General features: G+C 62.0%; 52 protein-coding genes and 1 pseudogene (1 of these 53 running past the window's edge). 31 read left to right on the top strand and 22 right to left on the bottom strand.

Annotated elements, in window-relative coordinates:
• Together NKH28_RS05480 and NKH28_RS05475 are read right to left on the bottom strand one after the other, a co-directional pair.
• Positions 1 to 493: pseudogene (locus NKH28_RS05480) on the bottom strand (transposase); the annotation flags it as partial.
• Between the two features lie 47 nt (positions 494 to 540).
• Complete coding sequence (locus NKH28_RS05475; RefSeq protein ID WP_352978091.1) at positions 541 to 939, bottom strand: hypothetical protein; 399 nt, start codon at positions 937 to 939, stop codon at positions 541 to 543.
• Between the two features lie 177 nt (positions 940 to 1,116).
• Between NKH28_RS05475 and NKH28_RS05470 the strand changes: the two genes are divergently transcribed.
• From NKH28_RS05470 to NKH28_RS05450, 5 genes are all read left to right on the top strand, one after another.
• Positions 1,117 to 2,202, top strand: a complete 1,086-nt coding sequence (locus NKH28_RS05470) for a hypothetical protein (RefSeq protein ID WP_352970554.1) — start codon at positions 1,117 to 1,119, stop codon at positions 2,200 to 2,202.
• Positions 2,203 to 2,610: 408 nt separating this feature from the next.
• Positions 2,611 to 2,850: a hypothetical protein gene (locus tag NKH28_RS05465; protein WP_352541361.1), complete on the top strand. Its 240-nt coding sequence runs from the start codon at positions 2,611 to 2,613 to the stop codon at positions 2,848 to 2,850.
• Between the two features lie 262 nt (positions 2,851 to 3,112).
• Positions 3,113 to 3,310, top strand: a complete 198-nt coding sequence (locus NKH28_RS05460) for a hypothetical protein (RefSeq protein ID WP_352541362.1) — start codon at positions 3,113 to 3,115, stop codon at positions 3,308 to 3,310.
• Positions 3,311 to 3,445: 135 nt separating this feature from the next.
• The gene (locus tag NKH28_RS05455; protein ID WP_352978089.1) at positions 3,446 to 4,084 is read left to right on the top strand and encodes a cupin domain-containing protein; all 639 of its coding nucleotides are present in this window, start codon (positions 3,446 to 3,448) and stop codon (positions 4,082 to 4,084) included.
• Between the two features lie 52 nt (positions 4,085 to 4,136).
• Positions 4,137 to 4,337 carry a DUF2905 domain-containing protein gene (locus NKH28_RS05450; RefSeq protein WP_352457462.1) on the top strand — a complete coding sequence of 67 codons (201 nt, stop codon included), beginning with the start codon at positions 4,137 to 4,139 and terminating at the stop codon, positions 4,335 to 4,337.
• Between the two features lie 55 nt (positions 4,338 to 4,392).
• Here NKH28_RS05450 and NKH28_RS05445 read toward each other — a convergent pair whose 3' ends face one another.
• A complete protein-coding gene (locus NKH28_RS05445) occupies positions 4,393 to 5,007 on the bottom strand; it encodes a TetR/AcrR family transcriptional regulator (protein WP_352746778.1) in 615 nt (204 codons plus the stop codon).
• A gap of 90 nt (positions 5,008 to 5,097) precedes the next feature.
• Between NKH28_RS05445 and NKH28_RS05440 the strand changes: the two genes are divergently transcribed.
• The 6 genes from NKH28_RS05440 (at position 5,098) to NKH28_RS05415 (ending at position 10,905) form a co-directional block, all read left to right on the top strand.
• Positions 5,098 to 6,204 (top strand): polyamine ABC transporter substrate-binding protein, encoded by a 1,107-nt coding sequence (locus NKH28_RS05440; RefSeq protein ID WP_352978087.1) that lies wholly within the window; start codon positions 5,098 to 5,100, stop codon positions 6,202 to 6,204.
• Between the two features lie 13 nt (positions 6,205 to 6,217).
• Positions 6,218 to 7,060, top strand: a complete 843-nt coding sequence (locus NKH28_RS05435; protein ID WP_352472776.1) for an ABC transporter permease — start codon at positions 6,218 to 6,220, stop codon at positions 7,058 to 7,060.
• Positions 7,061 to 7,062: 2 nt separating this feature from the next.
• Positions 7,063 to 7,845: an ABC transporter permease gene (locus NKH28_RS05430; RefSeq protein ID WP_352501653.1), complete on the top strand. Its 783-nt coding sequence runs from the start codon at positions 7,063 to 7,065 to the stop codon at positions 7,843 to 7,845.
• Entirely contained in the window at positions 7,842 to 8,912 is a 1,071-nt protein-coding gene (locus NKH28_RS05425) for an ABC transporter ATP-binding protein (RefSeq protein ID WP_352835930.1), read from the top strand. Before NKH28_RS05430 ends, NKH28_RS05425 begins: the two co-directional genes overlap by 4 nt.
• Positions 8,909 to 9,670 (top strand): MBL fold metallo-hydrolase, encoded by a 762-nt coding sequence (locus tag NKH28_RS05420; protein ID WP_352978086.1) that lies wholly within the window; start codon positions 8,909 to 8,911, stop codon positions 9,668 to 9,670. Before NKH28_RS05425 ends, NKH28_RS05420 begins: the two co-directional genes overlap by 4 nt.
• A gap of 461 nt (positions 9,671 to 10,131) precedes the next feature.
• Entirely contained in the window at positions 10,132 to 10,905 is a 774-nt protein-coding gene (locus NKH28_RS05415) for an NAD kinase (protein WP_023679915.1), read from the top strand.
• An 81-nt stretch (positions 10,906 to 10,986) separates the two neighbouring features.
• On the opposite strand, the gene NKH28_RS05410 is transcribed toward NKH28_RS05415, so the two are convergent.
• Positions 10,987 to 11,640 (bottom strand): outer membrane protein, encoded by a 654-nt coding sequence (locus NKH28_RS05410; protein ID WP_352451078.1) that lies wholly within the window; start codon positions 11,638 to 11,640, stop codon positions 10,987 to 10,989.
• A gap of 347 nt (positions 11,641 to 11,987) precedes the next feature.
• Between NKH28_RS05410 and NKH28_RS05405 the strand changes: the two genes are divergently transcribed.
• Positions 11,988 to 13,583, top strand: coding sequence for a DEAD/DEAH box helicase (locus tag NKH28_RS05405; RefSeq protein WP_352978084.1), 1,596 nt, complete (start codon positions 11,988 to 11,990; stop codon positions 13,581 to 13,583).
• Positions 13,584 to 13,723: 140 nt separating this feature from the next.
• Here the strand turns inward: NKH28_RS05405 and NKH28_RS05400 are convergent, their stop codons facing one another.
• A complete protein-coding gene (locus tag NKH28_RS05400; RefSeq protein ID WP_352472770.1) occupies positions 13,724 to 14,617 on the bottom strand; it encodes a LysR family transcriptional regulator in 894 nt (297 codons plus the stop codon).
• Positions 14,618 to 14,744: 127 nt separating this feature from the next.
• On the opposite strand from NKH28_RS05400, the gene NKH28_RS05395 reads away from it, so the two are divergent.
• A complete protein-coding gene (locus NKH28_RS05395) occupies positions 14,745 to 15,629 on the top strand; it encodes an NmrA/HSCARG family protein (RefSeq protein WP_352978083.1) in 885 nt (294 codons plus the stop codon).
• Positions 15,630 to 15,679: 50 nt separating this feature from the next.
• Positions 15,680 to 15,952: a DUF2798 domain-containing protein gene (locus tag NKH28_RS05390; protein WP_023679921.1), complete on the top strand. Its 273-nt coding sequence runs from the start codon at positions 15,680 to 15,682 to the stop codon at positions 15,950 to 15,952.
• Positions 15,953 to 16,042: 90 nt separating this feature from the next.
• Here NKH28_RS05390 and NKH28_RS05385 read toward each other — a convergent pair whose 3' ends face one another.
• The 7 genes from NKH28_RS05385 to NKH28_RS05355 form a co-directional block, all read right to left on the bottom strand.
• Positions 16,043 to 16,690 carry a YiaD family glycine zipper/OmpA-like lipoprotein gene (locus NKH28_RS05385; protein WP_023679922.1) on the bottom strand — a complete coding sequence of 216 codons (648 nt, stop codon included), beginning with the start codon at positions 16,688 to 16,690 and terminating at the stop codon, positions 16,043 to 16,045.
• A gap of 174 nt (positions 16,691 to 16,864) precedes the next feature.
• Positions 16,865 to 17,233, bottom strand: coding sequence for a GFA family protein (locus NKH28_RS05380; RefSeq protein ID WP_023679923.1), 369 nt, complete (start codon positions 17,231 to 17,233; stop codon positions 16,865 to 16,867).
• 192 nt (positions 17,234 to 17,425) lie between these two features.
• The gene (locus tag NKH28_RS05375; protein ID WP_031212810.1) at positions 17,426 to 17,812 is read right to left on the bottom strand and encodes a hypothetical protein; all 387 of its coding nucleotides are present in this window, start codon (positions 17,810 to 17,812) and stop codon (positions 17,426 to 17,428) included.
• Positions 17,813 to 18,285: 473 nt separating this feature from the next.
• A protein-coding gene (gene prfB / locus NKH28_RS05370; protein WP_352451084.1) for a peptide chain release factor 2 occupies positions 18,286 to 19,417 on the bottom strand; the annotation gives its coding sequence in 2 pieces (ribosomal slippage) (positions 18,286 to 19,350 and positions 19,352 to 19,417; 1,131 coding nt in all).
• A gap of 167 nt (positions 19,418 to 19,584) precedes the next feature.
• Positions 19,585 to 22,041 (bottom strand): penicillin-binding protein 1A, encoded by a 2,457-nt coding sequence (locus NKH28_RS05365; RefSeq protein ID WP_352472768.1) that lies wholly within the window; start codon positions 22,039 to 22,041, stop codon positions 19,585 to 19,587.
• A 30-nt stretch (positions 22,042 to 22,071) separates the two neighbouring features.
• Entirely contained in the window at positions 22,072 to 22,254 is a 183-nt protein-coding gene (locus tag NKH28_RS05360) for a hypothetical protein (RefSeq protein WP_352457449.1), read from the bottom strand.
• 1 nt (position 22,255) lies between these two features.
• A complete protein-coding gene (locus NKH28_RS05355) occupies positions 22,256 to 23,518 on the bottom strand; it encodes an N-acetylmuramoyl-L-alanine amidase (RefSeq protein ID WP_352978081.1) in 1,263 nt (420 codons plus the stop codon).
• Between the two features lie 668 nt (positions 23,519 to 24,186).
• On the opposite strand from NKH28_RS05355, the gene NKH28_RS05350 reads away from it, so the two are divergent.
• Positions 24,187 to 27,165 (top strand): Rne/Rng family ribonuclease, encoded by a 2,979-nt coding sequence (locus NKH28_RS05350; protein WP_352978080.1) that lies wholly within the window; start codon positions 24,187 to 24,189, stop codon positions 27,163 to 27,165.
• 105 nt (positions 27,166 to 27,270) lie between these two features.
• Here the strand turns inward: NKH28_RS05350 and NKH28_RS05345 are convergent, their stop codons facing one another.
• Complete coding sequence (locus tag NKH28_RS05345) at positions 27,271 to 28,218, bottom strand: glutaminase (RefSeq protein ID WP_352978078.1); 948 nt, start codon at positions 28,216 to 28,218, stop codon at positions 27,271 to 27,273.
• Positions 28,219 to 28,229: 11 nt separating this feature from the next.
• Positions 28,230 to 29,378 carry a pyridoxal phosphate-dependent aminotransferase gene (locus NKH28_RS05340; protein WP_352978076.1) on the bottom strand — a complete coding sequence of 383 codons (1,149 nt, stop codon included), beginning with the start codon at positions 29,376 to 29,378 and terminating at the stop codon, positions 28,230 to 28,232.
• A 145-nt stretch (positions 29,379 to 29,523) separates the two neighbouring features.
• Here NKH28_RS05340 and NKH28_RS05335 point away from each other — a divergent pair, with 145 nt between their 5' ends.
• From NKH28_RS05335 to aat, 6 genes are all read left to right on the top strand, one after another.
• Positions 29,524 to 30,918, top strand: a complete 1,395-nt coding sequence (locus NKH28_RS05335; RefSeq protein ID WP_352978074.1) for a M48 family metalloprotease — start codon at positions 29,524 to 29,526, stop codon at positions 30,916 to 30,918.
• Between the two features lie 70 nt (positions 30,919 to 30,988).
• The gene (locus NKH28_RS05330; RefSeq protein ID WP_352451092.1) at positions 30,989 to 31,792 is read left to right on the top strand and encodes a DsbA family protein; all 804 of its coding nucleotides are present in this window, start codon (positions 30,989 to 30,991) and stop codon (positions 31,790 to 31,792) included.
• Between the two features lie 163 nt (positions 31,793 to 31,955).
• Complete coding sequence (gene aroQ / locus NKH28_RS05325; RefSeq protein WP_352978072.1) at positions 31,956 to 32,390, top strand: type II 3-dehydroquinate dehydratase; 435 nt, start codon at positions 31,956 to 31,958, stop codon at positions 32,388 to 32,390.
• Positions 32,391 to 32,416: 26 nt separating this feature from the next.
• Positions 32,417 to 32,875 (top strand): acetyl-CoA carboxylase biotin carboxyl carrier protein, encoded by a 459-nt coding sequence (gene accB / locus NKH28_RS05320; protein ID WP_352472761.1) that lies wholly within the window; start codon positions 32,417 to 32,419, stop codon positions 32,873 to 32,875.
• A gap of 19 nt (positions 32,876 to 32,894) precedes the next feature.
• A complete protein-coding gene (gene accC / locus NKH28_RS05315) occupies positions 32,895 to 34,238 on the top strand; it encodes an acetyl-CoA carboxylase biotin carboxylase subunit (RefSeq protein WP_023674822.1) in 1,344 nt (447 codons plus the stop codon).
• A gap of 14 nt (positions 34,239 to 34,252) precedes the next feature.
• Positions 34,253 to 34,870: a leucyl/phenylalanyl-tRNA--protein transferase gene (aat, locus tag NKH28_RS05310; RefSeq protein ID WP_023674821.1), complete on the top strand. Its 618-nt coding sequence runs from the start codon at positions 34,253 to 34,255 to the stop codon at positions 34,868 to 34,870.
• Positions 34,871 to 34,948: 78 nt separating this feature from the next.
• Here the strand turns inward: aat and NKH28_RS05305 are convergent, their stop codons facing one another.
• The 3 genes from NKH28_RS05305 to NKH28_RS05295 form a co-directional block, all read right to left on the bottom strand.
• Positions 34,949 to 35,317 carry a hypothetical protein gene (locus tag NKH28_RS05305; RefSeq protein ID WP_352501682.1) on the bottom strand — a complete coding sequence of 123 codons (369 nt, stop codon included), beginning with the start codon at positions 35,315 to 35,317 and terminating at the stop codon, positions 34,949 to 34,951.
• An 88-nt stretch (positions 35,318 to 35,405) separates the two neighbouring features.
• Positions 35,406 to 35,888, bottom strand: coding sequence for a DUF2155 domain-containing protein (locus NKH28_RS05300; RefSeq protein WP_352541375.1), 483 nt, complete (start codon positions 35,886 to 35,888; stop codon positions 35,406 to 35,408).
• A 156-nt stretch (positions 35,889 to 36,044) separates the two neighbouring features.
• A complete protein-coding gene (locus NKH28_RS05295) occupies positions 36,045 to 36,443 on the bottom strand; it encodes an NADH:ubiquinone oxidoreductase subunit NDUFA12 (RefSeq protein WP_023674818.1) in 399 nt (132 codons plus the stop codon).
• Between the two features lie 255 nt (positions 36,444 to 36,698).
• On the opposite strand from NKH28_RS05295, the gene NKH28_RS05290 reads away from it, so the two are divergent.
• The 5 genes from NKH28_RS05290 (at position 36,699) to NKH28_RS05270 (ending at position 41,714) form a co-directional block, all read left to right on the top strand.
• Positions 36,699 to 37,859 carry a helix-turn-helix transcriptional regulator gene (locus NKH28_RS05290; RefSeq protein ID WP_352593827.1) on the top strand — a complete coding sequence of 387 codons (1,161 nt, stop codon included), beginning with the start codon at positions 36,699 to 36,701 and terminating at the stop codon, positions 37,857 to 37,859.
• 208 nt (positions 37,860 to 38,067) lie between these two features.
• On the top strand, positions 38,068 to 39,468 hold the full coding sequence (locus NKH28_RS05285; protein ID WP_352978070.1) for an ArnT family glycosyltransferase: 1,401 nt from the start codon (positions 38,068 to 38,070) through the stop codon (positions 39,466 to 39,468).
• A gap of 94 nt (positions 39,469 to 39,562) precedes the next feature.
• Positions 39,563 to 39,862 carry a hypothetical protein gene (locus NKH28_RS05280; protein WP_352978069.1) on the top strand — a complete coding sequence of 100 codons (300 nt, stop codon included), beginning with the start codon at positions 39,563 to 39,565 and terminating at the stop codon, positions 39,860 to 39,862.
• A gap of 147 nt (positions 39,863 to 40,009) precedes the next feature.
• On the top strand, positions 40,010 to 41,221 hold the full coding sequence (locus NKH28_RS05275) for a hypothetical protein (RefSeq protein WP_352978067.1): 1,212 nt from the start codon (positions 40,010 to 40,012) through the stop codon (positions 41,219 to 41,221).
• A gap of 151 nt (positions 41,222 to 41,372) precedes the next feature.
• A complete protein-coding gene (locus NKH28_RS05270; protein ID WP_352978065.1) occupies positions 41,373 to 41,714 on the top strand; it encodes a hypothetical protein in 342 nt (113 codons plus the stop codon).
• Positions 41,715 to 41,730: 16 nt separating this feature from the next.
• On the opposite strand, the gene NKH28_RS05265 is transcribed toward NKH28_RS05270, so the two are convergent.
• The 4 genes from NKH28_RS05265 to NKH28_RS05250 form a co-directional block, all read right to left on the bottom strand.
• Positions 41,731 to 42,219, bottom strand: coding sequence for a GNAT family N-acetyltransferase (locus NKH28_RS05265; protein ID WP_352501641.1), 489 nt, complete (start codon positions 42,217 to 42,219; stop codon positions 41,731 to 41,733).
• A 1-nt stretch (position 42,220) separates the two neighbouring features.
• A complete protein-coding gene (gatB, locus tag NKH28_RS05260) occupies positions 42,221 to 43,720 on the bottom strand; it encodes an Asp-tRNA(Asn)/Glu-tRNA(Gln) amidotransferase subunit GatB (protein WP_352472753.1) in 1,500 nt (499 codons plus the stop codon).
• A gap of 190 nt (positions 43,721 to 43,910) precedes the next feature.
• Positions 43,911 to 44,342: a CBS domain-containing protein gene (locus tag NKH28_RS05255; protein ID WP_023674810.1), complete on the bottom strand. Its 432-nt coding sequence runs from the start codon at positions 44,340 to 44,342 to the stop codon at positions 43,911 to 43,913.
• A 100-nt stretch (positions 44,343 to 44,442) separates the two neighbouring features.
• Complete coding sequence (locus tag NKH28_RS05250; protein ID WP_352541382.1) at positions 44,443 to 45,213, bottom strand: rhomboid family intramembrane serine protease; 771 nt, start codon at positions 45,211 to 45,213, stop codon at positions 44,443 to 44,445.
• Positions 45,214 to 45,606: 393 nt separating this feature from the next.
• Here NKH28_RS05250 and NKH28_RS05245 point away from each other — a divergent pair, with 393 nt between their 5' ends.
• The 3 genes from NKH28_RS05245 (at position 45,607) to NKH28_RS05235 (ending at position 47,841) form a co-directional block, all read left to right on the top strand.
• Positions 45,607 to 46,245 (top strand): PAS domain-containing protein, encoded by a 639-nt coding sequence (locus tag NKH28_RS05245; RefSeq protein WP_023674809.1) that lies wholly within the window; start codon positions 45,607 to 45,609, stop codon positions 46,243 to 46,245.
• Between the two features lie 117 nt (positions 46,246 to 46,362).
• Positions 46,363 to 46,980, top strand: a complete 618-nt coding sequence (locus NKH28_RS05240; protein ID WP_352541383.1) for a PilZ domain-containing protein — start codon at positions 46,363 to 46,365, stop codon at positions 46,978 to 46,980.
• Between the two features lie 261 nt (positions 46,981 to 47,241).
• Positions 47,242 to 47,841: a transglutaminase-like cysteine peptidase gene (locus NKH28_RS05235; protein ID WP_352702719.1), complete on the top strand. Its 600-nt coding sequence runs from the start codon at positions 47,242 to 47,244 to the stop codon at positions 47,839 to 47,841.
• Positions 47,842 to 48,141: 300 nt separating this feature from the next.
• Here the strand turns inward: NKH28_RS05235 and NKH28_RS05230 are convergent, their stop codons facing one another.
• On the bottom strand, positions 48,142 to 49,038 hold the full coding sequence (locus NKH28_RS05230; protein WP_352541384.1) for a LysR family transcriptional regulator: 897 nt from the start codon (positions 49,036 to 49,038) through the stop codon (positions 48,142 to 48,144).
• Positions 49,039 to 49,134: 96 nt separating this feature from the next.
• Between NKH28_RS05230 and NKH28_RS05225 the strand changes: the two genes are divergently transcribed.
• Positions 49,135 to 50,322 carry an MFS transporter gene (locus NKH28_RS05225; RefSeq protein WP_352978063.1) on the top strand — a complete coding sequence of 396 codons (1,188 nt, stop codon included), beginning with the start codon at positions 49,135 to 49,137 and terminating at the stop codon, positions 50,320 to 50,322.
• A gap of 30 nt (positions 50,323 to 50,352) precedes the next feature.
• Positions 50,353 to 50,849, top strand: partial view of an SDR family oxidoreductase gene (locus tag NKH28_RS05220; RefSeq protein WP_352541386.1) — the 5' portion only. 250 nt of this gene lie beyond the right edge of the window; 497 of the gene's 747 nt are visible here — the first part of the coding sequence; it begins with the start codon at positions 50,353 to 50,355; its stop codon lies beyond the right edge, outside the window.

Below are 50,849 nucleotides of genomic sequence, written 5' to 3'. Positions count from 1 at the left end.
ACGACCAGGCCCTCCCGCCTCAGCATCACGAGAAGACGCCGGTAGCCGAACCGGCGACGCTCCTGCGCGATCGCCTTCATCCGCTCGCGAAGCTCGCGGTCGTTCGGCCTGCTGGTCTCGTAGCGAACCGTCATGCGGCAACAGCCGATGGCTTTACACGCCCGCCGTTCGCTCATCCCGAAGCCTTCCTTCAGGCGAGCGACAGCTTTCCGCTTGGCCGCGGGCGTCACCATTTCTTTCCCACAAGATCCTTCAATGCGGCATTGTCGAGCATGGCGTCGGCCAGAAGCCGCTTCAGCCGCGTGTTCTCGTCCTCCAGAGCCTTCAGTCGCCGAGCCTCGGAGACATCCATCCCGCCGAAGCGGGCCTTCCAGTTGTAAATCGAGGCGTCGCTGACCCCGTGCTTGCGGCACAGATCGGCAACCGATACCCCGGCCTCATGTTCCTTCAAAATTCCGATGATCTGCTCTTCAGAGAAGCGGCTACGTTTCATGTCCTGGTCCTCTCGATGGGCCAGAACGAACTTCAAACCGGATTAGATCAGAGGGGCAAGGTCACCATTAATACGTTGGTTTCATCCACCCTGCCCGGCGTCTCGTCGTCTTCGACTGAGCGAAGCAGGTTTACAATGTCTGCGACCGTGTTGAATTCACGTGTGTTCAACGGTCGAGTTGGCATTCTGATTTTGGGAGTATTAAAATCTAGAGTGATGAGCGTCTCAAGGTCCCAAGGGAATGCCATGTATGTTGAGCCCAAATCTTGTGTAGCAGCCTCTTTCGGGTAGTTCAAAAATTTTGCGGCCCCGCTATTTCGTCCGTCTTGAATGGCGTGGACAGCCCAAATCATGCACAAAAAGTGCGCGTCGTCAGTTTCGGAGAGAAGCCTTCTCAACGTTGGAAGCGCTAGCGCGGGATCAATTTTATTTGTTTGTTTTGCCAAGACGTAGGTCTTTCGCGAAGACAATTATTTTCAAGCAGTGAACTAGGGCAACGGGCGGGTCGCCTGCAATCGGTTTCGATCTTTGATATAGGCTGGACTTTGGACGACGGTTGATCTCGCTAGCCGGCAATGTAGAAATGCCGCTATACGTGAATAAGAAATCGGAATGGGGGCTTCGTGAACATATTCGAACTTTATGATTTGGCGAGTTGGTACAAAACGTACCTTAAGCCCTTGAGGACTCTTTACACCGAACTGCACAACGCGACCAGCAACAACGCTAGTCAGCCGAGCAAAGTACCGATTGAGGCTCCCTTGTCGGCACTTGTGCAATTCCTAAATGAGATGGCGATTGGTCAGTTGTCCCTTCAGCAGTTAGCGCTCTTGCGCGACTTAAAAGTGCAGGAGTTGGTAGGGCCTGAGGGAGCGCGGTGGATCGGAAGCATAGTGAGGGCCGAAGCCTACGATCCCGCGACGACCAATCAAAACGTCGCCGATGCAATCGAAGCAATCAACGCTGCAGGTCAAAAGCTCAGTGGATATGCGACCGCCGTCGACCAGCTTGGTCTTGACCGTGAAAAACTATCCGACGAGGACGGACGGATAACGGTTCGAATTGGCTTTCGAAATGACGCGTCAATCCGAAATATTAAGGACTGGAAGACGTCGGCGGACGAATGGTATCAGATCGTTCGCGGGGTTGCGATGATGAGCGGAGAGGCACCCGAAGACGCCAAGGTGATCGGTGCCTCGACGGGTTCGGTAATTCTGGTCCTGTCTGTTACGTATGCTCTGAGCAGACTTCTCGCGACTATCGCGAAGCACATCACTAGCACCGCCAAGGAGGTGCTATCGCTTCAAGCAGCACTGGAAAACTTGCGACAGCAGAAAATCCTGACGAAAACTATGGAAGCCGAATTTGATAGGCTCCGGAACGAAGCGAGAGCAGGAGCCGAAAAGCGCATCGAGGCGCAGATTGCGGCCATGGTGCCGGGCGCTGTCGATGGGGACAAAACCAACGCGTTGGGCAAAGCCATTCAGAAACTACTCCGGTTTGGAGAGAGCGGGGGAGAAATTGATTTCGTCGCTCCTCCCCCGCCAGATGAAAACACGGAAGACAACGGGGCCGATGGTGATGGCGAAACGAAAGAGTTGATTGCCGCTATCTTGGGGGCTCGCAACGCAATTCTGGCTTACCAACAAGAGCGCGAGGCGGTGAAACTGCTGTCCGATAAAGCCGGTGGCGGCGGCCCCGGATGGTAGTTCTCACAGCAGATTTACGGACGTGCATTGGACGGCACTTTGCCCCTGCCATTCCCCTGCTCGCACCCATTTGCGTCTTGGCAATCGTTAGTTGTTGAAACTACAAGGAATTCACGTTTGCTGAGCAGTACCAGCGGCTCTTTGAATGTTTGCTGCTCATACCTGGAGGAGAAGCTGTCGCAGCCGGCTGGTGTCGTTGAGGTCCGAACATCCATGTGACGTTATTCGCCAAAATGGAATGAACCTTTGGCGTCCTTGGCGTTATAGACCCCATGCAGTATTCTAGATTCCCGCCTTCAAGGGCATCGACGTCAGGTCATCCCCGATTTCCACAGGGTCGGGCCGTCAAGAGCGGTGGCACATCAATTCAAACGCATATAACTGCATCGGAAACCATGGGAGTTTCCGTTGGAGCAGAAACGCACGACCGCCCCCTTCATCAACGGGATGTTTGGCGGCCTTATCGTCTTCGCCTTCGCGTTCGGTTTTCGTTTGCTGACAAGTCCCGACCCCGATCCAACATCAAGAGCAACGACAAGCCTTTCCGTACTGGCCTTCGCCATTTGTTTCGGCGCAGCCTTCCTGCGCGAGCACCGGCGCCAGATTGCCGCCGCCAGAGAATATCTTAGCCGCCCAAGAACGTTTTAGGGGCCACGCGTTCCGTCCCCGTCGGGAACCACAAACGTCGCGTGAAATTGCCGGCTTAATCTGACGCCAGATTGCGCTTTGGCATCTCATACCAAGAGACGCCGAGCCCATTAGTGCCTAGCCCTTACAGCCATCATTTCGGCCCCTCTCCGGCTCCGGCCATTTAACAGCATTCGATTAAATTGCCCCTGTGTATATTAGCACTCGCTCAATTAAGCGCGCCGACAATGCCCCGTGGCGGGCCAAACCAACGGGTGTTGTCATGCGAAGTGATTTCGCCGCGGCGCGCGAGCTTTTGGAGTGCGCACAAAACCGCCTCTGCGGCGCAGATGAAACGAGCCGACGCGTCAACGAGGTCCTCGACGCGCTGATTGAAGAAATAGCCATCGCGGAATTCCGCAAGGCGCCACTGACGGTCGTGCCGTTTCCGCGAGCGCGGCCGCCTAAGCATGTTCGGTAGAGCGCTGATCGCCCGCGTTGACGAAGAGCCGGAAACTGGTGTTTCCGCAATCGCCCGTTGGAGCGTCGTTGAACGACCAAGCCGTTGACGATAGAGTTGCCGGGCAGTGGTGCTCTGAAACTCCGGAACCGATCCATGTCACGCTGTGGAGATGTCTACGAGAACAAGGTGACCGGCGAATATGCGGTCATCCTGCGTGGCACCGAAGACCGCGGCCAGGGACCTGGCATCGCTCATCTGACCGCCCGGCCGGGAGCCGCAGTGGTGGGCGAGCACTTCCACCCGAACCTGACGGAACGGTTTACCGTCCTCCGTGGCCGTCTCGACGCTTGCATCGCCGGGAAGACTTTGTCCCTGGAGCCTGGCCAATCCGCCACGGTCGAAGCAGGCGTCGCACATGATTGGTGGAACAGCAGCAAAACCGAAGAAGCGCATGTCCTGGTCGAAGTCGACCGGGCGCCAGGTGCGGACAATGTCGACCCGAACCGTTTCGAGCTGCTGATCGGCATGCTCTTCGGCCTGGCCAATGCCGGCAAGGTAGACAGAAAAGGTAGACCTTCGCCGCTTCAGGCAGCAGTCATCGCCAGGGAATTTGCCGACGTGATCGTCTTCACGCACCCGCCACCTGCGATTCAGCGAGTGGCGCTGGCGATCCTGGCGCCACTCGGCCATCTGCTCGGCTATCGCGCGATCGACCCGGACTACTGCAAGCCGCACGGGCATGTCACGCCGGCTCCTGAAATCCTTGCTCGAGCAGGCCTAGTAGCCGGATGATCCGGGTCCATATTGGGCGCCCGGCATTTTTGTCGGCCGGCAGGATGCTGCCATGTCGCGAACTCTGATCGTCGTTGGTCTCAGCATAGTTGCCTTAGGCCTGCTGTGGCCTTGGTTGGCCCGGACCGGCCTTGGCAGGCTGCCCGGCGATATCGTGATCGAGCGTGAGAACTTCAGGCTTTATGTCCCTATTACCACGGGGATACTGGTCAGCATCGTGCTCTCGGCCATTCTATGGCTGATCAACCGGTAGGCGATGCTCCGGCTGCGGCGATTTGTGTTGCAGGCCCAACTCGCTCTTGACCTTCTTACACTCCGATCGCCGCAACCAAAATCCGGTTCTGCCGTCGTATCGCCGCCCGCAGTTCGGCAATCCTCGCCCCTTCGCGCTTCACGAATTCGATGAACATCATGTTCATGTTGTTGAAGATGAGTTCGCCGAGCGCCGGCCCGTCGATGTCGCGGCGCACCAGGCCGAGCGCCTGCAGGCGGACGATCAGCGCGCGGATCTGCTCGGTCAGGGCGCGGTCCAGCCCGGTATAGGCCTGGCCGAACGGGCTGTCGGGCAGTTGCGTCGAGATCGCCATCGCCTGCCGCCACATCTCCTTGCTGAGATAATGCAGCGAGTGCTCGATATAGATGCCGAGCAGCGTATCGAGAGCGTCGCCGACATTGGCCGGTGGGTTGGCGACGACGCCGCGCCCGGCATTCAGCACCTCGTTGACCTCCATCGAGACGATGGCGCCGAGGATGTCGCCCTTGTTCTGGTAGTAATTGTAGATGGTACCGACCGAGACTTCGGCCTGCGCCGCGATGGTCTCGATCTTGGCGCCTTCATAACCGGCATCGCGGAAAAGCGCCGCCGCCGCCTCGATGATGCGGCGGTGCCGATCCGCCTTCTGCCTTGCCCGCAATCCGCTCATAACGGCTGTTTGCCACAAAAACAGAATTGACTCAATTTTAGAATTGGTTCAATTTTTCCTACAAGCCAAAAAGGCAAGGGAGAACACTCGATGTCCGTCAATCCAAAGACCCCCAATCCAACCGTCAGGAATCCGCTTTCCGTTCTGAAGAGCCATCTCCAAGGCGCGTGTGCCGCGGCAGCACTGCTGCTGGCGGCGGGCAGCCTCGCTCAGGCGCAGGATCTCAACGCGCTGATCTGGTGCGATCACGCCGATCCGGCGCTGCTGCAGCCGTTCGAGGAAGCGAACGGCGTCAAGGTCAATGTCAAGGAGTTTGAAGGCACCGGCGCCGGCCTGGCCATCGTCGAACAATCGCAGCCCGGCGACTGGGACGTGATGGTGATCGACAGCATCGACATACCGCGCGGCGTCGAAAAAGGCCTGTTCGAGCCACTGCCGGAAGACAAGCTGCCGCTGGCCGACCTGTTTCCGCAGGTGAAGATGGACAGTTCCACCGTCGTCGACGGCAAGCGCTACGGCATCACCGAAAAGTTCGGCTACAACACGATCGGCTACAACAAGACCAAGGTCGATCCGGCCGACATGCAGTCGCTTGCCGCGCTGACCGGCGATAAGTACAAGGGCAAGATCGCCATCTACGATTATTACCTGCCGGTCATCGGCATGGCCGCACTGGCGATCGGCAAAAAGACCGCCGAGCTGACCGAAGCCGACCTTCCCGCCATCAAGGAAGAGCTGCTCAAAATGAAGGCCAACGCAAAGCTGGTCGGCGAAGTGACCGCCAGCCAGACGGCGCTGGCGACCGGCGAGGTCGACATTCTGGTCGGCGGCGGCGAATGGGTGACGGCGGGGCTGGCCAAGGAAAACCCTGCCCTCGACTTCTCTATCCCGAAAGAAGGAGCCGTGCTGTGGTCGCAGTCGCTGGCAATGTTCAAGGATTCCAAGAACAAGGAGCTTGCGCTTAAATTCATCCAGTACATTATGAGCCCCGAAGGCCAGGCGCGGCTCGCCACCTCGTCCTGCTATTGGGGCATGCCGGCTAACAGCAAGGCGGCGTTGAGCGACGAGCAGAAGAAGATCCTGCGCTTCGACGAGCAGCCGGAATTCCTCGCCCGCGCCCAGTCCTATCCTGCGCCGAATGCCGATCTCGACAAGAAGATGCAGGACGTCTGGACCGAAATGCTGCAGGCGCAATGACCGGCTGCCGGTCGTGAACGCCGTCAACAGTGGGCGTGCCCTGCCCTGGGCGCTGGTCACGCCGGCGCTCGGCTGGACGTTGCTGTTCTTCGTGCTGCCCTTCGTCGCCATGGCGGTATCCAGCCTGACGGCACATGAAGGCGGCGGCTTCACGCTGTCCAACTACAGCCAGTTCTTTGCCAATCCGTCCTACTGGCAGGCGATGGTGAACTCGCTGCAGGTCACAGCGATCGTCACCGTGATCTCCGTGCTGCTCGCCTATCCTTTTGCCTGGATCCTGGCCGAGCAGGTGCCGGAGCGCTGGCAGCGGCTGGCGCTGATGCTGGCGGTGCTGCCGTTCTGGACCTCCTATGTCGTGCGCTCCTATTCGTGGCTGCTGGTGCTGGCGCAGAACGGCGTCGTCAACCATGCGTTGACCGGCTCCGGCCTGTTCAGCGAACCGCTGCAGCTCGCCAATACGCGGCTGGCCACCGTCATCGGCTTCGTGCATTTCTTCGTCATGCTGTTGACGCTGACGATCTTCGCCAATCTGAAGCAGCTCAGCCCCAGCTATCGCAAGGCCGCCGCCGACCTCGGCGCCGGGCCGGTTCGGACTTTCCTGCATGTCGTTCTGCCGCTGACGCTCCCCGGTATCATGGTCGGCGCCTTCCTCACCTTCGTGCTGTGCATCGGCGACTACATCACGCCGCAGATCCTCGGCGGCAACAACGAGCTTTTGATGCCGCAGCTCGTCATGATGCAGATCGGCCGGCGCGGCGACTTTCCGCTCGCTTCGGCGTTGTCGATCATCCTGATGGCGGTGGTCACCATCGCCTACCTCGCCTGCTCCCGCTGGCTGAAGATCGAGCGGGCCTGACCATGCGCGCGCTCATCCGCCTCGTCTCCGGCCTTTACGCCATCGCAATCTACGGCTTTATCTTTCTGCCAGTCATCGTTCTGGTGCTGTTTTCGCTGCAGGCGACGTCGTTTCCGATCCCGCCCTTCACCGGGCCTTCGCTGCGCTGGTACGAGGCCGTGCTCGCCGACACGCGGCTGACTTCGGCTCTGGTCAATTCGCTGCTGGTGGCGGTCGTCTCCTCGGCTGCCGCCGTCACGTTGGGCTTTCTCTCCGCCTGGGGTTTTGCGCGCTTCGCTTTGCCGGGCTCGGGCCTGATGCGCGGGCTGATCACCTTGCCCTTGACCGTCAGCTATCTCATCATCGGCATGGGGCTGCTGGTGCTGTTCAACTGGGCCGGCGTGCCGAAGTCGCTCACTGCCGCCGGCATCGGCCACGTCGTGATCAACCTGCCGCTCTGCTTTGCCATCGTCTACAGCCAGATGGGCGACCACCAGATCAACATCGAGCGCGCCGCGCGCGACCTCGGCGCGCCCGAATGGAAGGTGCTGCTGCTGATCACCGTGCCTGTCATGGCACCGGCGATCTTCGCCGGTTTCTTTCTGTCGATGACCTTCTCCTGGGACGAATTCGTCATCTCGTTCCTATTGACGCGCTTCGATACGACGCTGCCGGTCGAGATCTGGAACCTGCTGCGCTCCGGCCTCAATCCCAAGACCAACGCCGTCGGCTCGCTGGTCTTCGCCGTCTCCATCGTGCTGGTGGTATTGTTCGAGCTGATGCTGTTGCGGAGGAAGCCGGCATGAGTGCGCCACTGGTCGATATAAGCTCCGTCTCGCATCGCTTCGGCCAGCATACCGTGCTGAAGAACGTCTCGCTGACGATCGAGCCGGGCAGCTACACGATCCTGCTCGGGCCGTCCGGGTCCGGCAAGACGACGCTTCTGTCCATCCTCGGCGGCTTCGTCACGCCGAGCGAAGGCAAGGTGCTGATCCGCGGCGAGGACTGCACTGCCGTGCCACCGGCGAAGCGGCCGACGACGACCGTGTTCCAGGACTACGCGCTGTTTCCGCATATGAGCGTCGGCAGCAATGTCGGCTTCGGCCTGCGCATGCGGGGTGTCGATGCCGCAACCCGGGCAGCAAGGGCGCGCGAGGCGCTGGCGCTGGTTGGCCTCGCCACTGCCTTCGACAAGAAGCCGCACCAGCTTTCCGGCGGTCAGCGGCAGCGCGTGGCACTGGCGCGCGCCCTGGTGGTCGAGCCGGCGGTGCTGTTGCTCGACGAGCCGCTCGGCGCGCTCGACCTGAAATTGCGCCGGCAGATGCAGGACGAGTTGAAGGCGATCCAGAAACGCGTCGGCACCGCCTTCATCCACGTCACTCACGATCAGGAAGAGGCGATGGCGCTGGCCGATCATTGCGTGGTGATGAATGACGGGCGCATCGAGGACGAAGGACCGCCCGAGCGCGTCTATGCCCGGCCAGCGACGCGCTTTTCCGCGACTTTCATGGGCGAAAGCACGCTGATATCGGGAACGGTGACCGAGGCGAAGAGCGGCAAAATCGCCGTCACCACGAAGCTTGGGTCGCTCTCGCTGCCCGGCACATTGCCGCCCGGCTTGGCCGTTGCGCTGGCCATCCGCCCGGAGCATCTTGTTCTCGGCGCTGCAGGCGGTGCTGTGGCGCTTGGCATGGTCAAGGTCAGCGACGTCGTCTTCCAGGGCAGCTTCAAGCGTGTGCTGGGGACCTCCACGACCGACCCGGCGCTGCACTTCATCGCCAAGGTCGCGGCCGCATCGGCCGTCCAGCCGGGCGACGTTGTCGCGGTATCGTGCGATGCTGGCGACATCATCCTGCTTGCGGACCAAACATGAGCACGCTTCCAATCATCGACGCTCCTGACTGGTACGAAACTATCCGCATGGGCGATGGCGTGACGCTGATCCACGAGCCGTGGATCAAGCCGTTCTTCCGCTGCAACATCTGGCATGTGCGCGGCCGCGACCGCGATCTTCTGTTCGATACCGGCCTCGGGCATTTCAGCCTGCGCCGCCACGTGCCGCTGGTCACGGAGCGCAAGCTCACCTGCGTGGCCAGTCACACCCATTTCGATCATATCGGCTGCCATCACGAATTTCCCGACCGCTGCGTGCACCCGGCCGAGGCCGAAATCCTCGCCGATCCACGCAACGAATGGACGGTTGCCGACCGCTATGCCACCGACGAGATGTTCGACGGCATGCCGCAAGGCTGGGACACGAAGCGCTACCGGATCCTGCCCGCACCAGCCGGCCGGTTGCTCGAGCAAGGCGACATCGTCGATCTCGGCGACCGTGCCTTCGAGGTCATCCACACGCCCGGCCATTCACCCGGCGGCATTGCGCTCTACGAAAACAGGACGGGCATCCTGTTTTCCGGCGACATCATCTATGACGGCCCGCTGATCGACGACGTCTATCACTCCGATATCGAGGATTATGTCGAAACGCTGCTGCGCATGCGCGATCTCGATGTCTCGGTCGTGCACGGCGGCCATTTCCCGAGCTTCGGCAAAGTCCGCTATCGCCAGCTTGTCGACGAGTATCTCGCGCAAAAGCGCCAGGCCGGCTGCCATCTGTTGCAAGCCCGATAAGCACTGGCGCTGTGGCGTCAAAGCGCCCTTTGCGGACAGGGTGTCCCCGCCGCGTCGCCGCAGCGCGAGGCCGTGGGCTCGGGTCTAAAGCTCTTTTCCTCCGCCTGGCGCACCAGTTCCGCGAAAGCCAGGGCAAAACTTGCCAGCATCAGGAAGACAACAATCAAGCGTGCCAGCGGCAATAGATCGGCCTCGACTGGTTAGCCCCCACGCCGCCCGTCCGCTGCCGGCTAACATGATCGATATGGCTTTACGAGAGTTTAAGGCGAGTCTTAACCATCACATCATTTTGTCCTCCGACATGATGCGCGAGTGCGGCTTGTTTGGTCGCCATCTCCAGGCACCTCCCTCCCTTTGCAGAAATGCCCACCCATGCTAACCCGGCGCTGGCGCGGCCCAGCAACCGGTCGCCGCCAATCGGTCGCCAGACGGTCGTCGCCAATCGGTTGTCGTTGAGAGCCATGAGCAAAACCGCCAGCCGTTTCGCCTTCGTCTCATCCGGTACAGCCGACGCCAATGCAGCGCTGGAAAGCCTCTCTGCGCGTTACGGCCAGGCCTCCGTCGAAGAAGCCGGGATCGTCGTGGCGCTCGGCGGCGACGGCTTTCTGCTGCAGACCCTGCGTGAGACGATGAGCACGGGAAAGAAGGTCTACGGCATGAACCGTGGCACCATCGGTTTTCTGATGAACGAATACCGCGCCAGCGGCTTGACCGGGCGCATCGCGGCGGCCGTTGCCGAAACGATCCGTCCGCTGGAGATGCAGGCGGTGACGGCCGAAGGCGAGACGATTTCGGCGCTCGCGATCAACGAGGTCGCGCTTTGGCGCCAGTCGTACCAGACGGCCAAGATCCGCATCACCGTGGATGGGCAAGAGCGGCTGGAGGAATTGCACTGCGACGGCGTGATGATTGCGACGCCGGCCGGCTCGACCGCGTATAATCTGTCGGCGCACGGGCCGATCCTGCCGCTCGACGCTCCGCTGCTGGCGCTGACCCCGGTCAGCCCGTTTCGTCCGCGCCGCTGGCGCGGCGCGCTGCTCTCCAACAAGGCGATCGTGCGTTTCGACATTCTGGAGCCGGAAAAGCGGCCGGTGAATGCCGCCGCCGACCACACCGAGGTCAAGGCGGTGACGACGGTCACGGTGAGGGAATCGCCGACGGCAACGGCGACGCTGCTGTTCGATCCCAACCATTCGTGGAACGAGCGCATTCTCGCCGAACAGTTCAGGTATTGAACAGACCGTGCAAATAAAAACCCGGCACGAGGCCGGGTTCCTATTTGACAACACAAGTGTTGCGGCGGCCGATCGTTGCGATCAGAACTTGTAATTCAAGCCGATGACTCCGGTGTGTATGCGGACCTTTGCTTCGACATTCAGGCCGGTGTCGACTGTATAATCGCTCTTGCCCAGATCGAAATATTTGTATTCGCCCTTGAGCGACCAGTGATCGGTAAAGGCATATTCCAGGCCCGCGCCCAGGGTCCAGCCTGCTCTGGTTTTCGAGGTGCCGTTGGTCCCGATCGGACCGCTTGTGCTAATCTCAACCCTGCCGAAGCCGAGACCGCCGGTACCGTAGATCAGCAGCCTATCCATCGCATAGCCAATTCGGCCACGCAGCGATCCGAGCATCTTTACATCGGAATCGCAAGAGAAGGTGGGGTTCGGACAGTCCGTGCCGCCATCGATATGGGCGGCCGAGATGTCCGCCTCGACGCCATAGACTATATTTCCGCTCTGGAAATTGTAACCGGCCTGGACGCCGCCCAGGGCGCCGCTGCCATCATGATCAGCCGTCCCGCCACCAGTATATTCCCAGTCTACTTTGCTGCTGCCACCGCCGACATGTGCGCCTAGATAGAGGCCCGTCCAGTTATACGTTGATGCGACCGGCAACTCCACGACATCGGCCGCGATCGCCGGAGTCAAGGCCGCTGCCAGAAACGCAGCGGAGAGAAAAGCTTTCTTCATAATGTGGCCCCCCTAGCCAAGAAAATGGATGAATCGTTTGTGGCTAGTTTTCTGAGTTATTTCAAATCTCAAATGATACTTTGGCGTGTGGTCAGAATGAATGCACCCTGGCGTTGCTGATCTGCAACACCTGCGCTGATGCGAGAATGTCGCCTTGCTGAACAGCGGGCCATCGACGAGCGGTAACCATCGCGATTAAGCTTACGGCTTCACAATCGCACCAATGCCGCCCGTTTGTGTTGACAAATCGTGGGCTTGCGCCTACCTGCAATACCAATCTTGCAGGCGCGCGGCGCTTGCCGCGACTGCATATGTTGCGCCCCCGAACCAGCCAAAGACAGCCAAACTTGTCCTCAGACACCCAGATCGCTCAAGAAGCGTTGACCTTCGCAGACCTCGGCCTGTCGCCGAAGGTCCTTTCCGCAGTTACCGATGCCGGCTACACCGAGCCGACGCCGATCCAGGCTGGTGCTATCCCGCACGCCTTGCTCGGCAAGGACGTGCTGGGCATTGCCCAGACCGGCACCGGCAAGACGGCGTCCTTCGTCCTGCCGATGCTCACCCGGCTGGAAAAGGGCCGCGCCCGCGCGCGCATGCCGCGCACGCTGATCCTCGAGCCGACGCGCGAGCTCGCCGCGCAGGTCGAGGAAAACTTCGTCAAATACGGCAAGAACCACAAGCTCAACATCGCACTGCTGATCGGCGGCGTGTCCTTCGACGAGCAGGACAAGAAGCTCGAGCGCGGCGCCGATGTGCTGATCGCGACCCCCGGCCGCCTGCTCGACCATCGCGAGCGCGGCAAGCTCCTGCTCAACGGCGTCGAGATCCTCGTCATCGACGAGGCCGACCGCATGCTCGACATGGGCTTCATCCCCGACATCGAGCGTATCTGCGAGATGATTCCGTTCACCAGGCAGACGCTGTTCTTCTCGGCGACGATGCCACCGGAAATCACCAAGCTCACCGAGAAATTCCTGCACGCACCGGTGCGCGTCGAAGTGTCGAAGGCAGCATCGGCCGCCACCAACATCACCCAGCGGCTGGTGAAATCCGGCCCGAAACCCTGGGACAAGCGCGAGACGCTGCGCAATCTGATGAAAGCCGAGGATGCCGAGCTGAAGAACGCCATCATCTTCTGCAACCGCAAGATCGAGGTATCGGAGCTGTTCCGCTCGCTGCTGAAATATGACTTCGACGCCGGCGCCCTGCACGGCGACATGGACCAGCGCGCGCGCATGCAGATGCTGGCCAATTTCCGTGACGGCAAGCTGCGCTACCTCGTTGCTTCGGATGTCGCGGCGCGCGGCCTCGACATTCCCGATGTCAGCCATGTCTTCAATTACGACGTGCCGATCCACGCGGAGGATTACGTCCACCGCATCGGCCGTACCGGCCGCGCCGGGCGCTCGGGCAAATCCTTCACCATCGCGACCAAGTCGGACACCAAATACATCGACGCCATCGAGCGGCTGATCGGCACGAAGATCGAGTGGCATGACGGCGATTTGTCGACGGTCGTTGCCAGCGAAGGCGGCGAGGATGAGGCCCCGCGCCGTGGCCGCGGTGCGCCACGCCGTGCCGGTCGCAAGGATGACGCCAAGGACAGGGGCGAGCGCAAACCGCGTGAACGCCACGCCAAGCGCAGCGAAGAAGCAGCGCCGGAAGCAGTTAGCGCGGAACAGCCGGTCGTGGCCGAAGCCACCGTCGCCGACATCGACGAGCGGCGTACCCGCAAAGAGGCGATCCGCTCGGAAAACAGCGAGCGCCAGGCTTCACCTGAACGCAAGGCTTCGCCCGATCGCAACGAACGGCGCGCGCCGGAACGGGGCGACACCAGGCCGCAGCGCGAGCGCCCTGCCCGCCAGCGCCAGGAAGACAATGACGCGACCGTCGGCTTCGGCGACGACATGCCGGCCTTCATGCGGATCGTCGCCAAGGTCTGACACGGCTCGCGCGCGGCCCCGCCGACGCGCGAAGCACCCTCTTTTGAGAAGTACTGCTCTCGATAATCTTGTGGCGTTGCTGCGAGGCGGTCGATTTTGGTGCTGCCGGCGATCCGTATGCCGCTAGGCTCGCTATGTAGCTAAAGATCCCTGAGCTCCAGGCGGGATGCCAGCAGGTCCAGAAAAGCGCGAACTTTGGCTGAGGACGACCTGCCTTCCGGCCACACGGCGTGTATCGGCACCGGCACCGGCTCGAATTCGGTTAGAACCAGTTCCAGGCGGCCATCGTCCACCAGGTGCTTTACCTGCCAAAGCGGCGAGTAGCCCAGACCCAATCCGTGAACCGCGGCCGCATAGATCGATATCATCAAATTCGACCGGAAGGTACCCGCGACCTTCACCGGCCGGGGCTTGCCTTCAATCTGAAACATCCACTCGCCTGGGCGGCCGTCGACGGTTCGTACGATGCATTGATGCTCACGCAATTCGAGCGGATGGGCCGGTCGGCCGTGTTGCTGGAAGTAGGCAGGTGCGCCGAACACCACGCGCCGCAGCGCGCCCAGGCGCTTCGCACGTAAATTGGAATCCGGCAAATTGCCGATTCGGACAGCCAAATCGAGGCGCTCGGCATCGAGATCGACAAATTCATCGGAAAGCTGGAGGTCAACCTCGACCCGGGGATATGTCCGCATATAATCGGCGATGACCGGCACGAGGAAGTCCGGGCCGAACAGAACCGGGGCACTGACACGCAGGATGCCCCATGGCTCCGACCGTCGATTGGCCGCCTGAAGCCTGGCTTCGTTAATTTCCTCGACGGCGGGTTTGATGCGCTGGAAAAAGGCCGCTCCGGCTTCGCTCGGCGTCGAGCGGCGTGTCGTCCTGTGCAGAAGCTCGACCCCGATTGATTCCTCCAATGTCGCCAGGGACCGGCTGACCGACTGCAGTGAGCGGTTCAGCCGGCGTGCGGCAGCCGTCAGACTGCCATGCTCGACAATGGCAATGAAGGCTTCGAAATCATCTATCCGGCTCATCGCTCATCGCTCCTTTCTACCGAAAATCGGGAGAAACTATCGCAACATCGATCAATTGTAACGAAGTTCGCTAGATTTTATCTTCCCTGCACAGGCCGAAAGGCAGACTCGAAGGAAGGAGATCGTCATGCGAACACCCAGTCCAACGGTCCTGGTCGTAGGCGCCGCAGGCCGCGTTGCCGGTTTGGTGGTGCCTGAACTCGTCCGCCGCAATGCCAGGATTCGGGCGCTTGTTCGTGACGCCGCGAGTGCCGAAAAAGCCCGGAAAGCCGGCGCATCCGAGATCGCGATCGGAGATCTGCGCAACCATCGGAGCCTTGAGCAGGCCGTGGAAGGTGTCGACGGTGTCTTTCACATCGGACCGGCCTTTGCTCCCGACGAAGCCGCCATGGGGGTTGCCATGGTTGAGGCAGCGGCGCGAGCAGGCGTTCGAAAATTCGTCTTTTCGTCGGTGATCCAGCCGACCAATACGAGGCTGGAAAACCATGCAAGCAAGGTACCCGTTGAAGCTGCCCTCTATTCGACGAACATGGAGTACACCATTCTGCACCCGGCCAATTTCATGCAAAATATCTCGGCGGCCTGGCCGTCCGTCGTCGAGCACGGCGTTTTCGCCGAGCCGTTTCCAAGGACGGCGAAGCTCGCCCGCGTCGACTATCGCGATGTGGCTGAAGTGGCGGCAATCGCATTGACCGAATCGCGTTTGTCCTATGCGACCCTCGAGCTGTGCGCCGACGGTATGCACAGCCGCGAAGAGGTCGTCGCCATGATGAGCGAAGCGCTTGGCCGGCCGGTTTCGGCGGGCGAGCCGACATTTCAGGACTGGGCGGCGAAGGCCCGCCTTCCCTATACCGACCGGCAGTTGCAGATGCTGGCCAAAGTACACAGCCACTACGCCAAATACGGCCTCGGCGGGAACAGCCTGACGTTGCGTGCCGCGCTTGGCCGCGAGCCGCGTTCGCTGCGAAGCTTCATTCAGGAATTGGCGCTGCAGACGGCATATGCCGCCTGATCGTCCTCACAGTAACGCTGACGCACATTTTTTCTGATTGGGAGATTTCGATGCAAGCATCACCGGACCGAGCCTTCAAATTGAGAAAGCTGCCGCCCTCCTACGGCGCGGTGGTGATGCCGTTGGTTCTTTCGATTCTGATGTCCTCGATTGTCTCGGCGGTTTCGACGGCAATCGGCGCAGGCTGGACGAACGGGTTTATAGCGGCCTGGAGCTATGCATGGGGCGCTTCATGGCTTGTCGCGTTTCCCAGTCTGCTGATTGTGCTTCCGATCGTGCGCCGGATCGTTGCCGCGATTGTCGATCAGCCGGCCCGGTCCTGACATCACGAACGAAGGGCGCCGACGGTCGGTGGCCCGGCATAACCATTGGAGCGGCCCCTTGCGGGGCCGCTCTCGGTTCATGTGCTTGCCTCAGGTGAGCGGCGACAGCTGGATCTCGACGCGGCGGTTCTGAGCCCGGCCGGCAGCCGTCGCATTGGAGGCGATCGGACGCGTCTTGCCGAAGCCGGTGACGGCGAAGCGGCGAGAATCGACGCCCTGCCCGGACAGATAGTTGGCGACCGCCAGGGCGCGGCGCTGCGACAGGTCGAAATTGTGCTCGTCGCCGCCGGTCGAGTCGGTGTGGCCGAACACGTCGACGGTGGTCTGGCGGAACTTTTTCAGCACAAGGGCCACCGAATTCAGCACCGGATAGAAACCGGCCTTCACCGCGTCCTGGTCGACGTTGAAGGTGATGTCGGACGGCATATTGAGGATGATCTGATCGCCGGTGCGGGTGACGCTGACGCCTGTGCCCTGAAGCTGTCGGCGCAGTTCGGCCTCGTTCTGGTCCATGGTGGCACCGATGGCACCGCCGGCAAGCGCGCCGATGCCCGCGCCGATCAGCGCGTTGCGGCGGTCGTTACCGCCGGCAAGCATGCCGAGCCCGGCACCCGCCAAAGCACCGAGACCGGCGCCGGCAGCGGTGTTGGAAACCTTCTGTTCCCCGGTGTAGGGATCGGTGGTGCATGCGCTCACGAGCACAGCCGTCGCCACGACGGCGAGCACAATCTTTTTCATATGGTGGTCCCTCTCCATTCCACGGCCGCGCAACGGCGCACCGCATCAGCCCTTCCAGCGACTTGTAACATGAAATGCGGCGAAAAGCGGACCAGCAAAAGCCGCTGCCGCGGCTTTCCCCGGCTCAATTCCACACGCCTGCAGCGGCTCGCGCGACCACCGCAATTCGACCGGCTACCAGAGATTCTTGCCGTCGATGACCACCACTTCGACCTTGTCGAGATCGAAATCGTCGAACAGCCGCGAGTTCACGCTGATCTTCGGATTGTCGAAATTCGGCTCGCCTGTCGACCAGTCCGGCGTCTCGGTGAAGGTGCCACAGCCGCAGGTGGCGCAAAAGCCGTGTTTTATGGTTTTCGATCCCCACTGGTAGAACGAAACATTCTCCGGCGGGCTGGTGAGCCTGAATTGCGATGGGGTGTAATAGGCCCACAACGAACCGCGTTTCGAACAGAAGGAACAGGTGCATCGCGTCACTGTCTGCGGCGCTTGCGAGACCTCGAACGTCGTCGCCTTGCAGTGGCAGCTTGCCTTGATCGTCATGGATTGGTCCCTCACAGTGCCGCCCGTAAGCAAAGGCAGCATAAAGAAACGCTCCTGACAACTGCCTGTCAGCGACCTGTGAGCCTGCGATGCACAGGTTAAAAGTGCTGGAGTGCCGACCGAAGGCTCACCGATCCAAAGCCGCCGCACACCCCCGGGTCAGCCCGTCGGCAAGCTTTCGGGCGTCATGCGCTAATAGGACGATGGCGGCACGAACAGGCAGATGGTCTTTCCGTCATTGGCACCGGCAACGGAGCACCAATGATATTCGCCGTCGGGCGAATTCTTGATCCGCTTGTCGCTATAGGCCACGACTTCCCCGGTTCCTTTGATGACATAGCCCTCGGGACGTTCGCTGATCGATGTCTGAGAGACCTCGCGGCAATCATAGCCCGAGCAGCAGGAGAAGGGATAGCTCCAGCCTTGCGGCATGGCCGCGGTCGGCTTGGCATCATGCGCCAGAGCAGGCGCCGCAAATGGAATGGCGGCAGCTATCAAAACCACTGCCGCGACAAGTGAATTCAGGAGTCGGCGCGCCGTGCGGGCGACTGGGGCCGGTCTGGTTGTGAGAGCAGGCATGAGCGCAGTTCCTATCAACGGTTGTCAAGCATTTCGCTTGCCCGTTCCCGGAACGTGTCTTCCCAGTGGCCGGATCGTCAGGTCGCAGATACGCCGCGTCCGGCCATAAATGCTTTTTTCCTCCCCAGCGCATGAATGCTGGGCTGATTCCTTGGTCGGCGCAAGCAATTGCTGTCGCAACCGAACGCCGACCTCTGCAGCCGGAACCAACCTGCCGTCCTGATTGACGAAACCTGGTCAACCCCGGCAGCGGGATCGCCAATAACGGGATTTGGCTCGCGCTGGTTCCAGGCTTGGCACCGGCGGCCCGCGGCATCCGCGTCAAAAGCGGAAATCGATTTTTGAAAAATCCGATGAAAAACAAAGTTGTAGAACGACAGGTAAGTGCAAATTGAGAGCTCGTCACTCTCGCGCGATGGCCGTAACTCTCGCGTGATGAACCCACATTCCTGCCGGATTGGTGCCCGGCGGCCTCAGTCGATATCGGCAACCGTTTCGCCGGCGCCACCTTCGATCCGCTGCGACAGCGAGGCTTCCATGAAATCGTCGAGGTCGCCGTCGAGCACGCTCGACGGGCTGGTGCTCTCGACACCGGTGCGCAGATCTTTCACCAGCTGATAGGGCTGCAGCACGTAGGACCGTATCTGGTGGCCCCAGCCAATATCGCTCTTCGACGCTTCGGTGGCGTTCGCCACCGCTTCGCGCTTCTTCAGCTCTTCCTCGTAAAGCCGCGAGCGCAGCATTTCCCAGGCCTTGGCCTTGTTCTTGTGCTGGGAGCGCTCGGCCTGGCAGGCAACCGCGATGCCGGTGGCGAGATGGGTTATGCGCACCGCCGAATCGGTGGTGTTGACGTGCTGGCCGCCCGATCCCGACGACCGATAGGTGTCGATACGGACGTCGGATTCGGAAACGTCGATGTCGATCGTATCGTCGATGACGGGATAGACCCAGACGCTGGCGAAGGAGGTGTGGCGGCGCGCATTGCTGTCATAGGGCGAAATCCGCACGAGACGATGCACGCCCGATTCCGTCTTCAGCCAGCCATAGGCGTTGTGGCCCTTGATCAGCAGCGTGGCCGACTTGATGCCGGCTTCTTCGCCGTCATGCACTTCAAGCACCTCGACCTTGAAGCGCCGGCGCTCGGCCCAGCGCGTATACATGCGCAGAAGCATCGAGGCCCAGTCCTGGCTTTCGGTGCCGCCGGCGCCGGCATGGACTTCCAGATAGCTATCGTTGGCGTCAGCCTCGCCCGACAGCAGCGTTTCGATCTGGCGCGCCTTGGCCTCGCCGCGCATCGAGCGGATCGCCGCTTCGGCCTCCGCGATGACGCCCTCGTCGCCCTCTTCCTCGCCAAGCTCGATCAGGCCGATATTGTCTTCCAGGGCCTGGGTGAGGCCTTTGACCGCGGCAATGCCTTCCTCGAGGCCCTGACGCTCGCGCATCAGCTTTTGTGCTTCCAGCGGCTCGTTCCAGAGGCTCGAATCCTCGGCACGGACGTTCAGGTACTCAAGCCGCTTTATGGCTTGGTCCCAGTCAAAGATGCCTCCTCAGCAGGGTGATTGCCTGCCTGATCTCGTCGACAATGTTTTGCGTTTCCGCGCGCATGGCTGGCTGTTCTGTCCTGTTGCTGGATGGCGGTTTGGTGGCGCGATACATAGGGACGGCACGGTCTCCTGTAAAGCGCCGGCCGCTGTAATGTACCGGCCCCTGTAAAGCGGAATGGACCGGCTCGACCATCGTCGTCAAGCCGGCCCGACCCGATGTAGCGATTGTCAGTAGAGCCCGCCGCCGCCCGACTGGATGGCCTGGTTGGCCTGCGGCGACAGCGCCCCGCCGGTGGCGTTGGAGCCGTCCGCACCCATGCCGATCACCCAATAGCTGTCGGCGGGACCGGTACCCGGCTTGAAGGCTTCGATGATGGTTCCGGCGTCGCCCGCGTTGGCTCGCATGCCGGTCTTGCGATTGATCGCAATCAGCTTCATGCCGTCCGGAACCTTGAAGTCGACATTGGGCGTGCCGTCCAGCGCCACGCGCATGAAATCCTTGAAGATCGGCGCGGCAAGGCCGCCGCCGGTCGCGCCCTTGCCAAGGCCTTTCGGCTGATCGTAGCCCATATAGAGGCCAACAACGAGGTTCGGCGTATAGCCGATGAACCAGGCATCCTTTTCGTCGTTGGTCGTTCCGGTCTTGCCGGCGATGTGACGGCCGAGCTCGTTGATGGTGGCGCCGGTGCCGCGTTGCACGACGCCCTCCATCATCGATGTGATCTGGTAGGCGGTCATCGGATCGAGCACCTGCTCGGAGTTGTCGACCAGCTCCGGCTCTGGCTGGTTCTGCCACTCGGCGGCGTTGCAGTTCGAGCAGCCGCGTTCGTCCTGCCTGAAGACGGTCTTGCCGTAGCGGTCCTGGATGCGGTCGATCAGCGACGGCTTGATCGACTTGCCGCCATTGGCCATGATCGAATAGGCCGACACCATGCGCATCACCGTCGTCTCGCCGGATCCCAGTGCCATCGGCAGATACGGCGCCAGGTGGTCGTAGACACCGAAACGCTCGGCATATTCCACGACCAGCTTCATGCCCATGTCGTTGGCAAGCCGCACCGTCATCAGGTTGCGCGATTTCTCGATGCCGGACCGCAAGGTCGCCGGGCCGGCCACCGTTCCGTCGTAGTTCTTGGGCGTCCAGGTCGTGTTACCGCTCTGGATGGTGATCGGCCCGTCCATGATCACGGAGGCGGGCGTATAGCCATTGTCGAGGGCGGCCGAATAGACGATCGGCTTGAACGACGACCCTGGCTGGCGCATGGCCTGCGTCGCCCGGTTGAACTCCGACTGCGCGTAGGAGAAACCGCCGACCATGGCCAGGACGCGTCCGGTATGCGGGTCCATGGCGATCAGGCCGCCTTCCACTTCGGGAACCTGGCGCAAGCTGTAGCTGTTGTCCGAGCCGTCGTTCTTCTGCACGAAAATCACGTCGCCCGGCTTCAGCACGTCGGCCGGCGACTTCGCCTTGACGGTCCTGCCGTCGACCACGTGGCGCATGGCGAAGCTCATGTCTTCCTTGCTGACGGTGCCTTCGACGCGGTCCTTGACGATTTCGCCGGAGATCTGGCGCGTCGGCTGCAGGCCGATGGACAGGCCGGTGGCCGAGCTGTCGAGCACGACGGCGAGCGACCATTCCGGCACGTCCTCCAACCGCTTGACGTTGCCCAGCGGCACGCCCCAGTCGCCGGAAACGTCGATGCTCGTGACCGGCCCGCGGTAGCCGCGCAGCGTGTCGAACTTCATAAGTCCGTTCTGCATGGCCTTGCGGGCAATCAGCTGCATCTTCGGATCCAGTGTCGTGCGGACGGAAAGGCCGCCTTCGTAGAGCGCATTCTCGCCGTAGCGCGCGATGATCTGGCGACGCACTTCCTCGGTGAAATACTCCCCGGCGAAGAGATAGTTGCCGGTGCGGCGCGGCGTGACGCCGAGCGGCTCGGCCTTGGCCTTCTCGCCTTCTTCATGCGTGACGTAGCCGTTCTCGACCATCTGGTCGATGACCCAGTTGCGGCGCTCCAAGGCGCGATCGGCATGCTTGAAGGGATGGTAGTTGTTCGGCCCCTTCGGCAGGGAGGCGAGATAGGCGGCTTCGGCCACGGTGAGCTCGTTCACCGATTTGTCGAAATAGGTGAGCGCAGCACCGGCGACGCCATAGGCGCCGAAGCCGAAGAAAATCTCGTTGAGATAGAGCTCGAGAATGCGATCCTTCGAGTAGGCCTGCTCGATGCGGAAGGCGAGGATCATCTCCTTGATCTTGCGCTCGTAGGTCTGGTCTGAAGACAACAGGAAGTTCTTCGCCACCTGCTGGGTAATCGTCGAGGCGCCGACCTGGCGCTTTCCCGAACCAACATTCTGCAGGTTGACGACAATGGCCCGGCCAAGGCCGGTCACGTCGATGCCGGGGTGATTGTAAAAATTCTTGTCCTCGGCCGACAGGAAGGCCGCCTTGACACGATCCGGGATCGCCTGAATCGGCAGATAAAGCCGCCGCTCACGCGCATATTCGGCCATCAGCGCGCCATCCGACGCGTGGATGCGGGTCGTCACCGGCGGCTCGTATTTGGCCAGCACCTCGTAATCGGGCAGGTCCTTCGACAAATGGCCGATATAGATCGCCACGCCCGCCGCGACCAAAAGGGCCAGCGTCGTGCCGATGCCGAAGAAATAGCCAATGAGACGAATCATACCCGCTCCAGTCCTTGGTTCGGGAATTTCCTAAACGAAGCCGCCCTTCACGCAAGCTTTCGGGACGATCCCAAACCGTAATCGCAAAATCCATGTCGCGACCATGTGGGCAAAATACGGCAGCGCGGGATTTCGGTTTCGAATGCCGGAAATAAAAGCACAGGGTGTTGTCGCCGTGCAACGCTGCTTCAGGTTGTGGGCGCCGGCGGACATTTCAGCCTCCGGCCCCCGTTCCGCTCTTGGCCGAAGCAAACAGGGCAACGGCGTTGGTTATGCTCTGGGTCGCCTTGTTGCGCCAATCGGCGCTGAGCAACTGCGCTTCGTCCTTGGCGTTCGACAGATAGCCGAGTTCGACCAGCACGGATGGAACGTCCGGCGCCTTCAGCACCTTGAAGCCGGCAGAACGCTGCGGGTTGTTGATCAGACCGACGCTGGTGGAAAGCTGGCCGACGAGAGTATGGGCGAAGCTCATCGAAAAATTATGCGTCTCGCGGCGGATCAGGTCGATCAGGATATCGGTCACTTCCTTGCTGTCGTCCTTGATCTCCATGCCGGCGAACTGGTCGGAAAGATTTTCACGGTCGGCAAGCGCCTGCGCCTCGGGATCGGAAGCCTTGTCGGACACGGTGTAGACGGTTGCGCCGCGAATGCCCTTGAGGCTGATCGTGTCCGCATGGATCGAGATGAGCAGGTCGGCCTCATGCTGGCGGGCAATGCGCACGCGGTCGTCGAGCCGCAGGAACTCGTCCGTTTCGCGCGTCAGGAACACGTCGTATTTGCCGCTGGCGGCGAGCTTGTCGCGCAGTTCCATGGCAAAGGCGAGCGTCACGTTCTTTTCGACCGTCCCGTTCAGGCCCTCGGCACCGCCGTCGATGCCGCCATGGCCGGGATCGATGACGACGGTGAAATGATGGCCCGGATTGGAGACCGGCCCGGTACCGACCCTGCCGGCCTTGTCGGCGGAGACCGTCGAACCGGTGGTCAGCGCCTGATTGGCGAGCGCTGCATCGAATTCCCGCTGCGAGGCCGCCGACATGTCGATGGCGATGCGGTAGCCGTTGCCGTCACCGTTCTTGAGCACGTCGAGATTGTCGACGGCGAACGGTCCCTTGCCGGTGAGAATCAGCCGCGATTTCCCCTCGCCGAGTTCGCCGTAACGCACGGCACGGACAAGCCCGCGCGGCTTTACATCCTTGGCATTGAAGGCGAATCTCGTGGCCGGCAGATCGATGACCAGGCGATCGGGGCCGCGCAGCAGGAACCATTTGATGTCGGGCTCGCGGTCGAAATTGATGACGATGCGCATCTTGGTGGCATCGCCGGCCATCTTGTAGCTTGTGGCACCAAGCTGTGCGTCGGCAGCACGCGAAAGCGGCGAAAAGACCAGGCAAGCCAGGATCAGCGGCAGCAGGCAGGCGGTGCGGAAGAACCAGCCTCCATGATGACGGCCCTTGTCTGCGAAGCCTGCCAGTCCCATCTTTCTACCAATCGCTCCCGTTTTGGCGTCATGCCCGATCGCTTGTCGAAGTGCCCTGTCGCTTGTCAAAGTGCCGGCAGACCGCGAACTCGATTAACGATTGGTATCCAGAGAAGGTTAACCAAGCCTTTTCATGGAAGGCTTGGGACCTGGGCTTCCGCTGCGGAACGGCTTTTTGCCGGCATCGGGAATCGGGGTTGCCTTCCAACCCGCCAAATCATAAAAGCGATGGTGGATCACTGCAATCCTGGAACCGTCCTCCTCCGCAGCTTCCTGCTACAGGTCAGACGCAAGACGGCTCCTTTCGCTTCAGGCGAAGAAGGCATCGGTGATCGCGACGATTTTCGCAGGCGTGCTCCCGTGGCGGGGGAATCGCCTGCGTGAGCAAAACGGCCGGGATTGTCCCGTGCCGGCTCTGTATGAGCAAACAAGCTGGTCCGGTTTTTCCCGGGCTTTGGTTCAAAAGGTTCTGCTGGTGACGATGGCTTCAAGCGCAATCATGGAAAGGTCCGCAACAAACCGCGCCACTACGGCTGCGGGCGGCACCGCCATGGCGCTCAGGCAGCGGCCGGCGGACGTTCAATTGTCCGGCACCCATGTTCCAGGTCCACGGCAGCGGGCATTGCCTCGCAAGCTGCGGCCGACGGCTGCCGGGAGGAAACGAAATAATGCCCAACAAAATGCTGATAGACGCCTCCCACCCGGAGGAAACACGCGTTGTCGTCGTTCGCGGTAACCGTATTGAAGAATTCGACTTTGAATCCCAGGACAAGAAGCAGCTCAAAGGAAACATCTATCTCGCCCGCGTAACGCGCGTCGAACCTTCCCTTCAGGCAGCCTTTGTCGAATATGGCGGCAACCGTCACGGTTTCCTCGCCTTCAGTGAAATACACCCCGACTACTACCAGATTCCGGTCGCCGACCGTCAGGCGCTGCTGCGTGCGGAAGCACAGGAAGCCCAGGACGAAGAGGACGAGGAAGCCGCCGAAGGCGAGGACCGCCAGAGCCGCGACCGTGGCAAGCGCGGACGCCGGCGCGGCGGCAAGAGCCGCGACCGCGGCGAGCACAGGCGCGAGGCAGGCGCGGCCGACGGCGAGAATGGCGAAGATGCCGTCGCAGAAAAGCTGGATGCCGTTGACGACAACACCATGTCCGACATTGCCGGACAGAGCGAGGGTGCCGCCGGGCAGAGCGATGAAGCCGCCGATCGCGGTGAGACCGAGCCGTCCGAAGGCGGTTCGAGTTCCATCGCTGCCAGCGTCGATGCCGACGTAATCTCGGAAGCCGTCCCGCAAGTCGAGGTAAGCGGGCCCGAGACAAGCGGGGCCGAGACAAGCGGCGAAGCAACCTCCGAAGACAATGATCGCGGCATGCTGGAAGAGGTGCAATCCTCGCATCCGGACGATCACGAGGTCGAATCGGTCGGCGCCGAGGACGCGCTGGAAGAAGTGCGCAACCGCCGCAAGCCGGTCCGTCGCCAGTACAAGATCCAGGAAGTGATCAAGCGCCGGCAGATCCTGCTGGTGCAGGTCGTCAAGGAAGAGCGCGGCAACAAGGGTGCAGCGCTGACCACCTACCTGTCGTTGGCCGGCCGCTATTCGGTGCTGATGCCGAACACGGCCCGCGGCGGCGGTATTTCGCGCAAGATCACCAATGCGCAGGACCGCAAGCGGCTGAAGGAAGTGGTCGCCGATCTCGAAGTGCCGCAAGGCATGGGTGTCATCCTGCGTACGGCAGGCGAAAGCCGCACCAAGGCAGAGATCAAGCGCGACTACGAATATTTGATGCGGCTTTGGGAAAACGTCCGCAATCTGACGCTGCAATCCACGGCCCCTGCCCTGGTTTACGAGGAAGGCAGCCTGATCAAGCGCTCGGTGCGCGACCTTTACAACAAGGATATCGACGAGATCCTGGTTTCCGGCGAAGAAGGCTACCGCGAGGCCAAGGACTTCATGCGCATGCTGATGCCGAGCCACGCCAAGGTGGTTCAGCCGTTCCGCGACACGACGCCGATCTTTGTGCGCAACGGCATCGAAGCGCAGCTCGACCGCATGCTGCAGCCGCAGGTGACGCTGAAGAGCGGCGGCTACATCATCATCAACCAGACGGAAGCGCTGGTCGCCATCGACGTCAATTCGGGCCGTTCCACCAAGGAGCACTCGATCGAGGACACCGCACTTCACACCAATCTGGAAGCCGCCGAGGAAGTCGCCCGGCAATTGAGGCTGCGCGATCTCGCCGGCCTCATCGTCATCGACTTCATCGATATGGAAGAGAACCGCAACAACCGCTCCGTCGAGAAGCGGCTGAAGGATCACCTCAAGAACGATCGTGCCCGCATCCAGGTCGGCCGCATCTCGCATTTCGGCCTGATGGAGATGTCGCGCCAGCGCATCCGTGCCAGCGTGCTGGAATCGACCATGAAGCCTTGCCCGCATTGCGGCGGCACCGGCCATGTGCGCTCCGATTCGTCGGTCGCGCTGATGGTGGTGCGGGCAATCGAGGAATTCCTGCTCAAGGATTCGCGCAGCCACATCACGGTGCGGACGCCGGCGGCGACCGCGCTCTATGTGCTCAATCACAAGCGCGGCACGCTGGTGGAATTCGAGCATCGCTTCGGCGTGACCATCACCATCGAAGCCGATGACGCGGTCGGTGCACAACACTATGCCATCTTCCGCGGCGCGCTGGCCGAAAAGCCGGAAGGCTTTGTCGAGGCGCGCACGTTCCCGGCCTATGTCGAGCCGGAAGAACCCGAGGACGAGATCGTCATCGAAGAGGAAGACGAGGAACCGGTGCAGGCCGAGCAGCCACGCCCTGCCCAGCAGCCGCAGCAGCCAAGGTCCGGCGAGGACGGCGAAGGCCGCGATCGCAAGCGCCGCAAGCGCCGCAGACGGCGCGGCGGCAAGGATCGTGAACACGGGGATCGCGAGCACGCGGACCGCGAACATGGCGCTGCTGTGGAAGGTGCTTCCGTTTCGGCGCCGACGGACGACGCCTTCGTAGCCGCGGGCGACCAAGGCGCCGAAGCGGAACATGAAGCGCCGGCAGGTGTTGTGGCCGAAACGGCGGAAGCGGCGGACGACGGTCACGGCAAGAAGCGCCGGCGCGGCAAGCGCGGCGGCAAGCGCAATCGCCGTGAGGACGGCGAGGACGGCTTGGAAGCTGCCCCCGGCGAACCAGCCGCCATGACGGAAGGTGCCGTGTCGGAAGCAGAGCCCGTAACCGGCGAGCCGGAAGGTGCGCCGCCGGCCGAAGAGCTTGCGGTGCTCGCTCCGGCGAACGACGACATGCCGAGCGCCGAAAAGCCGAAGAAGCCGCGCCGTACCGCCAAGCCGAAGAAAGTTGCGGCGGAAGCAGTTGCCGAGATTGCGGGCGCCGAGACATCGGCTGCCGAGGCCGCCTCCGTGGCTTCCGGCGAGACCGCTGCGCCGGCTTCGCAGGAGACTGAAGTGGCGGCTGCCGAGGAAACGCCGAAGGTCCGGCCGTCGCGGCGCAAGCCGGTACCGGTGGATGCTCCGGTCGTGCCGGTCGTCTCCTCGATCGTCCCGGACGAGGCAAAGACCGACGAGGCAAAGACCGAGGAAGCAAAGGCCGAGGACAAGCCGAAGCGTGCCGGCTGGTGGCAACGGAAGGGCTTTTTCTAAGCCTTTCCGCGCATTAGCCAGACTTTCTGATTAAAAAAAATCCCGCGTCGCCGATCGGCTGCGCGGGATTTTTTGCCCCAATTCAGGCGACAACACTATGGGTGACTATGGCGCGAAGATCGACCAGTTCATCGTCTTCGCCAGTTTTTCCAGCGCGATCGAACCCAGCCTGGAATTGCCGTTGGCGTTGAGGCCTGGCGACCATACGGCAAGCGAGGCGACCCCCGGCACGATCCCCAATATGCCGCCGCCAACGCCGCTCTTGCCGGGAATGCCGACGCGGAAAGCGAAGTCGCCGGAGCCGTCATAGTGGCCGCAGGTCAGCATCATCGCGCCGATGCGGCGGGCGCGCTCTGCCGAGACGACGGAATGCCCGGTCGCCGGGTTCTTGCCGCCATTGGCGAGGAAGCGGCCGGCCAGGGCCAGTTGCCGGCAGCTCATGGCGATAGCGCAATGGTGGAAATAGACGCCCAGCGCCAGTTCCGGCGCATGGTGGAGATTGCCGAACGATTTCATGTAATTGGCAAGCGCGAAATTGCGAAAGCCGGTGGCGCGTTCGGACGCCGCGACCTCGCGGTCGATGATGATGGTGTCGTCATCGGCCAGGAACTGGATGAAGCGCAGGATCTCGCCGATCGCCTCGCGCGGCTGATGGCCGGCAAGCAGGATGTCGGAGACGACGATGGCGCCGGCATTGATGAATGGATTGCGCGGAATGCCGTTCTCGTGCTCGAGCTGGACGATCGAGTTGAACGGATTGCCCGAAGGTTCGCGCCCAACCCGCTGCCACAGCGCGTCGCCGACATTGCCGAGCGCCAGCGTCAGCGTGAACACCTTTGAGATGCTCTGGATCGAAAACGCCTCGTCGGCGTCGCCCGCGGTCAGCATGCGGCCGTCATTGGTCACCGCGGCAATGCCGAATTTTTTCGGATCGATCTTGCCGAGCTGGGGGATATAGCTGGCGACGTCGCCGCGATCGGTACGCTCCGCCATTTCGGCAGCGACCTCGCGCAACGCCTGTTCAAGCTGGGGCGCCTGTTCAAGCTCCGGCATCGTCGCCCCCGCTACTTCAGCCAGCGTTCGATACGCGCCATCGCCTCGACCATGTCGTCGTGGCTGCCGGCATAGGAAAAGCGCATCGTGCGATGGCCTTGCAGCGGGTCGAAATCGCGGCCCGGCGTCGCCGCCACATGCGCCTCGGCAAGCATCCTGCGCGCAAACGCCATGCTGTCATTGGTGTGCCTGGTGACGTCGCAGAAGGCGTAGAACGCGCCGTCCATGGGCGCGGCCAAAGCAAAGCCGAGCTCCGGCAGGCGTTGTATCAGGAGCTCGCGGTTCCAGGCATAGCGCGCCTTCACCGCTTCCAGCTCTGGCGTCGCCTTGAATGCCTCGATCGCGGCAATCTGGGACAGTTCGGGCGGCGAGATGTAGAGGCTCTGGGCGATGCGCTCGACTGGCCGCACCAGTTCCTGCGGCAGCACCATCCAGCCGATGCGCCAGCCGGTCATGCAATAATATTTCGAGAAGGAATTGATCACCGTCACATCCGCGCCGAAAGCAAGCGCCGTCGTGTCGGGCGCCGCATAGGCCAGCCGGTGATAGATTTCGTCCGAGATGACGGCGATGCCGAGCTCTTGCGCCGTTTTGACCAGCGCCTCGAGATCGCCGGCGGGAATGACCGCGCCGGTAGGGTTGGCCGGGCTGGCGAACAGCACGCCCTTCAGCGGTTTTTCGCGATGCGCGGCTTGCAGGTGCTCGGCATGCAGATAGGCGGCGCCGTCCAACTCGATCTCGACGATGTCGATGCCGAGCGCGGCCATGATGTTGCGATAGGCAGGATAGCCGGGCGCAGCGATGGCGACGCGGTCGCCTGGATCGAACATTGCCAGGAAGGCGAGGTTGAAGGCAGCTGACGATCCGGTGGTGACGGCTATCCGCTCGGGCGAAACGTCAAGCCCGTAATGCTCGCCATAATGCGCCGCGATCGCCTTGCGCAGGCCGGCGAGGCCCAGCGCGTCGGTATAGCCGATGCGGCCTGCTTTCAGGGCACTGGCCGCCGCTTCGCGAACCCCGGCCGGCGCCGGATCGGAAGGCTGGCCGACGGCCATGGAAACGACCGGCAGGCCCTTGGCTTTCAGCCGATTCGCCTCGGCCAGGATGTCCATGGCATGGAACGGTTCGACCGCGCCGCGCCGCGAAAGCGAAACAACCATTTTTCAATCCACCACACTTGTCCGCACGTGCCGGCCATGCTGGCCGCGCCGCACAAATGCCCGATTGGTGTGGGGATCACAAGTTCGGTAAGTTTAGGCTGCCGACTTTTCATCCTTCGCCCACTCGTCTACCAGTGGACCTGCCATGTTGAGCCGACCCAAATCGACGATCGCCAGGACAGCGCGCGCCCTCGCGATGCTTTCGCTTGCCGCGGTGGTCGCCATGGCCGGCTCGGTCAATGCCTTTGCCCAGAATGTGCCGGTTGTGCGCGACGCCGAGATCGAGGCGCTGGTGCGCGATTACGCGCGGCCGATCTTCAAGGCGGCGGGCTTGTCGGGCGACGCCATCAACATCGTGCTGGTCAACGACCAGAGCTTCAACGCCTTTGTTGCCGGCCGCCGGCTGTTCATCAACACCGGCGCGCTGATGACGGCCGAAACGCCCAACGAGATCATTGGCGTCATTGCCCACGAGGCCGGCCATATCGCCGGCGGACACCAGCAGAAATTGCGAGAACAGCTCGAGCGCGCCAAGACGATGGCGATCCTGGCGACGCTGCTTGGCGCCGGCGCCATGGTGGCCGGCGCCACCAGCAACAGCCGCGGTCTCGCCGGCGCCGGCATGGGCGTGGTGGCCGGCGGCGGCGAGATGGCGCAACGCAGCATCCTCGCTTATCAGCGCACCGAAGAGATGACCGCAGACCGTTCGGCGATCACCTATCTCAATGCAACCGGCCAATCCGGCATGGGCATGCTGAAGACGTTTGGCCGCTTCCAGAAGGCATTGTCGCTCTCGGGCGCGCAAGTCGATCCCTACAGGATCAGCCATCCGATGCCGCAGGAGCGTATCGCCAATCTCGAAGTGCTGGTGAAGCAGAGCCCTTACGTCGACAAGGTCGACCCGCCGGCACTGCAGCAGCGCCACGACATGATGCGCATCAAGATCGCCGCCTACATGCAGGGCCAGGCGGCGGCGTCGCGATTGATGCGCAAGAACCCCGGCAGCCTCGCCTCACGCTATGGCGACGCGCAGATGACCTATCTGTTCGGCAATCTGGCGTCGGCGCTCACCAAGACCAACGCGTTGATCAAGGAACAGCCGAAAAATCCCTATTTCCAGGAATTACGCGGCGACATCCTGATGAAGGCGAACCGGCCGAAGGATGCGGCGGACGCCTATGCCAAGTCGGTCAGCCTCGATCCGGCGCGATCCGGGCTGCTGCCTGTCTCGTACGGCCAGGCGCTGATGGCGATCGGCACGCAGGATTCGCTGAAGAAGGCGGTGGCGCAGATCAACACCGGCCTCGGACGGGACCGCGAAAACGCCGCCGGATACCGCTATCTGGCACAGGCTTACGGGGAACTCGGCAACATCCCGGCCGCCGAGCTTGCAACCGCCGAAGGGCATTTCTATTCCGGCGACTACAAGAATGCGAAAATCTTCGCCATGCGGGCGCAGCAGAGCATGAAGCGGGGCGAGCCGGGCTGGCTTCGCGCGCAGGACATTATAAACTACGCACCATCAGGTAAGAAGAAGTGAACCTTTCGGACGCAGGCTGCGACACAGCCAAACCGGGCGGACCCGAACACAGGCAAGAGGATCGAGGATCATGACAAAGGCAATTCTGCTGGGCACTACCGGAGTGGCAGCGGCTCTCGCCATGCTGGCGTTCGGCTTCGTCGCCGGCAATCCGCAGACGGCGAAGGCCGGCACGGCACAGCTTGCCCAGACGACGTCCTCAGGTACCAAGCTCGACCGTGCCGAAGTCGAAGGCATCGTCCGCGACTATCTGCTGAAGAACCCGGAAGTGCTTCTGGAAGCCCAGCAGGCACTCGAGGCCAAGCAGAAGGAAGAACAGCGCGTCGCCAGTCTCGGCGTCATCAAAGACGCCAAGGACCAGATCTTCAATTCCTCATTCGACGGTGTTGTCGGCAATCCGAACGGCAAGGTCACCATCGTCGAATTCTATGATTATAATTGCGGCTACTGCAAACGCGCCATCGACGACATGCGCGCGCTGACCAAGGCCGATCCGGACCTGCGCTTCGTACTCAAGGAGTTCCCGATCCTCGGCCCGGATTCGCAGAAGGCGAGCGTCGTCTCGATGGCCTTCCATTTGATGAAGCCGGAGAAATACGGCGAATTCCATAATGCGCTACTCGGCGGCCAGGGGCGCGCCACCGAGGCGGCGGCAATCAAGGTGGCGCTGTCGCTCGGCGCCGACGAGGCGGCGCTGCGCGAAAAGATGAAGGACCCGAGCATCACCGAGGCCTTCTCCAAGACCTATGATCTCGCCACCAAGCTCGCCATCACCGGAACGCCGTCCTATGTCGTCGGCAACGAGGTGGTATTCGGCGCGCTTGGCCAGGAAGTGCTGGCCGAAAAGATCGAGGCGGCGAAGGCCGCGCTCTGATCAGCATTCGGGTTTCGATTAGGCTGCGGGTTTCCGGCACGGGCCGTTTTCCGGCTGTTGTGGACGGCGAAAGAACGCACTTGCGCTCTTTTCGCCAGCGTCTATGCCCATTATAGAGGGTCCGGCGCGCCGGCTTAGCCGCGCCGGGAAAGGTCGGCATTTTTTGAAAACGGTTTTCGTCCTGAACGGCCCCAATCTCAACGCGCTCGGCAAGCGCGAGCCGGGCATCTATGGCGGCAAGACGCTTGCCGCGATCGCCGAGGACTGCAAGCAGGCAGGTGCCGCACTTGGGCTGGAGATCGATTTCCGCCAGTCGAACCATGAGGGCGAACTCGTCGACTGGATCCACGAGGCCGCCGACAAGGCCGCCGCGATCGTCATCAATCCGGGCGCCTACGGCCATACCTCGATCGCCATTCACGATGCCATCCGCGCCGTCGCGCCGCTGCCGGTGGCTGAGGTGCATCTCTCCAACATCCACGCGCGGGAACCATTCCGCCACGTCTCCATGGTCGCGCCGGTCGCCGTCGGCATGATCTGCGGGTTCGGGCCGCTCGGCTACACGCTGGCGCTGCAGGCGCTGGCTGCACGCCTATGACCGGCCAACAAACAGAAGGCTCGAAAATGTCGATAAAGAAGAACGGTGTTGACCAGCAGCTGATCCGCGATCTGGCGGGCATACTGAACGACACCAACCTGACCGAGATCGAGGTCGAGCTGGGCGATCTGAAGGTGCGCGTCTCGCGGCAGGCGCCGGCCGTCCATGCGGTCGCCGCAGCTCAGCCGGCCTATGCCCCGGCAGCCGCGCAGCCCGCGGCAGCGGCCGCCCCGGCGACGCCCGAAGTGTCGAAGAACGCCGTCGCCTCGCCAATGGTCGGCACCGCCTATCTGGCACCGTCGCCGGACGCCAGGCCGTTCATCGAAATCGGCCAGAAGGTCAAGGAAGGCCAGACGCTGCTGATCATCGAAGCAATGAAGACGATGAACCAGATCCCCTCGCCGCGCGCCGGCACGGTGACGGCGATCCTGTTCGAAGATGCGCAGCCGGTCGAATATGGCATGCCGCTCGTCGTGATCGAGTAGAGCCGGGAACAGGCGAAAGATGTTCCAGAAAATCCTCATCGCCAATCGCGGCGAAATCGCCCTCAGGGTGCTGCGCGCCTGCAAGGAGCTCGGCATCCAGACGGTGGTGGTGCATTCGACCGCCGACGCCGACGCCATGCATGTGCGTCTCGCCGACGAGAGCGTCTGCATCGGCCCGCCGCCGTCGCGCGACAGCTATCTCAACATCCACCAGATCGTCGCCGCCTGCGAGATCACCGGCGCCGACGCGGTGCATCCCGGCTACGGTTTTCTGTCGGAGAACGCCAAGTTCGCCGACATCCTCGCCGCGCACAACATCACCTTCATCGGCCCGACCGGCGACCATATCCGCATCATGGGTGACAAGATCGAGGCCAAGCGTACCGCAAAACGCCTCGGCATTCCCGTGGTGCCCGGCTCCGACGGCGCGGTCACCGAGGACAAGGAAGCCAAGCGCATTGCCGCCGCGATCGGCTACCCCGTGATCATCAAGGCATCGGCCGGCGGCGGCGGGCGCGGCATGAAAGTGGCGCGTAGCGAGGCCGATCTCGAGGTGGCGCTGCAGACGGCACGCTCGGAGGCGGGTGCGGCCTTCGGCGACGACGCAGTCTATATCGAGAAATATCTGCAGAAGCCGCGCCATATCGAAGTGCAGGTGTTCGGCGACGGCGCCGGGCGCGGCGTGCATTTCGGCGAGCGCGACTGCTCGCTGCAGCGCCGCCACCAGAAGGTCTGGGAAGAAGCGCCCTCGCCGGCGCTCAATGCCGAGGAGCGCGCGCATATTGGCGGCGTCTGCGCCAGGGCGATCGCCGATCTCGGCTATTCCGGCGCCGGCACCATCGAATTCCTCTATGAGGACGGCGAGTTCTATTTCATCGAGATGAATACGCGCCTGCAGGTCGAACATCCGGTGACCGAGGCGATCACCGGCATCGACCTCGTGCACGAGCAGATCCGCGTCGCCTCGGGCGGCGGGCTTTCGGTGCGCCAGGAGGATATCCGCTTCCACGGCCATGCCATAGAATGCCGCATCAATGCCGAGGATCCGCGCACCTTCACCCCCTCGCCGGGCACCATCACCCATTTCCACACGCCGGGCGGGCTCGGCATCCGCGTCGATTCCGGCGTCTATTCGGGCTACAAGATCCCGCCCTACTACGACAGCCTGATCGGCAAGCTGATCGTGCATGGCCGCAACCGCGTCGAATGCATGATGCGGCTGCGGCGCGCGCTCGACGAATTCGTCGTCGACGGCATCAAGACGACGCTGCCACTGTTTCGCGACCTCGTTGGCAACGCCGACATCGCCAATGGCGACTACGACATCCATTGGCTGGAAAAATACCTGGCCGAAGGCGAGTGATACAGGGCGAAGCGATGACCCGTCCCTACGCACCCGGTTATCGCATCCCGACCGACCTTTTGCTCAAAGCCTATGCCTCCGGCGTCTTCCCGATGGCCGAAAGCGCCAATGACCCCGAAGTATTCTGGGTGCGGCCGGAGACGCGCGGCATCATTCCGCTCGACGGGTTCCACATACCGAAAAGCCTGAGAAAGACGATCCGCAAGAACCTGTTCGAGTTCCGCATCGATTTCGACTTTGAGGCGACGATCGAGGCCTGCGCTGAAAGGCGCGAGGAACGTCGCTCGACCTGGATCAACGCGCCGATCCGCGAAGCCTATATCGAGCTGCATCGGATGGGCCATTGCCATTCGGTCGAGGCCTGGCACAACGACCGATTGGTCGGGGGGCTCTACGGCGTATCGCTCGGCCGCGTGTTCTTCGGCGAGAGCATGTTCGCCAGGGAGACCGACGCGTCAAAGGCCTGCCTGGTTCACCTCGTCGAACGCCTGAAGGCGCGTGGCTTTGCACTGCTCGATACGCAGTTCACCACCGAGCATCTCAAACGCTTCGGTGCAATCGACGTGCCGCGCGGCAAGTACGAGAAGATGCTGGCCGAGGCGCTGAAGGGCGAGGCCGTGTTTTTTCCATAACCTGGAATGGTTCATCGTTTCACATAAACGCAATTCCGGAAAGCCGTTCACACTTCCTGGAATTACTCTTGCGGCCGGTCAGCCTTTTGCTGCCGTCACCAGCGGCGTCTGTGCGTGGAACATCATCTTCCAGCCATTGACGCGGTGGACATAGCCGGTGCTGACCAGCGCCGCATAGGCTTCGCCATCTTGCCGCGTCGCACGCGCCTCGTAGGTCAGCATGACGATGTCGCTGCCCGGCTCGATGATGCCCTTGAGGTCGATGTCGAGATCGCGCCAGCGGTTCGGGTCCGTGGCAGTTGCGGCCAGATCGGTATTGCTCATCACCCGCGCCATCTGCGGGAAAGCCACCAGGCAGTCGGTATCGGCATTGGCCTTGAAATAGTCGGTACCGCCGCTCCAGAATCCCCTTTCGATGTCGAGAAGTTCGTTCTTGTTGGCCATCATCATGGCAACCTCCTCCGTAGAGAGGCACCAACGCTCGGGCAACGCGGCGGTTCCGCAGGGCGCGGTATCCGCCGCGCACTGACAGATTCTAGTTGGTTTTGGCGGCGGCGGGTGCCGGCACGTCGGACTTCTGCTTGCAGCCCTTCAGCCAGATATCATAGACGGCATGCTCGACGGCGTTGATCCCGGGGCTTTCGGCAAACATCCAGCCGGTGAAGATACGGCGTATTTTCCGATCGAGCGTGATCTCGTCGACCTCGACGAACGAATCCGTCTTCGGCTCTTCGTTTTCGGGCCGTGAATAGCAGATGCGCGGCGTCACCTGCAAAGCGCCGAACTGCACCGTCTCGTCGATATAGACATCGAAGGTGATGATACGGCCGGTGATCTTGTCGATGCCGGCGAATTCAGCGACTGGATTGGTGATGCGCTCGGATACTGCCGGTGCTGCAGGCGCCACCGACGCGTCCGGCGCAGGCGGCGCCAATTCCTGCGCAGTAGCGAGCGCCACCATAGAAGCGAGAACGACCGCGGTTAATCCGCCCGTCAAAATTCGGCTGAACATGCTCATGCAAGGTCCGGTGGTTTGCGCCCGGGTGATTCTCTTAACGCCAAGGCTAGTTGCTGCTGTCGGATCAGCAAACAGCTAAACAGCAATTGTGGCGACAAAGGACCGCCCTCGTGGGGACCGCCCCCGTAGGGACCGCGCGCGTGTCGCGGCGATCGATCACGAACCAGGCGTCCAGGCGTCGTAGTCGCCCGTCACCTGCGGACGATGCTGGTTGGTCAGCACCGAGCCCTTCGGCCGATAGGCCGCGGGGCTGCCGGTGAGGTTCGGCACATGCGGCTTTTGCCAGTCGCGTGGCTTGTAGTCTTCGCTTGGCGGCGCAACGTCGACACGATGATGGATCCAGCCATGCCAGCCGGGCGGAATCGCCGAGGCTTCCGAATAGTCGCGGTAGATGACCCAGCGACGGGTGCGGCCTTCCGAATCGACGCCGCCCTCATAGTAGACATTGCCGACCTCGTCCTGCCCGACCTTCTTGCCGTGCCGCCAGGTGTGGAAGCGCGTTCCCAATGTCTGGCTGTTCCACCAGGTGAAAAACTGCAGAAGGAAAGTCTTCATCCAAATCCTCGTGGCAAGTCCTTGAAGCAAGTCCTCGCGGCGGCTGCGGCGCCTGTTCCTGCTTATGGCGTCACGGCATTGCGAAGGCAAGGGTCTTGCCGCAACAGGCCAGCAAATGGCTGACGGGAAAGCGATACGTTCACGCTATTTTCGCGGCCGTCCGAAGCAGATGAAATAGGTTGTTGGCAACCTTACGCAGCGTTATTCTAGCAGTTGAAGCTTCGTTGCCTCAAGGACGGCAAATGAGAGGGGCTCATGTCATCGCTGGCGGGCACGGCCGGTCGCGCATTGCCGCAGGTCGTTGAGGCGATCTACGATTCGATTGCCGACGTCGACCGCTGGCAGGCGACACTCGAGGCCATCTGCAATCTGGCGGAAGGCCAGCTTGCCATGCTCGCCGTCATCGACACGATCAGCAGCTCCGCGCGATTTTCGGTGTCCTGCGGCGATCCCGCAGTTCTTGAGCCGTTGAAGCATGACTACGGCTCGCAAGTGCCGTTCTATGCGGCGGTTCCCAAGATGGAGATCGACGTGCCGTTCACCGTCGATTCGATCTACGCTTTGCAAGGCCCGGATACGCGACAGAGATGGCTCGAAAGCCGCATCGTGCGCGAATGGGTGCAACCCAACCGCCTGGACGATTTCTTCTGGGTGGCGTTGATGAAGCGGCCGACCCGGATCGGCACGTTGATGGTGGTGACCGACAAGGACAGGCGCCAGATTTCCCGCGAGGATCTCGAGCTTGTCAGCCTGCTGGCACCGCATGTGCGGCGCGCGGTGACCATCGGCGACCTGTTCGAAGCCGAGCGGCGCAAGGCGGAAATCTTCCGTTCCATCATCGAAAGCCTCGACCATCCGGTGCTGATCGTGGCCGAAGACATGACCATCATCTTCGCCAACCCGTCAGCCGAAGCGCTGCTCGCCGAAAACATCTCGGTCGCTTGCGTGCGCGGACAGCTTTCCTTCACCTATGCCAACGCCAACGCCGCGATCGGCCGTGCCGTCCAGCTCGGCACGCGCGACGAATTCGCGCTCGGACCTTGCGGCATCAACATTCCCCTGGCCAGGACGGTCGTTCCGGCAGTGGCCCATGTCATGCCGCTGGCGCGGCGTGAAATCTCGGCGCGCATCTCGCAACGCGCCGCCGCAGCGATCTTCATCGCCGCGGCCGGTTCGACACCGACCCCGGCGCTGGACGCCATTGCGGCGCTGTTCGGACTGACCGCGGCAGAAAGGCGAGTCGCCGGTCACGTTGCCGCCGGCCTGACGCGAAAGGAAATTGCCGCGGCCGGCGGCGTCTCGGACGGCACCGTCAAGTCGCAGCTGGCGACGATCTTCGACAAGACCGGTACCGGCGATCAGCGCGAGCTCGAACTGTTGATGCGCGAATTGTCACCGCCGTTGCGCTCCAGTTGATTTTGCTCAGGTTCCCCGGACCGGCAACGGTCCAAAAGACTCGGCCGGTAAGTTTTTCAAACCTTTGACACCATCGTCCGCAAAATCTGGGAAACGAAACCGGCATCGTTGCAATTCGGCCAAAATCATGGTGCGGTCGTTCGCGGTCCAGAAACGCGGCACTATGCTCGGCTGGAATGAAAATGGTTTCTGGCGCGGATCTCGATCTTTGACACCGACATCTACCGAGCGACTGCTCCCCTACCTCTTTCTGCTTGGGCTGATCGTAATCGCGGTCGCTTTCCGGCCACTGCTGCCCGTCGACGAAACGCGATATCTCAGCGTCACCTGGGAAATGTATCTGAGCGGACAGATCTTCGTCCCGACGATGAATTTCGCGCCCTATCTGCAGAAGCCGCCACTGCTGTTTTGGCTTATCGACCTTGTCTGGAACATTTTCGGCGCCAGCAGGCCGGCGGCGATGCTGGTCATCTTCGCCGCCTCCTCGCTCGTCATCTGGCTGACGACGGCGTTGGCAAAGACCCTGTTTCCGGGCCGCGACGACATCGCGCGGCGCATCCCCTGGCTGGTTACCGGAAGCAGCGTGTTCGTCATCTATTCGACGCTGATCCTGTTCGACCTGTTGCTGACGGTCTTTGTGCTCGCCGCGCTGTTGTCGTTGATTGCCTTTGCCCGCAGCGGCAACCGCTGGCAGGCCGTTCTGGCCGGGCTGTTCATCGGCATGGGCGTGCTGACGAAAGGCCCGGTGGTGCTGATCCATATCGGCGCGCCCATCCTGTTCTACCCGTTCTGGCGCGACCGGCGGGCGGGACTGACGACACCGAACTTCCTCGCTGGAGTGGGCCTGGCCCTGCTCGCCGCGCTGATTCCGGTGGCGATCTGGCTGGTGCCGGCGACCATCCTGACAAAAGGCAATTTCGTTTATGATCTCGTCTGGAACCAGTCGGCGGGGCGCGTCACCGGCAATTTGCGCAATTCGCATGGCCGGCCGTTCTATTTCTATCTGCTGCTGCTGCCCGTCATGTTCATACCGTGGATCTTCATACCCGAGGTGTGGCGGTTGAAGCTGCGCACGCGGATACGCAACCTGATCGACGCGAAGTCGCCGGATCTGCGCGCCTTGCGCCTGCTGTCATTCTCGTTCGTTGCCGTGTTTCTCGTGTTCAGCGCGATATCCGGCAAGCAGCCTCATTATGTCGTGCCGATGTTGCCGTTCGTGGTCATCCTGTTCGGCTATTTCATGGCGGAGATCCCGCTCGCCAGGCTGAAGAGCTCGGCCATCGTCATGCTTGTCATTTTCGGCATCGGCCACGCGGTGGCATCGGCAACCGCGTTCAAACGCTATGATCTGACGCCGCTCGCCAACTTCATCGACGAGCGAAAGGATGCGGACTGGGCCGTGGCTTTCGACTATCAGGGCGAAGTCGGCTTCCTGGCCCGGTTGCAAAAGCCATTCGAAAGCACCGACAAACCGGAAGAATGGCTTGGCTCGCATCCCAGCGGCTATGTCATCGACAAGGTTTCTAAGGATCCCGGCACTGCAGGGCAAATCGCGTTCCGGCTTCGCGTCGAACGCGGCTATCTCGTCGTGCTGAAGGGACAGCATTGACGATCGTCACCGGTATGCGAGTTCGTCCCCCGCGCGGGAGATGAAGGCGTTGCTGCTTCGTGGTTCCATCGCTCGATAGAACCGGGAGGTATTCATGCGCAAGCTCATCTCGACGACGCTTTTTGCCTTATCGCTCGCTGTGGTCGGCCTTGCCGCCGATCCGGCATGGAGCTTCAAATGTCAGTCCGGAACGATTGGGCAAGGCAGTTGCTCCTGCTCCGGGACCGCCGACTGCACCGATATGCGGCATTCCAAAATGTGCAAGGGCGACCTGAACTGCGGTTCGGGCAAATGCTCCTGCACGGCCGCATTGGTAGTCGACCCCGGCCCGAAAACCCCCAAGCCCAAGGTCGTCGCGCCGATGGCGACAACCAAAGGCGTCGTGAAGCAGTAGATATCCAATCCGAAAGGACGGCGGCTCGACGTCGCTGGGCCGGCCCGATGTTTCGCGATTCGTCCCCCATGCGGGCGATGAACCGCTGTCGAAGAAATGGTGTTGTCTAGCCGGAGGGTGGTTTCCAACCGAAAGAGCGAGGATACCATGTTGAAAACCTGCACGATGCTGTTCTTCTGCCTGATGGCGGCCGCCGCGGCCGCCCAGCCGCCGCCGTCGGGGCCGCCGGTTCCCAGTGCGGCACTTGCCCCATGCAACGCCACACAATCGAACAGGCCCTGCAAAGCCGAACTCGGCGTGTTCCTGATCACCAACACCGTCCGCAACCTGGCGCAAGCCAAAGTCGACGCCACCAACGCACAGCTGGCCGCCCAGGGACGATCGTCACGCGCATCGATCGAATCGCTGAAGCAATGGCGGCCGTCGCGCTTTGCGACGCAGATGCTGAACCAGCCGAACAGCTGGTTTGTCAAAGTTCCTTACATCCTGACCATCAAAGTCTCGATCCCGGTGACCTCCGACCGCCACATCGGCATTCCCATAGACGTCAACGTCTTCTGCAGCGGCTGGCAGACCGATTCCAGCCAGGTCATCATCCGCTCGCAACCCGGCCCGGCGAGCTTCGAGGGCGGCAACATCCTCGAAGACGTTTTCAACGTCGGCAATTACATCGACGCTCAGGTACGCAGCTCGTTTTCGGCACCTCTGCCGGTGACGACGCCGGTTCCAAATTCGAAATGCTCGGCAATAGACGGCTCCGATGCCGGCACACAGGCCACCGGCGATGATCTCATCTTCTGGACGGTGCCGCGGCGCAACCTGGTGGTGACGGACGCCATAGCCAAGCCGACGGTTGAAGTGACCTTCGACAGCCTCACACGCCTGCCAGCCCGCGACTTCCACAACAATGTCGTCTATGCGGAATCCGAGGCCATAAACCTCAACGTCTATGCCAATGAGGATGGTCGTCAGAAGGCGCTGACGATGCGCGAAGGCGACGTGGCTGCGCTGAACCTTCCCGCAGTACGGCTGGACGCGCGAAAATACGATTCGCTGGTCGTCATCGGCAATGTCGACCAGCCGCCGAACGACCCCAGAGACAGCGCCTTCGCAGTAGCGGCCAAGACTGCGGGATTCGGTGCCGGTTCCAAGATCATGCAGATCCCGAAGTGGTATTCGAGGCCGCCGGACCAGTTCAATCCCAAGCCTACATGGATCAGAGTTCCCGGCTATGAGCTGCACTATACGGTACGCTATCTCAACAGTGGCGGGCTGGCCGTCGATGGTGGAACCAGGACGGTCCGGCCTCCAAAAGTCGCCGTTCCGATAGAGACGCTCATCAAGCCGAAAACGCCCTGACGCGGCCGCTCGCGGATGACGGCGGCGGTTCAGACCGCTACCGCCTTCCCCCGCGCGGCAGATGCGGCAGCACCGGCATCATGGCCTGATCTTGCCGGAACAAACGCGCCGCTGCGCCACGAGCGAGCGGCGCCATCGATGGAGACAAACGATGCAGCACCTTCCCCTCACCATGCCCGCCGTCCGGATCATTGCGGCAATCTCGCTGCTTGCCTTCCCGACCTTCCTGCCGCCGGTCACGAGCCCGGCGAACGCGCTGCCGGTCAGCCAATCCTGCCGGATCACCACCTATTACAAGACTGCGGCAAAGGCGACGGAGGTTGGCGTGCGCTCGACGTGCCAGGGCGTCAAAAAATGGGGCGTCACCTCGAAATATTACGAGGTGGAAAAAATCGAAGCCGCCACGCCCCCGCACACGTCGGGCGGCGGCGGCAGCCTGCCATGCGAGTTTCTCGCTGCCGGCTGCTCCAACCTGCCTGAGAAACGCAACTGAGCGCCAGGCAAACGAGCTAGCCGATCGCCTTCTCCAAAACCAGCGCCGGCAATCCCGAGGCGCCGCCGCAATCGGCCGTGTTGCCGGCGGGCAAGAACCCCCTCGAGCGGTAGAAGGCGACAGCCGGAGCATTTGCTTCCTCGACCTCGACACGCAGCGTCCGGGCCTCCGGAAAGCTGGCCTCGATCTCGTCCAGCAGCGCCTGGCCGATGCCTTGCCTCTGCCAGGCCGGATGCACGTAAAGCTGGTTCAGCATGACGATCCTGGCATCCGTGGTAGCGGCGGCGAAAGCCATGCCGCCGATGTTTTTGCCGTCGTCGGCGACCAGGAACTCCGAGTTCGGCCGCGTCAGCCGTGCCTTGAGCGCGGCGATAGAATGCCATTCATCGGTGATTTCGGTGACCCGCGGCCCGCCGTAGATGGCATCATAGGTGGCATGCCATGTCTCGACCAGCAATGCGCGCACCGCCGCAAGATCGCGCTCGCCGGCGGTGCGGACGAACATCCTACTCGATCCCGAGCCTGGCCTTGACCAGCTCGTTGACCGCTTGCGGATTGGCCTTGCCGCCGGTCGCCTTCATCACCTGGCCAACGAACCAGCCGGCCATGGTCGGCTTGGCGCGCGCCTGTTCGACTTTGTCCGGGTTGGCAGCGATCACCTCGTCCACCGCCTTTTCGATGGCGCCGGTATCGGTGACCTGCTTCATGCCGCGGCTTTCGACCAGCTGACGCGGATCGCCGCCCTCGTTCCAGACGATCTCGAACAGATCCTTGGCGATCTTGCCGGAGATGGTGCCTTCCTTGATCAGGTCGATGACCGCGCCGAGCTGCTCGGGCGAAACCGGAGCATTTTCAATACTCTTGCCGGCTCTGTTCAACGCACCCAGCAAATCGTTGATGACCCAGTTGGCGGCAAGCTTGCCATCGCGACCGGCGGCCACCTTCTCGAAATAGTCGGCGACCGCCTTTTCCGATACCAGGATCGAGGCGTCGTAGGTCGACAGGCCGAGCGAGGTGATCAGCCGCGCCTTTTTCGCGTCGGGAAGTTCCGGCAGGTCCTTTGCCAACGCATCGACATAGGCCTGGTCGAATTCCAGCGGCAGAAGGTCGGGATCGGGGAAATAGCGGTAGTCGTGCGCTTCTTCCTTGGAACGCATCGAGCGCGTTTCGCCCTTGTTGGGGTCGAACAGCCGCGTTTCCTGGTCGATCTTGCCGCCGTCCTCCAGGATGGCGATCTGGCGGCGCGCCTCGTAGTCGATGGCCTGGCCGATGAAACGGATGGAGTTGACGTTCTTGATCTCGCAGCGCGTGCCGAATTCGCCGCCGGGCCGGCGCACCGAGACGTTGACGTCGGCGCGCAGCGAGCCTTCGTCCATATTGCCGTCGCACGTGCCGAGGTAGCGCACGATGGTGCGCAGCTTGGTGACATAGGCCTTGGCTTCATCGGCGGAGCGCATATCCGGCTTGGAGACGATCTCCATCAGCGCCACGCCGGAGCGGTTGAGATCGACATAGGACATCGTCGCATGCTGGTCGTGCATCGACTTGCCGGCGTCCTGCTCCAGGTGCAGGCGCTCGATGCCGACCTCGATGTCCTCGAATTCGCCCTGCCGGTCCGGGCCGACCGAGACGATCACCTTCCCCTCGCCGACGATCGGCTGCTTGAACTGCGAGATCTGGTAGCCCTGCGGCAGGTCGGGATAGAAATAGTTTTTCCTGTCGAAGACCGATTTGTGGTTGATCTCGGCCTTCAGGCCCAGCCCGGTGCGGATCGCCTGCTTGACGCATTCCTCGTTGATGACCGGCAGCATGCCGGGCATCGCCGCGTCGACCAGGCTGACATTGGCGTTGGGCGCGGCGCCGAAAATGGTCGAGGCGCCGGAAAACAGCTTTGCCTGCGAGGTCACCTGCGCGTGGACCTCGAGGCCGATGATGATCTCCCAGTCGCCGGTGGCGCCGGGAACCAGGCGCTTGGCGTCGGGCGTGCGGGTGTCGATAATGCTCATAAGGGCCTGCATACTGAAATTGCGGATATGCGAGAACGCATATTTTGCTGTGCAACTTCGCTAGTGCAAACCGCCAAAAGAGACAAGCGCAAAGCCGCAGGCCGCCGACGCGGCACAGGCCCGCACCTGCCGCGATGAACTGCGATAGCAGCTTGAAAAATCGAACTGCCGGCAACCCGGCCGCCGTCACCTATGCCGTGGCGATATAGGCCCTGATCTCCTCGGCCTCGCGCTCGACATCCTCGATGCGCCGCTTGACCACGTCGCCGATCGACACGATGCCGTCGAGCAGCCCGTTCTTTTCCACCGGCAGATGGCGGAAGCGGCCCTTGGTCATGATCTCCATGACCTCGTTGACGGTGTGGTTCTCATTGCAGATCTTCACCTTGGGCGTCATCGCCGAGCGGACGGCAAGGTCGAGCGCCGCCGCCCCCTCTTTGGCGAGAACCCGCACCACATCGCGCTCGGAAAGAATGCCGACGATCTTGTGATCGCCGTTGGTGATGACCAGCGCGCCGATCCTGTGTTCGGAAAGCATGCGGATGGCTTCGCTGAGCTTTTCGTTCGGCCCGAGCGTCACCACGTCGTGGCCTTTTGCCTCGAGAATTGCCTTAACAGTCATGGCGTCCTCCTCTGCATTTCCTGCCGGCTCCTGCCCTGGCCGGCTTGCCCTGGGATGAACATGGTGCGCCGCGAACGGTTGCATTTCAAGTGCGGCGATCTCAGGTCTCCGGCTCGTCCGCCTGCCGGGGCACCTGCTCTCGCCGATCAAAAAACCGCAGGCCGAAAAAGCCGGCAAGAAAGCCGCCAATATGGGCTTCCCAGGCGATCTGGCCGTCAATGCCAGGCGCCAGGCCGAAGAGGCCGGTCGCGAGGTTGATCACCATCCACATGGCGAGAAAGGTGACGACGCCGCGCGAGCGCAGCACCGCCGCCATCGGCAAAGGCTGGCCGGCGAAGGCGGCCTTGCCCGACGATCGGTCAATGCGGAAGCCGTAGCGTGCCGCCGCGCCCATCATGCCGGAAATCGCGCCGGAGGCGCCGACCAGCGGCGCCTCGCCAAGCGGGTGCATGGCCCAGAACAGCGCCACCGCCGCCAGTCCAGTCGCGGCGAAGAACAGGCTGAAGCGCAGCGCGCCGAAGCGGTTGGCCAACGGTGAGCCGAAGGCCGCGAGCCACACCATGTTGATGGCAAGATGGGCAAAGCCGCCATGCAGGAAGGCATAGGTAAAGGGGCTCGAAAACGCGAAGAAATCCAGATCGAAGCGGCCCGAATAGCGGATGGGGACAAAGGCAGCCCGGACAAGCAGTTCGAAATCCTGGTCGTCGGTCAGCCAATAGACCCGGATCAGATGGACCGCGACGCAGATGCCGATCACCGCCAGCACCACGGGCGGCAGGTTGAACACCGGTTCGCGGCGCTGCTCCGGTTCGCGGGCGGCAGGCCCACCCTGACCCTGCTCGATCTCCGGTGGGCTTTCTGGGTCGCTCATATGGCTTGCACTCAGTCGCTGGATTGGACTTGGCGAGCATGTAGATCACGGCCAACCGAATCACAAACGGCGAATCAGCAGCCCCGAATCAAAAAAAGAAGCCGTCCAAGGTTTCCCTTGAACGGCTGGTCGAGCCCCCTTGCTCCCCCTGAACTCTTGACTGAAGTGCTGCCGATCGTCGCAAAACGACCGCTTCTGGAGTGGTTTTGGTGTGCCACAGGCCTGGCCGGCGCGCAACGTAAACCAGTTGTTAACCTTAACCGCCCCGACCCGTGAACAAGTATTAACGATGCTGGCACGCATCCTGCTCCGCAACGCATGTAGGTCTTCGGAGGGCGCCCTTCTGTTCACCGATGGGACATCAGAAGACAGAATGCGCGGAGCAGCATTAGCATGAACCAGACCGGATCGATCACGCTGTTCCATTATTGGAACCGGTTGCGTGACGGACGCCCTGCCCCGAAGCGCTCGGAAGTCGAACCCGCCGACATCAAGTCGCTGCTGGCAGACACGTTCATCCTGGAAAAGGACACGCGCGGCGAAGCGGTGTTCCGGCTCGCCGGCACCAGGCTCTGCGCGGTCTATGGCCGCGAACTCAAGGGGTTTTCATTCCCTTCGCTGTGGCGCGAGAAGGACCAGCGGCTGATCTCGAAGCTGACCGATGGCGTCTTCGACCTGAAATCGGTGGTGCTCATCACCTATGAAGGTTTCAGCCGCAGCGGCCGTTCCAACAGGTTCGAGCTGCTCGCGCTGCCGCTCGACGGCGGTGTCGAGAGCCCGCGCTGCCTCGGCGTGATAAGCGCCGTCGAAAAGCCCTTCTGGCTGGGCGCCGACCCGGTTCTCGACGCCTTGATCGATTCGATCCGCGTCGTCGATCCCGACAAGGAGCCGATGTTCCCGGGGAACCGTCCGGCGATCGAGGTTCCCTCGCTCGCCCCATCGGAATTCGACCCGCCCGAGACGATTTCGGCGCTCGGCCAGGCCCGCCGCATCCGTCACCTGGTCGTCTTCGACGGCGGACGCGAGGAATGATGCCCAAAGCTTAAAGCAACAGCGCCGGGCTTTCCCCTTTGTTAACCTGCTTTGTTGTAGTTTTCCGCTGAAATTCCCCGCATCCATGCGCGGAATGGCGAACGGGGTATGGCAGTGATGAGGTCAGCGGCGGTCGACCATGCGCCGTCCCAAGCTGAAAGGCGTAACTTTCAGCGCGTCCGCGTGAAAATTTACGGACGCTTCATGCTGGAAGACCGCACCGAACATCCCTGCCAGGTGGTCGACATGTCGCCCGGCAACGTCGCGCTGCGCACCGAGCGCGCCGGCCTGGCGGGCGAAAAGGTCATTGCCTATATCGATCACATCGGCCGCATCGAAGGCGTCATCACCCGCACGCTGCAGGATGGCTTTGCGATGACCGTCATCGCGTCGGACCGCAAGAGGGACAAGCTCGCCGCGCAACTGACCTGGCTTGCCAACAAGCACGAGCTCGACCTGCCGGAGGACCGCCGCCATGAACGCGTTGCGCCGCGCAACCCGACGAGCGTGCTGCAGCTTGCCGACGGACGCCAGTACCAGTGCCGCATCATCGACCTGTCGCTGTCGGGCGCGGCGATCGAGATCGACGTCAAGCCGGCCATCGGCGTCCAGGTGACGCTGGGCACCATGCGCGGCCAGATAGTGCGGCATTTCGAAGATGGCGTCGCCATCGAGTTCGCCGTCATCCAGCGGCCGGAAACGCTCGATACCGAATTCAGCTCATCGCGCGGCTGACGCGGAAGCGTTAGCACTATCGGGAAGAGAGGCTGGCGATCCTTCGCGCCCCCTCTGTCCCGCCATTCCAGCTGTTCGAATGGTGCGACGAAGCATGGGAACATGCCCGGCTGGAATCCTTAAACAATTCTATATTCAATTGCCTCAAATTTTATGTTTATTCTATTGGCGTTTTACTTAATGTCTACTTCGCGCTTTTGCGTCAAATAAATCCAGCCGTGTCATTGTCTCCTCAAACGGGGAGACTGAATAATGAACAGGATGAGGGGCAAGCTGTTGCTGGCGGCAATAGCGATGCAGCTTTTCGGTTGGGGGACTGTAAACGCGGCGGAGCCGGCCTTCATGCACACCGGCGGCCGCACCACGCAGCCGGTCGGACACTACGAAATGTGCCAGCAGCTTCCGCAGGAATGCAATCAGAGGACGCCTGGCCGGGCACCCGTCGAGCTGACCCGCAAGCTGTGGGCAACGATCGTCAAGGTCAACAATTCGGTCAACAGCAGGGTCGCGCCGCGCACCGACATGGAAATGTGGGGCAAGGAGGAAGTCTGGTCCTTTCCCAATAGCGGCTTTGGCGACTGCGAGGACTATGCGCTGGAAAAGCGCCGCGAGCTGATGAGCATCGGCGTGCCGGCCGGCGATCTGCTGATGACGGTGGTGCGCCAGCGCAATGGTGACGGCCATGCGGTGCTGACCGTGCGCACCAGCCTTGGCGAGTTCATCCTCGACAATCTCCAGCCCAAGGTGCTGTCCTGGACCAATACCGGCTACACCTACCTGAAGCGCCAGTCCGAGCGGAATTCCGGCGCCTGGGTGACGATCAACGACGGCCGCTCCGACGCGGTCGCCAGCGTCCGCTGAGGACGCCAAGGCATGTCGCCCAAAAGTGCGTAGCGGTTTTGGGATAACGACATGCAAAAACTGAGGTTAAGTGCGTCGCATGACTTCGCGCTTTAGGAGAAACCCGGTCGAGTCCCCACCCTCCCCGTCCCCAACGACCGGGTTTAAGGAGCCGGCCCCGTCCCCGGGCCGGCTCCACCATTTCTGGCGGAACACATCTCGATACAGTTATCTCGGCTTTGCCTCCAACTGCGCTTCGTCATCCAAGCTGTCTCACGATCGTTTGTGGGATACGAGCTGCCGTTTGCCGTCGAAACGCTGTTACTTGCCCCTGATACGGAACGCGTCGACAAAGGCGGAAAACGCCGGAGAGGGATGGCGCCGGCTTGGATAGTACAGGTGGTAACCCTGGAACGTTGGGCACCATTTGGTCAGGACTTCCTGGAGAAGGCCACTCTCAATGTGTGGAAGGACGAGTTCGCGCGGCAGATAAGCCAAGCCCACTCCGTCAAGCGCGGCCTGAATCGCCGGCCCCATGTTGTTAAGCGTCAGTTGTCCCTCGACCCGAGCATTGAACTCGCGCGCTCCTTCCCGCAATTCCCAGGCATAGACCGATCCTGACGTCGGCAGCCGGTAGTTGATGCAGTTATGGTCGGTCAGCTCCTGCGGCGTCTCCGGCGGTGTCCGGTGGGCGAAGTAATGGGGTGAGCCGACCACAGTGTAGGTCACGTCGGCTCCGATGCGCACGGCTACCATATCCCGGGCAATGGACTCGCCCAGACGCACGCCGGCATCGAACTGGCGCTCGACGATGTTGGTGAAGGCGTTGTCGACCACCAACTCGACATTGATATCGGGGAAGTCGCTCAGGAACTTTGGCAGCCGGGCGCGGAAGACAATGTCGACCGAATCGTCGGTGCACACCAGGCGAATGTTGCCGGACGGCCTGTCGCGAAGGACGCCGAGAGCGCTGACCTCAGCCGCGATGCCTTCGAAATGCGGTTCGATGCCTTCCTTGAGGCGTTGACCGGCCGCCGTCGGGGCCACGTCGCGCGTGGTGCGAGATAGAAGACGGACGCCAAGCCGCGACTCCAGCGACTTGATGGTGTGGCTAAGGGCCGAAGGAGTGACCCCGAGCTTGGCGGCTGCTCGGGTGAAGCTCCGCGTCCGGGTGATCTCCAGGAACGCGCGCATTTCGGCGAACTCGTCGCGTGGCATTGATGAGCCTCATTCACAACCACATCAAAATTATACCCGCTAGTCGCATTTAGCCAGCCCGACTACTTAGTTCTGGAACGGACAGGAGACTGCCTTATGACCATCGATTTCGTGCTGGACGAGGCCACTGCTGCTGACAGCGGGACGACCCCATGGTCTGCGGTGGTCTGCCTGTCGCTACTGACCTTCCTTCTGGTCGGACTGGAGTTCCTCCCGGTGAGCCTGCTCACCCCGATCGCTCAGGATCTGGCCGTCTCCGAGGGTCAGGCAGGCCAGGCAATCGCGGTATCCGGATTCTTCGCCGTGGTTACCAGCCTCTTCGGCAACTCGCTGTTGCGAAACGTCGATCGACGGACGGTGGTTGTGGTCTATACGGCAGTGCTGGCCGCATCGAGCCTGGCGGTGGCGCTTGCTCCCAACTTCCTGGTCTTCCTGGCCGGGCGGGCGCTGGTCGGCACCGCGATCGGCGGTTTCTGGTCACTGTCGACGGCCATTCTGGCCCGCCTGGCCGCGGGACCCGACCTGCCCAAGGCCATTGCCTTGCTCCAGGGTGGCACTGCCTTCGCATTGGTGATCGCCGCGCCCGTCGGCAGCTTCCTCGGATCGCTGATCGGATGGCGGGCAACCTTTTTCGTCACTGTCCCCATCGGCCTTGCGGCGCTCGTGTGGCAGTTGGCCGTTCTCCCGAAGATGCCGCCGATAGAGATCGCCTCGGTGTCGAGCATGTTCGGCCTGCTGCGGAATCGCAGATTCGCCATCGGCATGGGCGCGACCGGGCTCGCTTTCATCGGGCAGAACGCGCTCTCGATCTATCTGCGGCCGTTTCTGGAAAACGTGACGGGCCTTGAGGTCAATACCCTCTCACTGGCTCTATTGGGCGTCGGCCTCGGTGGCGTGGCGGGACTGTCGATTGTCGGCTTCATACTCCGGCGGCACCTCACAGCCGTGCTGATCGGGCTGCCGAGTGCACTCGCGGTCTTCGCTCTACTGCTGATTGCCTTTGGACCGTTTGCACGCGCCACGGCCGGCCTGCTGGTTCTTTGGGGACTGTTCGCGACCCCGATCCCGGTGGCGTGGAACACCTGGATGACCACGCTCATCCCTGAAGACCTGGAGGCCGGGGGCGGACTCCAGGTTGCCCTGATCCAGTTCGCGATCGCAGGCGGTGCTATTGCAGGAGGCCTGCTGTTCGACGTGGCCGGCTGGTGGAGCGCCTTCCTTCTCGCCGCCGTCCTGCTCACGGGATCGGCCTTGCTCGCCGCCTCGGCCGGCCCCCGCACCTGAACTCTTTCAATTCTTGTCAAGGAGAACCTCATGTCCGAAGGAATCGAGAACAAGGTCGTCGTCATCACCGGTGCCAGCAGCGGCCTCGGTGAAGCGACGGCACGCCATCTTGCCGCACGAGGCGCTTCCGTGGTCCTGGGTGCACGGCGGTCACACCGCATCGACGCCCTTGTCCAGGAACTGACCGCCGCTGGGCACAAAGCCAAGGCCGTTACTACGGACGTCACCGACGCCGGCCAGGTCCAGAACCTGGTGAACACGGCGGTCCGGGAATTCGGCCGCATCGACGTGATGCTCAACAATGCGGGCCTCATGCCGTTGGCCCCGCTCGAACGGCTCAAGGTCGACGAATGGGACCGGATGATCGACGTCAACATCAAGGGCGTCCTTTACGGCATCGCGGCCGCGCTTCCGTACATGAAGGAGCAGCGATCGGGGCACATTATCAATGTCTCGTCCGTATACGGCCATGTGGTCGACCCGGGTGCGGCGGTCTATTGCGCCACCAAGTTCGCGGTGCGTGCGCT

Origin of the sequence: Mesorhizobium sp. M1227 (assembly GCF_040318315.1) — a bacterium.
Lineage (GTDB): Bacteria > Pseudomonadota > Alphaproteobacteria > Rhizobiales > Rhizobiaceae > Mesorhizobium.
This window is presented reverse-complemented; position numbering and strand designations above follow the sequence as displayed.

What these genes read in the sequence shown, in the direction of transcription:
- NKH28_RS05275 (WP_352978067.1), top strand. Translation starts at nt 40,010, where the DNA reads ATGTTGAAAACCTGCACGATGCTGTTCTTCTGCCTGATGGCGGCCGCC.
- NKH28_RS05305 (WP_352501682.1), bottom strand. Translation starts at nt 35,317, where the DNA reads ATGATGGCCAACAAGAACGAACTTCTCGACATCGAAAGGGGATTCTGG.
- NKH28_RS05330 (WP_352451092.1), top strand. Translation starts at nt 30,989, where the DNA reads ATGACAAAGGCAATTCTGCTGGGCACTACCGGAGTGGCAGCGGCTCTC.
- NKH28_RS05350 (WP_352978080.1), top strand. Translation starts at nt 24,187, where the DNA reads ATGCCCAACAAAATGCTGATAGACGCCTCCCACCCGGAGGAAACACGC.
- NKH28_RS05450 (WP_352457462.1), top strand. Translation starts at nt 4,137, where the DNA reads ATGTCGCGAACTCTGATCGTCGTTGGTCTCAGCATAGTTGCCTTAGGC.
- accC (WP_023674822.1), top strand. Translation starts at nt 32,895, where the DNA reads ATGTTCCAGAAAATCCTCATCGCCAATCGCGGCGAAATCGCCCTCAGG.
- NKH28_RS05455 (WP_352978089.1), top strand. Translation starts at nt 3,446, where the DNA reads ATGTCACGCTGTGGAGATGTCTACGAGAACAAGGTGACCGGCGAATAT.
- NKH28_RS05375 (WP_031212810.1), bottom strand. Translation starts at nt 17,812, where the DNA reads ATGCCTGCTCTCACAACCAGACCGGCCCCAGTCGCCCGCACGGCGCGC.
- NKH28_RS05415 (WP_023679915.1), top strand. Translation starts at nt 10,132, where the DNA reads ATGAGCAAAACCGCCAGCCGTTTCGCCTTCGTCTCATCCGGTACAGCC.
- NKH28_RS05335 (WP_352978074.1), top strand. Translation starts at nt 29,524, where the DNA reads ATGTTGAGCCGACCCAAATCGACGATCGCCAGGACAGCGCGCGCCCTC.
- NKH28_RS05425 (WP_352835930.1), top strand. Translation starts at nt 7,842, where the DNA reads ATGAGTGCGCCACTGGTCGATATAAGCTCCGTCTCGCATCGCTTCGGC.
- NKH28_RS05390 (WP_023679921.1), top strand. Translation starts at nt 15,680, where the DNA reads ATGCAAGCATCACCGGACCGAGCCTTCAAATTGAGAAAGCTGCCGCCC.
- NKH28_RS05430 (WP_352501653.1), top strand. Translation starts at nt 7,063, where the DNA reads ATGCGCGCGCTCATCCGCCTCGTCTCCGGCCTTTACGCCATCGCAATC.
- NKH28_RS05280 (WP_352978069.1), top strand. Translation starts at nt 39,563, where the DNA reads ATGCGCAAGCTCATCTCGACGACGCTTTTTGCCTTATCGCTCGCTGTG.
- NKH28_RS05380 (WP_023679923.1), bottom strand. Translation starts at nt 17,233, where the DNA reads ATGACGATCAAGGCAAGCTGCCACTGCAAGGCGACGACGTTCGAGGTC.
- NKH28_RS05360 (WP_352457449.1), bottom strand. Translation starts at nt 22,254, where the DNA reads ATGTCCGCCGGCGCCCACAACCTGAAGCAGCGTTGCACGGCGACAACA.
- NKH28_RS05245 (WP_023674809.1), top strand. Translation starts at nt 45,607, where the DNA reads ATGAACCAGACCGGATCGATCACGCTGTTCCATTATTGGAACCGGTTG.
- NKH28_RS05395 (WP_352978083.1), top strand. Translation starts at nt 14,745, where the DNA reads ATGCGAACACCCAGTCCAACGGTCCTGGTCGTAGGCGCCGCAGGCCGC.
- gatB (WP_352472753.1), bottom strand. Translation starts at nt 43,720, where the DNA reads ATGAGCATTATCGACACCCGCACGCCCGACGCCAAGCGCCTGGTTCCC.
- NKH28_RS05445 (WP_352746778.1), bottom strand. Translation starts at nt 5,007, where the DNA reads ATGAGCGGATTGCGGGCAAGGCAGAAGGCGGATCGGCACCGCCGCATC.
- NKH28_RS05265 (WP_352501641.1), bottom strand. Translation starts at nt 42,219, where the DNA reads ATGTTCGTCCGCACCGCCGGCGAGCGCGATCTTGCGGCGGTGCGCGCA.
- accB (WP_352472761.1), top strand. Translation starts at nt 32,417, where the DNA reads ATGTCGATAAAGAAGAACGGTGTTGACCAGCAGCTGATCCGCGATCTG.
- NKH28_RS05440 (WP_352978087.1), top strand. Translation starts at nt 5,098, where the DNA reads ATGTCCGTCAATCCAAAGACCCCCAATCCAACCGTCAGGAATCCGCTT.
- NKH28_RS05355 (WP_352978081.1), bottom strand. Translation starts at nt 23,518, where the DNA reads ATGGGACTGGCAGGCTTCGCAGACAAGGGCCGTCATCATGGAGGCTGG.
- NKH28_RS05230 (WP_352541384.1), bottom strand. Translation starts at nt 49,038, where the DNA reads ATGCCACGCGACGAGTTCGCCGAAATGCGCGCGTTCCTGGAGATCACC.
- aat (WP_023674821.1), top strand. Translation starts at nt 34,253, where the DNA reads ATGACCCGTCCCTACGCACCCGGTTATCGCATCCCGACCGACCTTTTG.
- NKH28_RS05250 (WP_352541382.1), bottom strand. Translation starts at nt 45,213, where the DNA reads ATGAGCGACCCAGAAAGCCCACCGGAGATCGAGCAGGGTCAGGGTGGG.
- NKH28_RS05255 (WP_023674810.1), bottom strand. Translation starts at nt 44,342, where the DNA reads ATGACTGTTAAGGCAATTCTCGAGGCAAAAGGCCACGACGTGGTGACG.
- NKH28_RS05365 (WP_352472768.1), bottom strand. Translation starts at nt 22,041, where the DNA reads ATGATTCGTCTCATTGGCTATTTCTTCGGCATCGGCACGACGCTGGCC.
- NKH28_RS05300 (WP_352541375.1), bottom strand. Translation starts at nt 35,888, where the DNA reads ATGAGCATGTTCAGCCGAATTTTGACGGGCGGATTAACCGCGGTCGTT.
- NKH28_RS05345 (WP_352978078.1), bottom strand. Translation starts at nt 28,218, where the DNA reads ATGCCGGAGCTTGAACAGGCGCCCCAGCTTGAACAGGCGTTGCGCGAG.
- NKH28_RS05340 (WP_352978076.1), bottom strand. Translation starts at nt 29,378, where the DNA reads ATGGTTGTTTCGCTTTCGCGGCGCGGCGCGGTCGAACCGTTCCATGCC.
- NKH28_RS05240 (WP_352541383.1), top strand. Translation starts at nt 46,363, where the DNA reads ATGAGGTCAGCGGCGGTCGACCATGCGCCGTCCCAAGCTGAAAGGCGT.
- NKH28_RS05400 (WP_352472770.1), bottom strand. Translation starts at nt 14,617, where the DNA reads ATGAGCCGGATAGATGATTTCGAAGCCTTCATTGCCATTGTCGAGCAT.
- NKH28_RS05295 (WP_023674818.1), bottom strand. Translation starts at nt 36,443, where the DNA reads ATGAAGACTTTCCTTCTGCAGTTTTTCACCTGGTGGAACAGCCAGACA.
- NKH28_RS05225 (WP_352978063.1), top strand. Translation starts at nt 49,135, where the DNA reads ATGACCATCGATTTCGTGCTGGACGAGGCCACTGCTGCTGACAGCGGG.
- NKH28_RS05270 (WP_352978065.1), top strand. Translation starts at nt 41,373, where the DNA reads ATGCAGCACCTTCCCCTCACCATGCCCGCCGTCCGGATCATTGCGGCA.
- NKH28_RS05290 (WP_352593827.1), top strand. Translation starts at nt 36,699, where the DNA reads ATGTCATCGCTGGCGGGCACGGCCGGTCGCGCATTGCCGCAGGTCGTT.
- NKH28_RS05420 (WP_352978086.1), top strand. Translation starts at nt 8,909, where the DNA reads ATGAGCACGCTTCCAATCATCGACGCTCCTGACTGGTACGAAACTATC.
- NKH28_RS05410 (WP_352451078.1), bottom strand. Translation starts at nt 11,640, where the DNA reads ATGAAGAAAGCTTTTCTCTCCGCTGCGTTTCTGGCAGCGGCCTTGACT.
- NKH28_RS05460 (WP_352541362.1), top strand. Translation starts at nt 3,113, where the DNA reads ATGCGAAGTGATTTCGCCGCGGCGCGCGAGCTTTTGGAGTGCGCACAA.
- NKH28_RS05385 (WP_023679922.1), bottom strand. Translation starts at nt 16,690, where the DNA reads ATGAAAAAGATTGTGCTCGCCGTCGTGGCGACGGCTGTGCTCGTGAGC.
- NKH28_RS05235 (WP_352702719.1), top strand. Translation starts at nt 47,242, where the DNA reads ATGAGGGGCAAGCTGTTGCTGGCGGCAATAGCGATGCAGCTTTTCGGT.